The organism is Variovorax beijingensis (genome assembly GCF_007828835.1).
Classification (GTDB): Bacteria; Pseudomonadota; Gammaproteobacteria; order Burkholderiales; family Burkholderiaceae_C; genus Variovorax; species Variovorax beijingensis_A.
The window spans coordinates 56,111-112,831 of record NZ_VIVL01000013.1; the positions used below are offsets into that span (position 1 = coordinate 56,111).

Here is a 56,721-nt window from a genome sequence, read left to right on the forward strand (position 1 = left end):
CTGGTCGGCGGCTCCACGCCCGACGATTCGGGGACCGAAGTGGTGCTGAGCCTCGAGCGCATGCGCGCCGTGCGCCGCGCGGATCCGCTGGACAACACGCTCACGCTCGAGGCCGGCTGCACGGTGCTCGAGGCGCAGGCCGCAGCCGAGGCGGCGGGCCGCCTGTTCCCGCTCTCGCTGGCCTCCGAGGGCAGCGCCACGGTGGGCGGCGTGGTCTCGACCAATGCCGGCGGTGAACAGGTGCTGCGCTACGGCAACACGCGCGAGCTGGTGCTGGGCCTGGAAGTGGTGCTGGCCGACGGCCGCGTGCTCGACCTGCTGGGCGCGCTGCGCAAGGACAACACCGGCTACGACCTGAAGCAGCTCTTCATCGGCGGCGAAGGCACGCTGGGCATCGTGACGGCCGCCACCTTCAAGCTCTTTGCGCGGCCGCGCCAGGTGGTCACGGCCTGGGCCGCGGTGCGCGACCCGCAGGCCGCGGTGGAACTGCTGTCGCGCCTGACCGATGCGGTGGGCGAGCGCGTGACCGCCTTCGAGCTGATCGGCGAGGAGCCGCTGGGCCTGGTGCTGCGGCACGGCACGCCCGGCATGCGCGCGCCGCTGGACAGCGTGGCGCCCTGGTCGGTGCTGCTCGACGTGTCCGAGGTCTCCGCACACCTGGACCTGCGGCCCGTGGTGGAAGACGTGCTGGGCACGGCAATGGAAGACGGCCTGGTGCCCGATGCCGCACTCGCCGCTTCCGACAGCCAGGCCCACGCCTTCTGGGCGCTGCGCGAGCACATCCCCGAGGCCCAGCGGCTGGAAGGCCCGTCGATCAAGCACGACATCGCCGTTGCCATCTCGCGCATTCCCCAATTCATCGAGCAGGCCGGCGCAGCGCTGCAGCAGCTGATGCCCGGCATCCGCATCGTCTGCTTCGGCCATGTGGGCGACGGCAACCTGCACTACAACCAGGGCAAGCCCGCCGGCATGGCCGATGCCGAATTCCGCTCGCGCGAGGAGGCGGTGCACGGCGTCGTGCACGCCACCGCCGCGCGGCTGGGCGGCTCCATCTCCGCGGAGCACGGCATCGGGCGACAGAAGCAGGCGGCCTTCATGCACTACAAGAACCCGGTCGCGCTGGCCGCCATGGCGCGGATCAAGCGCGCGCTGGATCCGGCCAACACCTTCAATCCAGGCCGCATGCTGCCGCGCGCGCTGCTGGCCCCCCTCACCTTCCGCTGAACCACCAGGACCTCCATGCCCGTTTCCGTCTTCGACATGCAATCGCTCCAGCACCTCTGGGGCACCGATGAACTGCGCGCCATCTTCGGCGAGGAGAACCGCATCCAGAAGTGGCTCGACTTCGAAGCCGCGCTGGCGTCCGCGCAGGCCGAGCTGGGCCTCATCCCGGCCGCCGCCGCGAAGGAGATCGCGAGCAAGGCCAGGGTCGAGCACATCGACATCGCCGCGATGTCGGCCGAGATCCGGCGCATCAAGCATTCGCTGGTGCCCGCGTTGAAGCAATTGCAGGCCGCCTGCTCGAAGGAAAACGGCGAATGGGTGCACTACGGTGCCACCACGCAGGACGTGGTCGACACCGGCGTGGCCCTGCAGCTCAAGGAATTCCATGCGGTGGCGATGCGCGACCTGCAGGCCGTGGGCCGGGAACTCGCCCGCCTGGCCGTGGCCCACCGCGACACGCCCATGGCAGGCCGCACGCACGGCGTGCAGGCGCTGCCGATCACCTTCGGCCACAAGTGCGCCGTGTGGCTCGACGAACTCGGCCGCCACCACGAGCGGCTGGTGCAGGCCGCACCGCGCGTGCTGGTCGGCATGCTGGCCGGCGCCGTGGGCAGCCAGGCCTCGCTGGGCCCGAAGGCCATCGATCTCGAAGCGCTGATGCTGAAGAAGCTCGGCCTGGGCGTGCCCACGATCAGCTGGGCACCGGCGCGCGACCGCTTCACCGAATACACGGGCCTGCTCGCCATGCTGGGCAGCACGCTGTCGAAGATCGGCAACGAGCTCTTCAACATGCAGCGCAACGAGTTCGGCGAAGTCGAGGAAGGCTTCTCCGAAGGCAAGCTGGGCTCGTCCACCATGCCGCACAAGCGCAACCCGACCTCGGCCGAGAACCTGGCCGGCCTCTCGCGCCCGCTGCGCTACAACGCCGCGATGATGGTCGAGGGCATGGTGCAGGAGGGCGAGCGCGACGGCATCGCCTGGAAGATGGAATGGAAGGCGCTGCCCGAGTGCTGCCTGATCGCCGGCGCCATGCTGTTCCAGGCCAGGAACCTGCTCGCGGGCCTGAAGGTGAATGCCGACGCGATGGCCGCCAACCTCGACCGCATGCGCGGCTACCTGCTGTCGGAGCGCGTGATGCTGGAGCTGTCGGAGCGCGTCGGCAAGCAGACCGCGCACGAATGGATCTACGAAGCCTCGATGCACGGCATCACGCAGAAGCTGAGCTTCGCCGATGCGATGCGCCAGCACGCGGGCCTGGGCCAACTGCTCGCCGACGACGAGATCCGCGACATGACGGACCCCGCGGCCTACCTGGGCCAGTGCGGTGCTTCGGTGGACCGTGTCGTGGCTGCGCAGGCGGCCTGGCTCAGCTGAATTGCGCCCCCTGCGGGAGTGCATCTCCCGCTGCACGAACAAAGACAGGAGACATGACATGCAGCACACCATCGCCCCGATCCGCCGCCTGTGCGCCCTGGCACTGGCGGGCGCCAGCCTGCTGGCCCTGGCCGCACCCGCCGCCCGGGCCGCCTACCCCGAGCAGCCCGTCAAGCTCGTGGTGGGTTTTCCGCCCGGCGGCGGCGGCGACCTGTACGGCCGGCTGATCGCCAACGCCATGGGCAGGACGCTCGGGCAGAGCGTGATCGTCGACAACCGCGCCGGGGCCGGCGGCAACATCGCCGCCGACATCGTCGCCAAGGCCAAGCCCGATGGCTACACGATCCTGCTGGCCATGAGCGGCAACCTCGCGGTCTCGCCCGCCATGAAACCGCAGAGCCTTCCCTACAAGGTGCCCGACGACTTCGCCGCGATCGGGCTGATCCTGGAAGCGCCGCACGGCCTGTTCGTGAGCCAGGGTTCGCGCTTCAGAACGGCGCGCGAACTGCTCGATGCCGCGAAGACGCAGAAGCTGAGCTTCGCCTCCACCGGCACCGGCGGCGCCGCACACATCGGCATGGAAATGGTCAAGCAGAAGGCCGGCGTGGAGATGCTGCACGTGCCCTACAAGGGATCGGGTCCGGCCATCACCGACATGATGGGCGGCCAGGTCGACAGCTTCTTCGCCACTGCCTCGCCGCTGGTCGGCCAGGTGCGCCAGGGCCAGCTGCGGCTGCTCGCGATCACCGGCGAAAAGCGCAACCCGGCGATCCCCGAGGTGCCGACCTTCAAGGAGCTGGGCGTGGATGTGCCGGTGACGCAGTGGTACGGCCTGGTGGCGCCCGCGGGCACGCCGCAGGCAGTGGTGAAGCTGCTGTCCGAGCACCTCAGCCGCGCGCTGGCGACGCCCGAGGTGCGCGACGCCATCCGCAAGGACGCCGCCACCGAGCGCGACCTGCCGATGGAACGCTTCCGCAGCTTCATCGTCGACGACATCGCCCGCTACAAGGCGGCCATCACGCCTGCGCTGATGAAGGAGATCGCCCAGTGAATACCGTGACCTTCGACACCCTCGTCTCCGCCGCGCAGCTGGCCGAGGCACTGCGCAGCGCGCATCCGCCGCTGGTGCTGGACTGCAGCTTCGAGCTGACGAACCTCGGCGCCGGCCAGCAGGCCTATGACGCGGGCCACATCCCCGGCGCGTTCTACCTGCACCTCGAACACGCGCTCTCGGCCGAGAAGACCGGCCGCAACGGCCGCCATCCGCTGCCCGCGCGCGAAGCTTTCGCCCGCACCCTGGCCGCGATCGGCGTGGGCAACGACACCCAGGTGGTGGCCTACGACAACGCCGGCGGCATGTATGCGGCGCGCCTGTGGTGGATGCTGCGCTGGGCCGGGCACCGCGCGGTGGCCGTGCTCGACGGCGGCATCGCGGCCTGGAAAGCCGCGGGCCACGCGGTGTCGACCGAGGCGTCGCCGGCACGGCCGCGCGGCGATTTCGCGCTGCGCGAACCGCTGGTCACGACGCTGTCCTACGAAGAGGTGCGCGCCAACATCGAGAGCCGGCACAAGCTCGTGCTCGACGCCCGCGCCCCCGACCGCTTCCGCGGCGAGAACGAGACGATGGACCCGGTCGGCGGCCACATTCCGGGCGCGAGGAACCGCCTGTTCAAGGACAACCTGGACGCCGACGGCCGCTTCAAGCCCGCCCGCCAGCTGCGCGCCGAATTCGATGCCATCACCGGCGGCCGGCCCGCCGCGGAACTGGTGAACCAGTGCGGCTCCGGCGTGACCGCCTGCCACAACCTGCTGGCCATGGAAGTGGCGGGCCTGAAGGGCGCAGCGCTCTACCCCGGATCGTGGAGCGAGTGGAGCGCGCAGCCCGGCGCGCCGATCGCCACCGGCCCGGCCGGCTGACCAGAAGCTCCGCGGACCCGCGCATGCCCACCTTCCATCCGCACAGCGCCCACTGGGGCGTGTTCTCCGCCGCCTGGGACGGCCGCACGCTCACGGTGAAGCCGCATCCGGGCGATCCGGACCCGAACCCGCTGATCGACAATTTTCCCGATGCACTGCGCCACCGCGCGCGCGTGACCACGCCGATGGTGCGCAAGGGCTGGCTGGCGCGCGGCCCCGGGCCCGATCCGATGCGCGGCCGGGACGCGTACGTGGCCCTGCCGTGGGAGGAAGTGCTCGACCGGGTGGCCGCGGAACTGCGGCGCGTGAAGGAACGCCACGGTGCCAGCGCGGTCTTCGGCGGCTCCTACGGCTGGTCGAGCGCGGGGCGCTTCCACCATGCGCAGAGCCAGGTGCACCGCTTCCTCAACACCACGCTCGGCGGCTACGTGCGCTCGGTCAACAGCTACAGCGCCGGCGCCTCGGGCCCGATGCTGCCGCACATCCTCGGCTCGATGGAAGAGGTGGCGCGCCGCAACGTGACGTGGGAGCAGATCGTCGAACACACCGACGTGGTGCTGGCCTTCGGCGGCATGGCGCTGAAGAATTCGCGCATCGCCTCGGGCGGCATCAGCCGCCATGTCGAGCGCGGCGCCATGCGCGAGGCGGCGGCGCGCGGCTGCCGCTTCGTCTGCATCAGCCCGCTCAGGAGCGACCTGCCCGACGAGGCGCGGCTCGAGTGGCTCGCCGCCAGGCCCAACACCGACACGGCGCTGATGCTGGCGCTGGTGCACCAGATCGTCAGCGACGGTGCGCACGACCGCGAATTCATCGCCAGCCACTGCGACGGCTGGGCCGCGTTCGAGGACTACCTGATGGGCCGCAGCGACGGCGTGGCCAAGAACTGTGACTGGGCCGCACCGATCTGCGACCTGCCGGCACAGCAGCTCGTCGAGCTGGCCCGCTCGCTCGTGGGCAAGCGCTCGCTGGTGGTGGTGTCGCACTCGCTGCAGCGCGCCGAGCATGGCGAGCAGCCGGTCTGGATGGGCGCGGTGCTGGCCGCGGCGCTCGGCCAGCTGGGCCTGCCCGGCGGCGGCTACAACTACGCGCTGGGCACGCTCGCGCACTACGGCAAGCGCAACAACGCCGTGCCGGCGGCCGCGCTGCCCCAGGGCAGCAACGGCGTGAAAGAGTTCATTCCGGTCGCGCGCATCAGCGACATGCTGCTCAATCCGGGCCAGCCCTTCGACTACAACGGCCAGCGCCGGACCTATCCGCACATCCGCCTCGCGTACTGGGCAGGCGGCAATCCGTTCCACCACCACCAGGACCTCGCGCGCCTGGCCGAGGCCTTCCGCACCCTCGACACCTTCGTCGTGCACGAGATCGCCTGGACCGCGACCGCGCGCCATGCCGACATCGTGCTGCCCAGCACCATGACGCTGGAGCGCGAGGACATCGGCGCCACGGCCACCGACCCGATGGTGGTGGCCATGCACCGCATCGCCGAGCCCTGCGGCCTGGCGCGCGACGACTACGACATCTTCTGCGACCTGGCCGAACGGCTCGGCGCCCTCGAGGCCTTCAGCGAGGGCCGCACGACACGCGAATGGCTGGCGCACCTGTACGAGCGCACCCGCAGCGGGCTCGAGGCACTGGGCCTGGACGCACCGGACTTCGAGACCTTCTGGCAGCGCGGCGAACTCATGCTGCCGCAGCGGGACGACGACGGCGGCATGCTGCGCGCCTTCCGCAACGATCCCGCCGCCGCGCCGCTGCCCACGCCCAGCGGCAAGGTGCAGATCAGCTCGCCGGCGATCGCCGCCTTCGGCTATGCCGACTGCCCGGGCCATCCGGCCTGGCTTGCACCGAGGTTCGCGCCGACCGCCGAGCATCCGCTGTGGCTGGTTGCCAACCAGCCGCACACCAAGCTGCACAGCCAGCTCGACTTCGGCGCCCACAGCCAGGCCAGCAAGCGCCGCGGCCGCGAGGTCTGCACGCTGCATCCCACCGCCGCCGCGGCGCGCGGCATCCAGGAAGGCGACATCGTGCGGCTCTTCAACGAGATCGGCGCCTGCCTGGCCAGCGCGCACCTGTGTGCCGACATGCGCGAGGACGTGGTGCAGCTGCCCACCGGCGCCTGGTACGACCCGGCCACGGACGACCAGGGCCGCCCGATGTGCGCGCACGGCAACCCCAACGTGCTGACGCGCGACATCGGCACCTCGTCGCTCGCGCAAGGCTGCGCAGGCCAGCTCAGCACGGTGCAGATCGAACGCTACGACGGCGCGCTGCCGCCGATCCGCGCGTTCGAGCCGCCGGTGGCGGTCACATGCGCAGCATCTTCCCCGGATTCATGATTCCGGCGGGGTCCAGGGCCCGCTTGATGTCGCGCATCAGATCGATCGCCTCGCCATGCTCGACTTCGATCTGGCCAATGCGATGCAGCCCCACGCCATGCTCGCCGGTGCAGGTTCCGCCCATCCGTATCGCGCGCAGGGCAACACGCTCGGCCAGCGCCTCGGCCTTGGCGCGCGCCGCCCGGTCTGCGTCGTCGTAGATGATCCCGAGGTGGAAGTTGCCGTCGCCCACGTGCCCGACGATCGGTGCATAGAGCCCGCTTTCGCGGATGTCGGCCTCGGTCTCGGTGATGCAGTCGACCAGCGCCGAGATCGGCACGCAGGCATCGGTGCCCATCGAACTCCAGCCCGGATGCATCGCCAGGTTGGCGTGGTAGCACGAGTGGCGGGCCTTCCACAGGCGCGAGCGCTCCTCGGGCCGGTGGGCATAGCGGAACCCGCTGCCGCCGTTCTCGCTGGCAAGGCCCTGCACCATGTCCACCTGCTCGGCCACGGCCGCCTGGCTGCCGTGGAACTCGATGAACAGCGTGGGCCTTGCCTCGAATTCGTCGAGCTTCGAATAGCGGATGCATGCGTCCATCTGCACATCGTTGAGCAGCTCGATGCGCGCCACCGGGACACCCAGCTGCAGCGTGGCGATCACCGTGTCCATCGCGGCGCGGAGGCTGTCGAACTGGCAGACCGCCGCAACCACATGCTCCGGCAGGCCGAACAGGCGCAGCTGCACCTCGGTGAGGATGCCCAGGAGGCCTTCGCTGCCCACGTAGAGCCGGGTGAGGTCGAAACCCGACGCCGACTTGCGCGCGCGCGTGCCGGTGCGAACGATGCGGCCGTCGGGCGTCACCACCGTCAGCCCCATGACCGTTTCGCGCATGGTGCCGTAGCGCACGGCGGCCGTGCCCGACGCGCGCGTAGACGCCATGCCGCCCAGCGACGCGTTGGCGCCCGGGTCCACCGCGAAGAACAGGCCGCTGCTGCGCAGGTGTTCGTTGAGCTGCTCGCGCGTCACGCCGGCCTGGACGCGACAGTCCATCGAATCCGTCGAGACCTCCAGCACCCGGTCCATGCGCGAGAGGTCGATGCACACCCCGCCGTGGATCGCCGCCACGTGCCCCTCCATCGAGGTTCCGCTGCCGAAGGCGATGATCGGCACCTCGGCACGATGGCACAGCCGGGCCGCGGCGGCCACTTCCTCGTTCGCAAGGGGGAACAGCACGAGGTCCGGCTGCCCGGGGTCGGGCAGGCCCTCGCCGTGGCTGTGGTGCGCGCGCACCGCAGCCGATGTGACGGCACGCTCGCCGAAGATCGCCCGGAACTCGGGCAGGAGCAGTTCGACCGCTCGCGCGGTTTGTTCGAGGGATCGGTGGAAGGGCATCGTTGACGGGGGTGTGGGATGTTCAGGCGCCAAGGTAGGCGTCGCGCACATGGTCGTCGTGCAGCAATTGGGCGGCGCTGCCCTCCAGCGCGATGCGCCCGCCCTCCAGCACGTAGCCATGGTCGGCGACGCTGAGCGCGGCGAACGCGTTCTGCTCGACGATGACCACGGTGCGGCCGGCGCGCGCGATGCGGCGAATGTCCATGAACATCGCCGTGGTCAGCTTGGGCGACAACCCCATCGAAGGTTCGTCCAGAAGCAGCACGCGCGGTCCGGCCATCAGACCGCGGGCGATGGCCAGCATCTGCTGCTCGCCGCCCGAAAGCACCCCGCCCATCTCGCCGGACTTGCGCTTGAGCACCGGGAACAGCTCGTAGACCTCGTCCAGGGTCTCGGCCACGGCCGCCTTGTCGTGCCGGCGCACGTAGGCGCCGACGTCCAGGTTCTCCTTGACGCTGAGCGTGGAGAAGATACGCCGGCGCTGCGGAACACAGGCGATGCCGGAGGCCACGATCTGCTCCACCGATCGATCATGGATGCCGTGGCCGCAGTACTCCACGCGGCCGGCACTCGGCTTCAGGCGTCCCACGACCAGGTTGAGCGTGGTCGACTTGCCGGCGCCGTTGGCACCGATCACCGCGACGATCTGGCCGGGGTAGGCGCGGATCGACAGGTCGAACAGGATCTGGACCTTCCCGTAGAACACGTCGACGTGCGCGAGCTCGAGCTCCGGGCGCTCGGCCATCGCCGAAGCAGGCAGATCGGCTTGCATCATGGCTTTCCTCGCATGCGCGCCACCTCAGAACCTGACGGCCGAGCGCACGACCGGCTGGCCTCCCTTGATCTCGACGATGTTCACCTGCTTGTTGCAGTCGCCCGCCTTGTCGCACTTGTAGTCGGCCAGCAGGCCGCTGTAGTTCACGCTGGAGAATGCCGCGCGGATCTTCTCGACATCGGCCGACCTGGCCTCGTTGATCGCCTTGGCCGCGAGGATGGTCGCGTCGTAGTAGGTGGCGGACCACACGTCGGGCGCCATCCTGTACCTGGCTTCGTATTTCTTGACGAACGCCTGCACCGCGGGGTTTGGATCGGTGGGCACGAAATAGGACGCGCTCATCGAGCCCTCGGCCGCGCTGCCCGCGAGCTTGAGGAATGCGTCTTCGGAAAGCACGGCCCCCGCGAACTTGAAGGGCAGCCCGAACTGCCTGGCCTGGCGCAGGATCAATGCCGCATCGGTGTCGTGCGCCCACAGGATCACCAGCTCGGCGCCGGATTTCTGCAGCTTCGCGAGCTGGGCGGAATAGTCCTTGTCGCTCGGGTTGTGGCTTTCCACCGCCACGGGCTTCAGCCCCAGCGCGGCCATCTGCGCGACGACGCGCGCCTGGCCCGACTTGCCGAAGTCGTCGTTGGCATAGAACACCGCGGTCTTCTCGCCGGCCTTGAGTTCGTTGCGCGCATAGGCGATCAGCGCCCGGGCCTGCACGTCGTCGTCCGAGCGCGTGCGCACCACGTAGCTGCATCCGCTGTGCGTGATCGCCACCGACGTGCCGCCCGTGATGGACACCACCTTGCCGTTGCAGTAGGTCTTCTGCGTGGCCATCTGCGTGACCGAGTAGTGCGGGCCGATCATCACCGGCACCTTGCTGACCTGCATCAGCTTGTTGACGGCATTGATGGCGCCGTTCGGGTTGTCGCCCTGGTCGTCCTCGAACACCACTTCCAGCGGCTTGCCCAGCACGCCGCCCGCGGCGTTGATTTCGCTGACCGCGAGTTCCACGCCCTGCTTGAAGTTGCGCCCGACCAGGGCCTTGGGCCCGGTCTGGGGCAGCGACACGCCGATCAGCGCATCGGCCATGGCTGGAACGCACAGCACCAGCGCGGCGGCGCCGAGCCAGCCGGCGCGCGGGAACGGGATGGAAGATTTCTTCATGGCTTGTGTCTCCGGTGAGTTGCGCAACATGCGCCTTGTTGAAAACCGAGGGAGCGGAAAGATGGAGATGCCGGTCTCACGCCGGGGCCGGCTCGCGCGCCAGGGGAGCCGCCGGCTCCGGTGGAATGCGCTCGCCCAGGTAGGCCTCGATCACCGCCGGGGAGTCCATGACCTCCGCGGGGCGGCCGTCGGCGATCTTGTCGCCCAGGTTGAGCACGACCACCCGGTCGCACATGTTCATCACCAGCTTGATGCGGTGCTCGACCACCAGGATCGACATGCCTTGCGCGCGCAGGTGCTGGAGGATCTGCGAGAGTTCCAGGATGAGCCCGCCGCGCAGCCCGGCCGCGGGCTCGTCGAGCAACAGCAGCCTCGGCTTGTTCACGATGGCGCGCGCCATCTCGACCAGCCGGCTCTGGCCGAAGGACAGGTCGCCCCCGCGGCGGTGCGCAAGATGCGCGACGCCCATGCTGGCAAGGGCTTCCAGTGCGGCGGCACGGCTGCAGGCTTCGCGCGAGCCTGCCGGGTCGCGCGGCGCGCGATGGGCCACCATCACGTTCTCCAGCACCGTCATCGATTCCCACAGCCGGACATTCTGGAAGATGCGCGAGACGCCTCGGGCATGGATGGTCCATGGCGCGAGGTTGTCGATGCGGTCGCTGCCCAGCTGGATGGAACCTTCGACGCCCACCGTGCCCGAGCAGGCGTTGATCATGGTCGACTTGCCCGAGCCGTTGGGTCCGATGAGGCCCAGGATCTCGCCGCGCTGCAGGTCGAACGCCACCTCGTTCAGCGCCTTCACGCCGCCGAAGCTGCGCGATACGCCGCGCACCCTGAGCAGCGCCTCGCCGGCGCCGGGCGCCGGAACATGGGCACGCAGCGCCGATGCCGCGGCCGCCGCCGCAGCGCCGAGGTTGAGCGGCGCGGCGGGCGCCTCGCCCACGGGTTCGCGCTTGCCGGTCAGGAACGCGCCCAGCAGCCAGTCGCCGACCACGCCGAGACCGCGCGGCGCGAGCAGCAGGATCGCCACGACGCCGATGCCGAAGGCCGCGAGATAGTAGGTCTGCAGGCCGCGCAGCGCTTCGGGCAGGACCGTGATGACGACCGCGCCCAGGAAGGTGCCGGCAATCGAGCCCAGGCCGCCGAGCACCACCATCAGCATCATCTTGATGCTCTCGAAGACCGTGAAGTTGGCCGGCGCCGCAAAGCCCACGAGCAGCACATACAGGCCGCCCGCCAGTGCCGCCCACGCGCTGGACACCACGAAGGCGATGGTCTTCACGCGGCGCGAATCGACACCCATGGCTTCGGCGGCGATCTCGTCGTCGCGCACCGCGCGCATGTGGCGGCCCGTGCGCCCGCGATGGAACAGCACCGTGACGGCATAGGCCGCGAAGCACAGCGCCAGCAGCGGAAAGTACAGCTGCCGGTCGATGTTGTCGCCCAGCGCCGGAATGCTCAGGGTCGGGATGTCGCGCATGCCCATCGGGCCGCCGGTCAGCCATTCCTCGTTGAGCGCCACCATGCGGAAGATCTCGTTCAGCGCCAGCGTGACGATGGCCAGGTAGTGCCCCTTGATGCGCGTGCTCACCGCGCCCAGCAGCACCCCCACGGCCGCCGTGAGCAGCATGGCCGCCGGCAGCGCGAGGTACCACGGCAGCGAGAGCCGCATCATGAACAGCGCCGTCGCGTAGGCGCCGAAACCCACCAGCGCCGCCTGCCCGAGCACGATCTGTCCGGTGACGCCGGTGGCCACCTGCAGCCCCAGCGCGGCGATCGCGAAAATCCACGCGAGGTTGAGGACGTGCAGGTAGTAGCTGTTGAGGTCCAGCACGATCGGCAGCGCGAGCGCCGCGAGCACGGCGGTCCAGGCGGCGGGGCGCATCCAGGTCTGGGTCATGGCGGGCTCCTCAGGCACGGTCCGCATTGCGCTCGGGCAAGAGGCCCTGGGGACGCACGAGCAGGAACACCAGCAGCAGGCCGAATGCGATCGCATCCTTGTAGGTCGAGGAGATCGTGAAGGCGCCGACGTTCTCGGCCACGCCCAGCAGCACGCCGCCAAGGATCGCGCCCGGGACGCTGCCGAAGCCGCCGATGATCATCGCGACGAAGCCCTTCAGCCCCACCAGCGTGCCCATCTCGGTCGTCACGTAGAAGAGCGGCGCAAGCAGGATGCCGGCGAGCGCGGCCAGGACCGAAGAGAAGGCGAAGGTGCCGGCAAGGACGCGGTTGACCGGTATGCCCATGAGCAGCGCGGTCTCGCGGTCGAGCGCGGTGGCGCGCATCACCTTGCCGATGGTGGTGTAGCGCAGCACCAGGTACTGGAGCGCCATCACGGCGACGACGACCGCCATGATCGCGATCTGCTGCACGGGAACGCGCAGTCCGCCCAGGGCCACGACGCCGTCGCCGAAGGGGCTGGCGTACAGCAGCGGCTCGGGGCCGTAGATGATGCGGGCCATCTCCTTGAGGAAGATGCCGAATCCGACGGTCGCGATGATGGCGACCAGCGCCTTCTGGCGCTGCAGCCGTGCAAACACGAGGCGCGAGAACACCGCGCCCAGCACGGCCATGACCGCGGCGGTGAGCACCGCGGCGAGCCAGAACGGCAGCTGCAGGCTGGTGGTGAAGGTGGCGACGAAGACGAAGGCCGAGAACGTGAGGAACTCGCCGGCGGCGAAGTTGACGATCGCCATGGTGTTCCAGACGTAGGCGTAGCCGAGAGCGATCAGGGCGTAGATGCAGCCCATGGCAAGGCCGCTGACGATCACTTGTCCAAGCATTTCTTGTCTCCGGAAAAAAATTGCGCGCGGCGGGTTCCGCGCGTCAGAGGCTGTCGACCATGCGCTGCAGTGCCACCATGCCGGGGTCGTCCATGCCGATGGTCTTGTCCGCGAACATGCGCGCACGGCCGATGCGGTTGGGCTTGTCGCGGAACGCGTCGAGCGCGGCGCGCACTGCGTCGCTGGCGACGCGGCGGAGGTCGGCGCCTTCCGGCGACGCAGCCAGTGCGACATGAACGGCATGCAGGCCGTCGAGCACCGTCTTGTCGCCCAGGCTCGCACCGCCGCGCGCCGCGAGCGTGGCGACCACGTCGGCGAGCATGGCCGCGAGTTCCGCGCGATCGAGCGAGTCGATGCCCGCGCATCGCTTGGCACAGCTCATGAGCGCGACCGTCAGCAGCGTTCCGAAGCTCGACCCCGACGCCTTGGCGGTCGCCTGCGCGGTGCGCCTGAAGATGCCTTCCAGCGTCGCCGGCAACTCGGGCAGCGCCTGCTCCACCATCGTGGCGCACTTGTCGAGCGTCGCGCCCAGGTCGGCATCGCCCAGGCGGCCGTCGAGCGCGTTGAGTTCCGGGGCGGCGGCGTGCAGGCCCGCGCACCAGCGGGGCAGCGCGGCCGCGAGCGTGGCGGCGTCGAGCATCATCGGCGCACGCTCCAGAACGGGCAGTCCGCGGGCGCGGCCAGCAGCGCCTCCAGCTCCGGGTCGAGCTTCATCACGCTCAGCGATGCACCCGCCATTTCCATCGACGTGGCATAGCGTCCCACGAGCGGGCGCACGATCGTCACGCCGCGGCGCGCGAGCACGCCGGCCACGCGGCGGTACAGGATGTAGAGCTCCTCGGCGGGCGTCGCGCCCAGGCTGTTGACGAGCACGGCAACGCGATCGCCCTGCGCCAGCGCGAGCTCCGGCAGCACGTGCTCGAGCATCTCGTCGGCCAGCGCGTCGGCCGGCTTGAGCGGCCCGCGCCAGATGCCGGGCTCGCCATGGATGCCCATGCCGAATTCCACCTCCTGGTCGCCGATGGCGAAGGAAGCCTTGCCCGACTCCGGCACCACGCAGGGGCTGAGCGCGACGCCGATCGAGCGGCAGGCGTCGCCCGCCTTGCGCGCGAGTGCCGCCACCTCGTCCAGGGTCGCGCCGGCGGCCGCCTTGGCGCCGGCGGCCTTGTAGACCAGGACCAGGCCTGCGACGCCGCGGCGCTTCTCGTGCTGCGCAGCGGGCGCACTCGCCACGTCGTCGGCGACGCGCACCGACGCCACCGGCATGCCCTCGAGTGCGAGCATTTCGGCCGCCATGTCGAAGTTCATACGGTCGCCACCATAGTTGCCATAGAGCTGCAGCACGCCCGCGCCGCCATCGGCGGCGCGCATCGCCTCGATGCAGTCGTCCATGCGCGGGCCCGCGAACACGTTGCCCACGGCGCAGCTGTCGAGCAGGCCCTCGCCGACGTAGCCGAGGAACACCGGCAGGTGGCCCGAGCCGCCGCCGGTGACGATGCCGACCTTGCCGGGTACGGCGCCGCCGCGGCGCACGATCACGCGGCCGCCCTCGCCGCGGCGTTGCAGCTCGGGATGGGCCAGGCACAGGCCGTCGAGCATTTCGTCGACGTAGGCATGGGGGTCGTTGAGGATCTTTTTCACGGTGGTCTTCGTCTGTTCGGGGGCGTTGTCGTGCTGTCGCGGGCATGGCGCTGCCGACGCCGGCTTGCGCCCGGCGCCTGCATGCGCGGAGGTGCTCAGTCGGCCTTGAGGCGGCCGTCCCTGGTGGCCTGCGTGGCCAGTGCGTACTCGGCGTCGAGGATGCGGGCGAACTCCTGCGGCGTGCTGGACAGGGCGACGCTGCCGAGTTCGCGGGCGCTGTTCACCGTCTGCGGGTCCTTGACGGCCTGCGCCAGCGCCGCGGCGAGCTTGTCATGCACGTCCTTTGGCGTGCCGCTGGGCGCGAGGACCCCGACGTACGTGGTGCCATCGATCTCGCCGAAGCCGAGCTCCGCCACGGTCTGCACGCCGGGCAACGACGGGTCCTGCGCGGGACCCAGGACCGCGAGCGCCTGGAGCGAGCCACCCTTGATGTGCTGCAGCGAGCTGGTGACCTGGTCGAAATGCACATCGACCTGGCCGCCGATCAGGTCGACCAGCGCCGGACCCGAGCCCTTGTAGCTGACGATCGTGAACTTGGTCTTGAGCAGGTTCTCGAGCTGCAGCAGCGCGAGATGGTTGGGCGTGCCCGGCCCCGAGTGCGCCGCCGTCAGCTTGCCGTCGCCGGAACGCGCATAGGCCGCGAACTCCTTGAAGTTCCTGAAGCGCGTCTCGTTCTTGCGCGCGAGCAGAACCATCGAACTCTTGTTCACCAGGCCGAGCGGCGCGAAGCTCGACCGGCTGTAGCTGGTCTTGACCATCTCCGGGACCGTGACCACCACGCCGGCGCCGCAAAGCAGCAGCGTGTAGCCGTCGGGCGCCGCGCGGGCCACCTGCATGGCGCCGATCGAGCCGCCGGCACCGGCCCGGTTGTCGACCACGACCGACTGGCCCAGCACCTTGCCCAGCGCCACGGCCACGGTGCGCGCGACGATGTCCGTGTTGCCGCCCGGTGCGAAGGGAACCACGAGCGTGAGCGGCTTGCTGGGAAAGCCCTGCGCCCAGGCCGGCGCGCCGAGCACGCTGCCCGCCGCGGCGGCCGCGCCGAAATGGAGGATCTGCCGACGATCGATGTTCATTTTTTTCACCTGTCTCCGAGTGGATGGCGCCTTCAGGCGTCGAAGCGCAGCACGTCTTCCAGCGCCGTCTCGATGCGCGCGCGCTGGGCTGCGGTGGTCGGCGGCATCGGTGCGCGCGGCAGGCCGGCGTCACACCCTTGCAGCGTGATGGTCGTCTTCAGGTTGGCCGGCAGGTTGTCGCCGATCACGGCGTTCCAGAACGCGAGCATCGACTTGTGCATCTCCAGCGCCTTCACGTGGTCGCCGGCCTGCACGGTGTTCCACAGGGCCACGCACACGCCCGGCAAGGCGGCCGGGGTGGCGGCGATCGTGCCGTGCGCACCCAGCGCGAACGACGAGTACAGCAGGGCGTCGACGGCCGAGAAGACCTTGCAGCCCTTCGGAACGCCGAGCAGCAGGTCGGCCATCAGCTTGAGGTCGCCCTGGCTCTGCTTGATGCCCTGCACGCCGGGCAGCTCGTTCATGAGGCGGATCATCTGCGCCGGGTTCAGGTAGTTCCACGGCACGACGTTGTAGATGATCACGGGGATGTCGACCGCTTCGGTCAATGCCTTGAAGTGGCGGTGGGTCGCCTCCTCGTCGGGCTTGAACAGGTAGTGCACCGGCGTGACCTGCAGCGCCGCGACCGGCAGGTGCGAGATTGCCTTGGCGCGGTTGATCGCGTCCCGCGTGCTGTTGGAGATGATGCCGGCCACGATCGGCACCTGGCCGGCAACCTCCGCGGCGGTGATCTCCATGAGGCGGCTGAACTCGTCGATCGTCAGCGTGTGGCCTTCGCCGCTGCTGCCGCCCGGGCAGACGCCGTGCACCTTCTTGTCGAGATTGAAGCGAATGAGCTTGCGGAAGGCCGCCTCGTCGATGCTGCCATCGGCAGTGAAAGGCGTGACGAGCGGCGGAATGACGCCAGTGAGATCGAGACCCATGAAGAAAGCTCCGGTGTGCGGGGATGACAGCGAAAAGGCGGCGGGTGCCGCGCCATGGGACAACTATACACCGACTAACATGTTAGTCATGTGTTAGTGATAACCCTAGTCGTACGACAATGACAGGCCAACGCCCGCACCACGTACCATTGCTGCAATGACTCCCCCCGCCACCACCCGTTCAGCCCGCCCCAGACAGGCGGCTCAAGCAGGCGTCGAACACGCGCCCGTGACGCAGCGCAGCCGCGCCTACCAGGGCTTCCAGCAGCAGATCATCGACGCGCGCATCAGGCCGGGCCAGTTCGTTTCGCAGCGCGAGCTCATGGAACTGCTGGAGATGCCGCTGGCCGCCGTGCGCGAGCTGGTGCCGAGGCTGGAGGCGGCCGGCCTCATCAAGGCGGTGCCGCAGCGGGGCCTGCAGATCGCCAGCGTCGACATGAAGCTGATCCGCAATGCCTGGCAGGTGCGCGCCATGGTGGAGCGCGAAGCGGTGGTTCACTTTGCGCGCGTCGCCAGCGCCGAGACGATCGCAAGACTCATCGAAGCCCACGAGGCGATCCTGGAACGCGCGCTCAAGCCCCAGCCCGACGCGCAGCTCGAAAAAGACGCCCAGGCGGTGGACTGGGGCCTCCACGATCTGATGGTCGATTCGATCGGCAACGAGATCCTGTCGGAGATCTACCGGGTCAACAGCCTGCACGTGCGCCTGATCCGCTACGACGCCGATTCCATGCGCCCGGTCCAGGTCGTGCCGGCGATGCGGGAACACCTCCAGTTCCTGCACGCCCTCGCCGCCAAGGACGGCGAAGGCGCGCTCGCCCACATGATGGCCCACATCGAAGAGTCCAAGCACCGGGTGCTGACGGGCATGCTGCGCGTGGGCCAGTTGCCGGGATCGGTCTGACGATGCCCTGCCGTGGGCAGCGCAACCAGTGACTTTAGGCACTGTGGGAAATCCTGCCTTCCCTCTAGATTTGCGCGGGGCCGGATCTCGGCCCTTTCGCAAACAACGGGAAGATCGCATGAAGAAATCCACGGACAAGGCCTACCAGCAGCGCGCGTTTTCAAGACCGGCCATGGCCGCAGCGGCGGCAACGCTCCTGGCGCTTGCCGGCTGCCAGAACATGCCCGCGCTCGACATGCAGATGGGCAGCCAGTCCGCCAAGACCGTCGCGACCGGCAGCGCCGCGGGCTCGGCCACCTCCGGTGAGAGCAGCGCCCTCGAGCGCTGCGATTCGCCGCTGGGCACCGTCTCGCTGATCGAGAACGTCGATGCCGGCTGGTACACCGTGCTCACCGGCGAATACAAGCTGCCGCCCACGGCCAATCTGCTGCGCCTGCTGGTGCAGCAGTCGAACTGCTTCGTGGTGGTCGAGCGCGGCGCGGCCGGCATGAACGCGATGACGCGCGAGCGCGCGCTCATGCAGTCGGGCGAGATGCGCGGCGGCAGCAACTTCGGCCGCGGCCAGATGGTGGCGTCCGACTACGGCCTTTCGCCGGAAATCGTATTCAGCAACAACGACGCGGGCGGGCTCGGCGGCGCCATCGGCGGGCTGGTCGGCGGCGGCCGCGGCCGCGCCATCGCGAGCCTGGGCGCCAGCCTCCAGACCAAGGAAGCCGCGGCGCTGCTGACGCTCATCGACAACCGCTCGGGCGTGCAGGTCGCGGCATCGGAAGGCAGCGCCTCCAAGACCGACTTCGCGGGCTTCGGCGAGCTGAGCGGCCTGCGCGGCGCCGGCAACGTCGGCGGCTACACACGCACGCCGCAGGGCAAGCTGATCGCGGCGGCCTTCATGGACGCCTTCAACCAGATGGTGCGCTCGCTGCGCAGCTACAAGGCGCAGACGGTGCGCGGCCAGGGCCTGGGCGGCGGCGGCCGGCTCGGCGTGGATGGCGGCGCGGCGCCTTCGCAGACCTCGGCGCAGCCGGCATCATCGGGCCGCAGGAGAAAGTAGCCCGGCTCGCGGCGACGTCAGCGCGCCTTGCCGGCCTGCTCGGAGCCGCTGTCGGCCAGCAGCTCCGCGCTGCTCAGGCGCTGCGACGCGCGAATGATTTCCGGCGCGCCGGCCGTGCGGACCACGCGGCTGCTGCTCGTCAGCACCCGCTTCTTGGCCTGCTGCGCGCCTTCGGTCAGGCTGTAGTCGATGCGGTAGTCCCATGCCGCGATCGGCACCTTGCGGTTGCCGAGGCGCTCGATGCGCACTTCCGCCGCGCTGCGTTCGCCGGGCCTGAGTTCGATGGCCTGCGAGAAGCCCCGCCCGACACCGATGACCGCCCCGGCGTCGTCGTACAGCGTGACCAGCACTTCGACGATGGCCAGCGCCAGGGCGTCCTGGCGCGCGTTGGCAAGGCGGCCGAATAACCACACCTCGTCCGCCTGCTGCACCAGACGCACGCGCGTGAACTGCAGCGGCGGCCCCTCGGTCGTCCAGAACGGCGTCGACAGCGCGCCGGCCTGCAACTCGTAGCGCGTGACGGGCTGGTCGCCCGGCAGCTGGATCAGCACCGGCGCCATCTCGCCGGGCATCAGCGTGCCGATCGGCACCGATTCGCTGTGCTCGCCGATGCGGCTGTCGCGGTCGTAGAAGATCGCCTTGACCTTCGGCCGCTCGATCGCGGTGCCGCTCTCGTTGCGCGCCGTCACCAGCAGCCAGGGCTGCGCCGAACTGCCGCTGCCCGCCAGCACCTGGCGTGCCTCGAGCCTGAGGCCCTCGCTCGGGATCGTGCGCGGCGCCATCGAGGCGCGCTCCGGCTGGTTGCGGTCCACGACATAGGCCATGACGCCGAAGACACCGGTGACCAGCACCACGACCGCCGCGATGGCAAGGCCCATCGACCGAGCCGCGCTGCGGCCGCGTGCCGACTGTTCAACCGCCAGCCTTCGTCCGGCTTCGTCCTTGACCTGCTCGAGCACACGCTCCAGCCGGTCGGAGACGTTGTCCTCGACGATCGACACCGAGCCGCAATGCGCGCAGGCGTACTGGTTGAGCCCCGAGCGCTGGAGCATGCCGCTGCCGCATTCACCGCACTTGAGCGTTTGCAGGTTGATGGTCAAAGAGATGTCCTCGGTGGCGATGGCAACGCGGTCCCGCGCGCATCTTAGCGAGGAAGCTGCGCGCATCAGGTATGCCGCCGCGACATATCTCCAAGTGCCCGGGCCGGATAGCGAATCGCCGCCCGAGTGGCGATAGTCCTACCGCCGGAGCCCGACCCAGGACAGCCACGGCGCTTCAAGAAAGATGGAGACAAACGAATGGACATGCGCGCTCGCGCCTGCCTTGCGGCGGGCCTCCCGACAGCTTCAGTGCAGCTCGGCCTCGCTCACGTCGGGCGCGACCGAGGCCACGCCGCGCGCGCGCCCGTTCGAATGCGCGATGGCATCGAGCAGCGCGCGGTTGTCGCTGCCGTCGCAGGTGGCCTGCACGATCACGTTGCGCTCGAAGCCCAGCCGGTCGCGCAGGGCGAAGAGCTGATCCTTCGAAGCGTCACAGGGCGTGTACTTGCGCTCGGGCGCGTCGGGAAACACGGCCGCCTGGCCGAAGACGTGGCAGTGCGCGTCCACCGCGCCGGGCGGCGGCGTGAAGCGCGGCTTCGACGGGTTCGGGTGGAAGCACAGCCAGTTCTCGTCCATGGTTTGCATGGCGCTCATCTTGCGCAGATCGCGGTCCGCGAGCGAGCGCCCAAGCGCGCTAGCAGCTAGCGCATTTCGGTATGGCTCTGCACCTGCGCGGCGGCCAGGTACATGGCCGTGGTCCCCACCGAGGCGTGCCCAAGGTTGTTCTGCACGACCTGGATCGGCACCGGCACCTGCCCTTCCCTGCCCCGCAGCGCGTGGGATCCATGCGAGTGTCGAAGCCAGTGAGTGCTCGCTTTCTTGAGCTGCTGCGCTTCGGCGCCACGCAGGCCGGCTGCGGCCTGGGCGACAAAGGCCTTGATCGCCTGGTACAGGCCCGAGGCCGACCACGCGGCCGGACGGCGCAGTTCGGCATCGAAGCGCGCGAGCACATGGATGCCGCGGTTGCTCACGGCGCCGACCTGCCGCTCGAAGCCGTGGCGCGCGAGTTCGTCCTCCAGTTCGGCCACCAGCGCCGGCGGCACCGGCACCCGGCGGCAGCGACCGCCCTTGCCGGCCACCGCCAGCTGCCAGCCGGTGGCCAGCGCGCCGTCGGCGCTGCGGTATTCGACCTGTTCCAGATCCTCGCACTTGGCGCTGGTGATCTCGGCCAGCCGCAGGCCGGTGGCATAGAGCCAGCGCATGCCGCGCCGCAGCCGGCGCCTGGCTTCGGTGTCGGCGTGCGCCTGAAGCAGCGCATCGACATGGTCCCACTGCGCGAAGCTCAGCGCCCGGCTGGAGTCCAGCGGCTGCTGCAGGCTCGCGGGCGGCGCCAGGGTGGCAAAGGGGTTGCCCACGAGGTAGTTCTGGTTCACCAGGAAGGCATGCAGGCTGCGCAGGATCGCGATGGCCTGGCGCAGCGCCGAGGGCGCGAGCGGCCCTTCCATCGGCCGCCACAGCGGCGACCAGCGCTGGTGATGGCGCGCGCCGCACCAGTGGGCGGGCGGATCGAGCAGGAAGTCGCGGTAGTCGATCGCATCCTCGACGGTGAGCGACGACAGCGCCTTCCCGCGCTCCAGCACGGCCCAGAGCAGCAGGCGCTCGGCCTCCTTGCGGTAGGCGCGCTGGGTGGCCGACAGGTCGGCCGTGGCATCGCCCGCGCGCTTCGCGCTGAGCCAGGCCCCCACGGCCTCGTGGTCGTTGGCGGCCATCAGAAGGCACTGCCCGTGCGGCGCGCGGTTGGTGCCTGCGCTGCCGTCGAGCCCGGCGGGGAGCACGAACTTTTCATAAGGCACGAGCGCGGTGCCGCCCGGCACCACGGCGGCCAGCGCCAGCGGGGCGAGCTGCGCCCGGGGCGTCATCGCGTGGGCGCCGATGCGCAGTCCCAGCACCTGTTCATTGGCGCGCAGCCAGTCGAGGATGCGCGCCGCCTTCAGTTCGCCCACGCCCGGCACATGCACCCACCAGCGCGACCCGATACCGTTGATGCGCTCGACCAGTGCTTGAAGCGTGCGCAGGCCGGCGCGTTCCAGGCGGCTCGCCACCGAGGGATTGAGCCATGACGACACGCTGTCCAGCGGCCGCGGGTCCTGGGCGACCAGGTTCTCGAGCCAGCGCAGCGCTTCGAGCTGGCGCTCGACCACGCGCGCCCGCCGCGAGGGCCGGGCGCCCTGCCCTGACTTGCCCGCGGCCGGATAGGCGGCCTCGTAGGCCTCGACCTGCTCGGATTCGGAGAAATCCTCCAGGCCGTTCGCCATGGCGAACTCGGCCAGGCTCGGCAGCGCCGGGGCCGCGGAAAAGCGGTCCGCATCGAGCAGGATCAGGCGGGCCGTGCCTGGCTTGTGCTCGCGCCGCGCCGCCGCCGCGAATTCGTCGCGGATCCAGGCGATGGTGCGGCGCACGGTCCGCAGGTCGGTGTGCTCGCCTTCCAGCCGCAGGTAGCGGTCCCAGCTGGCCCGTTCGTCGAGCCCCTGGGCCAGCGCCCGCATGAACGCGAAGTGTCCGCGGTGCAGCTTGCGCGGAATCAGGGCCTTCATGAGGCCGATGTCGGGTTCCGCTCGCTGGCCGGCTGCCAGAACTTCCACCACGGGCGCGGCGCCGGCGCGGGATCCTCCGGCAACTGCTGCAGCTGGCTCACGCGCGTGCGCCGCCGCTGCTCGACCTCGAGCGCATGCGCGATGCCGAAGGCCTCGCGGTCGCCGCGGCCCGCAAGGGCCCGCCAGTTCGACGCCAGACGCGCGAGCTCGTCGTCATCGATGTGGGACAGTTGGGAGGGTGTGGGAACGGCAGGCATGTCTGTCGCACTCATGCGGCGGTCCATCTCGCCGGTATGGCGGGATGGACCATGGCCCTGGCGGATGCCGGCCGGCCGGCTGGTACGGTGGTCGTTGTCATGAATGGGGTGATGATAACTGAAGTAATCATCAATACACATTTTGTGTTGCAACCAAGCATCTTCGCGAGCACCTTCGCCTAAGTTCTTGATTTGATTGGATTTTATCCGGGTTGCCCTGGGTCTGCCGGTCGCCACCGGATCCCGTGGAAACCTCGCAACAGTCGCCGATCGAGATCCGCCGCCCGAGCGGGGCTGTCCCGTCAGACCTGTGGCTTGGCGTCCGTGCCGGCTCCCGGGGTGCGGGACGTGTTTGCTTTAGTACTACCTTGACCATGGGAGCCGCGAATCACGTTCGAGGTCTTCGTGCATCCCGTGCTGCGCCCTGGCCCTAGGGCCTTGCTCGCCGCCTGTGCCAATGTCCCGCCGCGGGGGACCCGTACGAAGACGAGAGCGGCCACGGCCGCAAGGGGCGGCACGGCGGCGAAGGGGACAGGGAAAAGCGCAAGGGCAGGGACCACGCCTCGCGCGCCCCGTGGATGAAGCGCCGGTCCCTGCAGGCCCGCCGCGCGGCATGGTCGTCCAGCCCTCTGCGATCGTGACCCAGCCTCCGGCGATGGAAGTTCGCCGTCAGGTGCCGACGGCCCGAGCGGGCCGGGGCGGCTTTTGATTCCCTGCCCTGCCCCCGGTGACGCGCCATGACGCCGGCCCGGGTGCCGTTGCGGCCGCCGGATGCCTGGGAGGGTCGGCGCAGGCAAATCCCAACGGTTCTCACAATGGCCCTGCCGCCCTCCCCCGGCAGACGGATTTACAGGGTCCGGGCCTTGCGCAAGGCTTCGGCGATGCCGGCTTCGAGTGCGTCCTGGCTGGCCTCGGTTGCAGCGTCGGGAACGATCGTGATCGTGATCTCTCCGCTCTTGGCGCGCACCAGCGTGCCGATCTTCTGCCCCGCGGACAGGACGTCGAGCTTTTCCGAACGTTCGAACCCGGGCTTGGCATCGAGCAGCCTCGCAACGACCATGGCCGGCGCGAGGCTGTGGCCCCGCAGCCTTTCCACGCGCTTCAGGACGCCGCGGCGGTCCTTTTCCATGGCGGCATTGATCTGCTCGGCATGGCGGAAGCTGATCTCCAGCGGACTGCGGAAGCACTCCACCACGGCCGTCGGCAGCTGCGCCACCATGAGCGCCTTGCGCACCCAGGTGTGGCTCACGCCGAGCGCTTCGGCCAATTGGCGCTGCGTCGGGAACAGCTGCTCTTCCAGCGCGCGCTGGTACATCAGGCCCTGCTCGTAGTTGGACAGGTCCGCGCGTTCGCGATTCTCCCGGTCCATGGCGGCAAAGAGCGCGGCGTCGCCCAGCTCGTCGACCCAGATGGACGCCAGCACTGGAATGCCGAGTTCCAGCGCGGCCCGATGCCGGCGGTGGCCGAAGACGATCTCGAACTGGTCGGGCTCGTCCTTGAGCGGCCGCACCAGGATCGGCTGGACGTTGCCGCCGGCATGCTCGATGTCGGCCTTCAGGCCCGCGAAGGCGCTGCTCGTGAACGAGGCATCGTGGCGGTTCGCCCAGCGGCTCGGATGGATGGTCTTGGGGTCCATCTTGCGCGTCGGCAGCGAACCTTCGTACTGGCTGAGCTTTTCGCGCAGCGCCGCCATCTCGCCTTCGACCTGCTGGATCTGGCCGCGGAAAGCCATCATCTGGCCAGGGCCGGTGCGCGGCGCGAGCGAGCCGCCGACCGCCGGTGGAAACCTGGTTTCCACGGCGTTCGATGCGGACGGAGGCACCGCGGGAGCGGATGCCGGCGCCGGCGTGTCGACCGGATCCCTTGCCGCCTCGGGAAGCATCAGGCCGGCGGTCAACGCCTCCAGCCGCTTGCGGGTGCTAGCCATGATGGACACTCCTTGGCGCGGCCTGCGCCGCGCTCGATGCCGAGAAACGGGGCCGTCTGCCGATGCGGCCTCTGGCCTTCGGCACGCACCGCGGCATGGCCGCGCCGCATCGGGCCTGCGGAATCCGCAGCGGTGGAAACCAGGTTTCCACGGCTTGCGTCATGCCGCATAGATCGGGCACAGACCGAGCGAGCCGCCCGGTGGAAACCTGGTTTCCACCCCAAGAGGCTCCGGAAAGCATGGCCGGCATTCTCATTGCTGCGCCCTCCCCTGTGCGGTCCATGCGCCGATCACCGACTGCTCGACGAGCTCGACGAACGAATCGTAGGCGTCCACCGCGCGCTTGTAGGTCTTGGCGGCGCCTTCGTATTTCTGCACATCGTAGACCGTGGCGAACTCGGCCGCCTTGTTGCTGGTCACGCTGGTCTTCGGGATCTCGACCGGGAGCGTGTACTCGCCATAGGTGGCCTGGATCCACTGGCGCACCGCGGGCATGGCCGGGTCGGCCGCGTCCACGCGGCTCAGCAGCACGTGCAGGAAGTCGAAAGCCTTGCCCTCGCGGTCCTTGCTCTGGCCGTCCAGGTTGCCGCCCAGGTCGGCGAGCAGCGACCAGAACTGCGCCGACGAGGCAAAGTCCAGGCCCGAGGGCGGCACCGGAACGACGATGCCGTTGGCCGCCCACAGCGCATTGATCGTGACGTACGAAAGGGAAGGGGGCGTGTCGATCACGATCACGTCGTACAGGTCGCGTACCGACTCCAGGCCTTCGTTCAGCACATCCCAGAACTTGGCGCCGGGCTGCTGCATCTGGCGCGCGGGGAGGGCGAATTCGGCCGAGAACAGGAAGGGCGCGGCGGCGACCAGATCGATGCCGTCCCAATAGGTGGAGCGGATGGCATAGCGGATGTCGTTCTCGGACCCGTCGCACAGCGGCCCGATCGTCATGTCCTCGGTGACCTCGGCTTCGGGCAGCAGGCCGTGCAGCGTGGTGAGCGAGCCCTGGGGATCGGTGTCGATCGCGAGCACGCGGTGGCCCCGCAGGCTGAGTCCCTGCGCCAGCACCATGGCGGTGGTGGTCTTGGCCACGCCGCCCTTGAAATTGCCCACGGCGATCGTGATGGCCTTGCGCCCGGCCGGCCGCATCTTTTCCGCGCGGTAGGTCCGGGTCCAGCGGCGCAGCTCGTCCAGCTCGAAGGTGCGCTTGCCGCCCGAGGGTGTCAGCCGGCCGGCCGGCAGATCCTCCTTGGTGATGCGGTAGGCCACATGCGCCTTGTCGACGCCGCACAGCGCGGCCAACTGGGCAGTGGAGTAGGTGGGCGGAATCTTGCGGGCTTCCGGTGCCAGCAGCATGCCCCGGATCTGCTCCACCATCGACCCGGCCCGGGTCGCCAGCGCCGCGATCTTCTGCATGTTGATGGTTTGGCGGGGAGGCACCTGGACGTCGCTGGAAACCAGGTTTCCAACGATCGAGGGGACGGGAACGGACATTTTGTTTGACCTTATTCGACAGAATACGGCAATTCTATGAGAATCTGTCGAATGAACAAGTTTCGCGGAGAAGTCGACTGCAGCACCGCGAAGTATTGTGAGGAAGATTGGGGACCCGGACCCCAGCCCCTCGCAAGCCAGCCGCCGCAGGACCCCGAAACCGGGGGCAGGGCGCCTCGCACGGGTCTTTTACGCCGTCGGCTGCCGCCTGGGGCCCCAAACAGGGGCGCTGCCCGTGGCCGGAACCCATATCCACTCACATTGGAACCCATCCGGCCTCACAACAGTGGCGCTTGTCTCCCAACAAGGCTCACGCCAAATCCCATCCGTTCTCACATTCAATCCCAACCGATCTCACATGAGAGGGCCTAAGTGATTGTCACGATGGAGGAAAGCGGAATCCCAATTCTTCAATTCCCCAAGTGTTTATCTGCAAACATACCAAGGCACCATCGCCGGTGTAATGTGAATTGACGAAATCACAATGCAAAGGCATGATGTGAAACCATCTGATTGCCGCAGCGGACCATGGTCGAAGAAGACAATTCACAATCCCGGTCTCCGCCGCGGCAACCGCCCACGGCGGAGGAACAGAGCGTTGCCAAGGCCAACGAAGCCATCGCCATCCGCCCCAAGCGCGGCCGGCTCACGCTGCTGTCGCGGCGCATCTACAACGCGCTGCTCTACCACTCGCAGCGCCAGGGCGTGGACGAGCCGGTCTACCGGCTGACCTTGAGCGAGCTGATCGGCGACGCCCGCTTCAACTCCAACAACACCGAGCTGCTCAAATCGCACCTGCGCGACATGCAGGCCACGACCATCGAATGGTCGACCAGCAGCAGTTCCCTGAAGCGCTGGGTGTCTTCCCAGCTGCTGGGCACGGTCACGATCGAGGAGCAGGGCAGGGGGCGCCCCTGCATGGTGACCTGGCGCTATCCGGACGAGATCAAGGAGCGTCTGGTCAAGCCGCACCAGTACACGCGCGTGCTGCTGGAAATGAGCAGCCAGATGCGCAGCTATTCCGCCGCGGTGCTGTACGAGATCGGCGCGCGCTACCTGACCTCGCCGGGGCGGCTGTCGATGCGCGAGGACGTGGTCTGGTGGGCCGCGGTGCTGACGGGTCGCAGCGACATCAAGGAGGTCGACTACCGCTTCCTCAAGCGCGACGTCATCAGCAAGGCGCTGGCCGAGATCGACGCGCTGTGCGAGGACTTCGGGCTCGAGCTGATCGAGCACAAGCGCGGCCGCAAGATCGAGGAGATCCAGTTCCGGGTCGTTCCCAAGGTCCAGCAGCGCCTGGGCGACATCAGCGCGTCCAACCGCAACGTCTTCGACCTGGCGCTGGTCGGGCGCCTGATCGCGCTGGGTTTGAAACAGGACGAGGCGCAGGATCTCTACGCCACCACCGACGAAGGGCAGATCCGCGCCACGCTCGACCATGTGGACCAGCGGCTGCGCAATGCTGCGATGCCGGAGCTCAAGTCGCCGGCCGCGTATTTCAAGGATGCGCTGAAGAAGGGCTACGCGGGCGTGACTGCGATGGAGCCGGCGCCCAGCAGCGGCCCGGCGCTGGCACCACCCGTGGCGGTGCTGTCGGAGGCCGACCGGCTGCGGCGCATCCGCGAGCTCTGGGAGAACGACCGCATGGGGCAGGCGCGCGCCGTATTCGCCGAGATGCCGCAGCCCATGCAGGCCGAGGTGCGCATGCGCTTCGAGGCCGAACGGCTCGATCAGGTGGCGGCCCCCATCGCGCGCGCCTGGCGGCGCGACGGCCCCGCCAGCCGCGTGGCCGCGACCACCTTCTTCCGCTGGCTGGCCGAGGACACCTGGCCCGAAGAGCCCTCCGATCGCGTGCTGCTGGATTTCGCGCTTCAGCGCGGCGTGGCCGGGCTCTGACGATGTTGATTATGTGAGCCCACACTCATCATCTGAGGCTCATCACCGCGAGTGTCTCAGCCGGCCTCGCATTCGTCGATGAAGGTCTCCAGCAGCTTCTTGAGCTGGCTGGTCTTGCGCGGGCCCAGCGCTTCCTCGATCACGTGGTGGTGCGCGTCCACGCTCTTCTTGAGCCGTGACACGGTTTCCAGCCCGAGGTCGGTGATGTAGACCAGCACGCGCCGGCTGTCGGCCGCGTCGGCGGCGCGCTGCACCAGGCCGCGGCTCACGAGCTTGTCGATGTTCTTGGTGAGCGCCGGGTGGTTGAGCAGCACCAGTTCGGCCAGCTCGCCCATGGCGCGGCCCTGCTCGTCGCCCAGCACCTGGAGGATGCGCCAATGCTCCTCGGTGACCTCTTCCGCCGCGATCGACTGGGCCAGTCCGATGCGCATGCGCCGGTTGGCGGAGGCCAGCAGATACGCCAGGTATTGCGAAATGTCTTGCTCGGGCATGGGGCGAGGCAACGGTCTTTGTCGCGTGGTTGGAAGCCGCCAGTTTAGCAACGATCCTTTTCCCAGGAAAGTATTGGCGCGATTTTTGCGATAGCGTCTGCCCCTGTTGCCGTCTTGGTGCGTTGCCCGGGAGCTCCCGATGTTTTCTTCCCCTGGATCGGTCATGCCTCGCCCGCTCGCCTTCGCGCCATCCGCACGGGCCGAGCGGCCCGCGCTCGCGCGCCAGGAACTGCAGATCGCGCTGTGCGTGCCGCTGGGCGGCACGGCCGGCATCTGGGGGCCGTCCGCACTATCGTCGGCCAAGCTGGCCGTCGGGGAGCTCAACCGCGAGGCGGGCATTGGCGGGCGCGGCTGCCGGCTCCTGACCGTCAACGCCGCGGACGATGCGCCCGACATCGAGGCCACGCTGATCGAGTTGGTGCAGGCGGGCGACATCGACGCCATCATCGGCATGCACACCAGCGCCGTGCGCCAGCGCATCCTGAGGGCCGTCGGCGGGCAGATCCCGTTCGTCTACACCCCGCTCTACGAAGGCGGGGAGTCGACGCCGGGCGTCTTCGCCATCGGCGAGACGACGGCGCGCCAGCTCGGGCCCGCGATCCGCTGGCTCGGCGCGCGCAAGCGTCCGCGGCGCTGGTTCGCCATCGGCAACGACTACGTGTGGCCGCACGTGTCGCACCGCATGGCGCGCGGCTACATCGCCGAGGCCGGCGGCGAGCTGGTCGGCGAGATGTACGTGCCCTTCGGCACCACCGACTTTTCCGAGGCGCTCGACGCGCTGCGCCGGGGCAGGGCGGACGCGGTCGTGCTGTCGCTGGTCGGGCAGGACGCGATCGAGTTCAACCGCGCCTTCGGCGCCGCCGGCTTGTCGCGCGCGATGTTCAGGCTGTCCTGCGCCATCGGCGAGAACGAGCTGCTGGGCATCGGCGCCGACAACGCGGAGGACCTCTACGTCGCTTGCGGCTACTTCGCCACGCTCGACACCGAAGCCAACCTGGCCTTCAAGGAGCGCTACCGCTCGCACTTCGGCGAGCGCGCGCCCACGCTCAACACCTTCGGCCAGTCGACCTACGAGGGCATGCACTTCCTCGCAGCGCTGCTCGAGCGCCGGCGGCACCCGCCGGCCGGCCACCAGGGGCTCGACGCTTCGCCGCTGCGCTACCGCAGCGCGCGCGACGCGGCCTATGGCGCCGACGGCATCACCCACACCCCCATCTACCTGGCCCGCGCCGAGGGCAACGGAATCGCTCCGTGTCGCGCCCATGCCCGATGGGCTGCGGACGCATCCTTCCACACGAAACACGGAGTCGTTCATGGCCATCAAGCGCCCCACCCTGGACCAGCTGCAAGATGTCGCGCTGAGTCTGGGCATCCATCTGTCCGAAGCGCAGGCGAGCAGCTACAACGCGCTGCTGCAGGCCAACTTCGATGCCTACGACGCGGTCGACGCGATGCCCGACTACCTGCCCGTGGTGAGCTACGCGCGCACGCCCGGCTACCGCCCGCTGGGCGAGGAGAACAAGTACGGCGCCTGGTACGTCAAGACCACGATCAAGGGCAAGCCCGAGGGCAAGCTCGCCGGAAAGACCGTGGTGCTCAAGGACAACGTCTGCCTTGCCGGCGTGCCGATGATGAACGGCGCCTCCACGCTCGAAGGCTATGTGCCGAACGTGGACGCCACGGTCGTCACGCGGCTGCTCGATGCCGGCGCCACGGTGGTGGGCAAGTCGGTCTGCGAGTACTTCTGCTTCTCGGGCGGCTCGCACACCAGCGCCTCGGGGCCGGTGCACAACCCGCACCGCATGGGCTATTCGGCCGGCGGCTCCTCGTCGGGCAGCGCGGCGCTGGTGGCGGCCGGCGAGGTGGACCTGGCCATCGGCGGCGACCAGGGCGGCTCCATCCGCATGCCGGCGTCCTACTGCGGCATCTACGGCATGAAGGCCACGCACGGCCTGGTGCCCTACACCGGCGTGATGCCGATCGAACTCACCATCGACCACACCGGTCCGATGACGGCCAACGTGACCGACAACGCGCTGATGCTCGAGGTGCTGGCCGGCCCCGACGGACTCGATCCGCGCCAGCATGCGGGCCAGACCGCCAAGCCCTACAGCGAGCTCATGAAGGAGGGCGTTCGCGGCCTGCGCATCGGCATCGTCAAGGAGGGCTTCGGCTGGCCCCAGTCGGATGCCGCCGTCGGCGCCAAGGTGCGCAAGGCGGCCGACGTATTCACGAAACTGGGCGCCATCGTCAGCGAGGTGTCGGTACCGATGCACGCGGTCGGCCCGGCGATCTGGCTGCCGATCGCGGCCGAGGGCGCGACCCAGCAGATGATGAAGGACAACGGCCACGGCTTCAACTGGAAGGGCCTCTACGTCACGAGCATGGTCGACTTCCATGCCGGCTGGAAGCAGCGCGCCGACGAGCTTTCGGAAACGCTCAAGCTCACGATGGTGCTGGGCGAGTACTTCATCAAGCACTACCGCGGCCACTACTACGCCAAGGCGCAGAACCTCGCGCGCCAGCTGACCGCGGCCTACGACAGCACGCTGGCTGACTTCGACCTGCTGCTGATGCCCACGCTGCCGATCACGGCCACGCCGCTGCCGCCGCCCGGCGCGAGCATCGAGGAAGTGGTCACGCGCGCCTTCGAGGTGCTGCCCAACACCTGTCCCTTCGACGTCACGGGCCATCCGTCGATGAGCGTGCCCTGCGGGCTCGTCGACGGCCTGCCGGTCGGGATGATGCTCACCGGCCGCCACTGCGACGAGGCCACCATCTACCGCGCCGCCTATGCCTTCGAGCAGGCCGGCGACTGGAAGGCCATCTGAGGCTTTCGCCCGTTCTCTTTCCGTTCCTGCCTTTCCGATAAACACAGCGGCGGCTGCGTCTGCCGAACATCGAGGAGTTAGTTCCATGGATCGTCGTTCCTTCATCCAGTCGTCGGCCGCCGCCCTGGCGGGCACCGCGGTGCCGCTGTTTCCGATGGCCGCCATGGCGGCCGACGAGATCGTCGTGGGCAGCATCATCGACATGTCGGGCGGGCTGGACATCTACGGCAAGCCGATGGCCGACTGCATGACGCTCGCGGTCGAGGAGCAGAACGCGGCCGGCGGCCTGCTGGGCAGGAAGCTCAAGCTGGCCACCTACGACCCGCAGTCGAACATGCAGCTCTACGCGCAGTTCGCGCAGCAGTCGGCGCTCAAGGACAAGTCGACGGTGGTGATGGGCGGCATCACCTCGGCCTCGCGCGAAGTGATCCGGCCGGTGCTCACGCGCAACAAGACGCTGTACTTCTACAACACGCAGTACGAAGGCGGCGTGTGCGACCGCAACACCTTCTGCACCGGCGTCACGCCCGGGCAGACCGTCGCCAAGCTCATTCCCTACGCGATGAAGAAGTGGGGCAAGAAGGTCTATGTGGTGGCGGCCGACTACAACTACGGCCAGATCACCTCGCAATGGGTGAAGAAGTTCGTGCAGGACAACGGCGGCTCGGTGGCTTCCATCGACTTCTTCCCGCTCGACGTGACCAACTTCGGCCCGACCATCTCGAAGATCGAGGCGGCCAAGCCCGACATGATCGTCTCGGCGCTGGTCGGCGGTGCGCACATCTCGTTCTACCGCCAGTGGGCGGCCGCGGGCCTGACCAAGAAGATCCCGCTCGCGTCCACCACCTTCGCGGGCGGCAACGAGCACATCGTGCTGTCGCAGGCCGAGACCGACGGCTTCCTCATTTCGTACAACTATTTCCAGAACCTCGACACGCCGCAGAACAAGGCCTTCAAGGAGCGCTTCTACAAACGCTTCGGTGCCGACTATCCCAACATCACCGAGCTCGCGATGGGCACCTACCAGGGCTTCAAGCTCTGGGCCGAGGGCGTGAAGAAGGCCGGCTCGCTGGACCGCGAGAAGATGATCGCGGCGCTGGAGACCGGCATCAGCATCGACGGCCCGAGCGGCAAGGTCACGCTCGATGCGGCCACCCACCACTGCGTGCTGAACGTGAGCATCGCGGAGGTGCGCAACAAGCAGCTCAACATCGTCGAGACCTTCCAGCAGCAGCCGCCGGTGGACACCAGCGCGGTCTGCAACCTCGTGAAGAATCCGAAGGACAACCAGCAGTACGTGATCAAGGTCTGAGGGCAGGGCGCCGACATGGATCTCGCGTTCGTCGTCCTCATCCAGGTGCTCTACGCGGTGGCGAGCCTGGTCATCGTCTCGGCCGGGCTGGCCGTCATCTTCGGGATGATGAAGGTCATCAATCTCGCGCACGGCGAGTTCATGATGCTCGGCGCCTATGCCGTGATCGCGGCGCTCAAGCTCGGCATCAACCTGTGGATCGCGATCTTCGTCGTCGCGCCCATCGCGGTGGGCATGGTCGGCGTGGTGCTGGAGTGGCTGGTCATCCGGCGCCTCTACGGCCGCATGGTCGACACCATGCTGGCCACCTGGGGGCTGTCGCTGCTGCTGGTGGGCATCGTCACCTCGGTGGCGGGCAACACCACGGCGGGCGTCTCGGCGCCGCTCGGCAGCTTCTCGGTCGGCGCCTATTCGGTCAGCGGCTACACGCTGGTGATCATCGCGGTGGCCGTGGCGCTCGCGCTCGCGATCCGCTTCGTGCTCACGCGCACGCAGCTCGGCCTCATCGCGCGCGGCACCATGCAGAAGCCCGACATGGCGAACGCGCTGGGCATCAGCCCCAGCCGCGTGTACTCGGTAACCTTCGCGGTGGGCGCCGCGCTCTCCGGCCTGGCCGGCGGGCTGCTCGCGCCGCTGACCGGCGTGGTGCCGACCATGGGCGCGGCCTTCGTGGCCAAGGCCTTCATCACCGTGATCGGCGGCGGGCCGGCCATCCTCGCGGGCCTGCTCGGCGCCTCCGGCCTGTTCGGTGCCATCAACCAGCTCGCGACCTTCGTGACCACGCCGGTGCTCGGCGAGGTGGCGCTGCTCGTCGCGGCCATCGTGATGCTGCGGCTGCTGCCGCAAGGCATCACCGGACGTTTCTTCAAGGGGTCCCTGTGAACCGTTTTGCCAAGTCCTGGGCCAGCGCGGCGGTCAGCCTGGCCGTGGGCATCGCGCTGCTCTTCGGCCTGCCCGGCGTGATGGACGACTACACGCTGATCGAAGTCACGATCTACGCCGTCATGTCGATCCTCGGCGTGAGCCTGGCCTTCATCTGGGGTTTCGGCGGCATCCTGTGCTTCGGCCAGGCCGCCTTCTTCGGCCTCGGCTCGTACACCTACGCGATCGCGGTGATGAACATGGGCGACAGCACCGTGCCCTTCCTGCTCGCGATCGTGGTGCCCGCGCTGTTCGCCGCGCTGCTGGGCTACGTGATCTTCTACGGCCGGCTGTCGGATGTGTACATGGGCGTGATCACGCTCACCGTCACGCTGATCCTGTTCAACCTGGTCAACTCCACCGCCGGGCCCGAGTGGCGCATTGGCAGCGCGCCGCTGGGCGGCTTCAACGGCATCCCGGCGATACCGACGCTCAACTGGCCCGGTCAGCAGGACGAGGTGCTGACGCCGAAGGACCTGTTCTACGTCACCTTCACCTGCCTGCTGCTGGTCTACCTGGGACTGCGCGTGCTGATCGCCTCGAAGATCGGCCGCGTGATCGTGGCGGCCAGGGAGAACGAGCAGCGCGTGCTGCTGCTGGGCTACGACGCGCGCGTCTACAAGCTCTTCTGCTTCACGCTGGGCGGCGCGGTCGCCGGCCTCGCGGGCTGCCTGTTCGCGAACTGGGGCGCCTTCACCAGCCCGACCATCTTCGGCCTCGCGCAGTCAGCGCAGATCATCATCTGGGTCATCGTCGGCGGGCTGGGCACGCTGGTCGGGCCGATCGTCGGCTGCGTCGCAATCCAGTGGCTCAGCTCGCAGATCGGCACGCAGCAGGCCTTCAACTCGAACCTGGTGCTCGGCGCCATCCTGGTGGTCTTCGTGCTGCTGGTGCCGCGCGGCATCGTGCCGACCCTCGGCGACCTGATCGACATGGCGTGGCGGCGCTGGCGCAAGGCGCCGGCCCCTGCTGCGAAAGTGGCCGCACCCGCGGCGGCCCCCATGGAACCGCCGCGCGCTTTGGCTGCGACGGAGACGGCGCCATGAGCACGCCTCTGATCGAGACGCGCAACCTCAACGTGCGCTTCGGCGGCGTGCATGCCACGCGCGACGTCAACTTCACCCTGGCCGAGGCCGAGCTGCGCTGCGTGATCGGCCCCAACGGTGCCGGCAAGAGCACCTTCTTCAAGCTGCTGACCGGCCAGGTCAAGCCGACCTCGGGCCAGATCCTGTTCCGCGGCCAGGACATCTCGAAGATGCAGCCGCACGACCCGGGCCGCCTGGGCATCGGCATCAAGACCCAGGTGCCCAGCCTGTTCAACGGCCTGAGCGTGTGGGAGAACGTGTGGCTCTCGGCGCGGCGCCTGAACAGCACCGCGCAGGCCGACCGCATCACGCGCGAGACGCTCGAGCGCGTAGGCATGCATGCGTACCGCGACGTGACGGCGGGCCTGCTGGCGCACGGCATGCGGCAGTGGGTGGAGATCGGCGTGGTGATCGCGGCCGATCCGCCGCTGATCCTGCTCGACGAGCCGGCCGCCGGCATGAGCGACGGCGAGGTGGCGCGCACGGCCGAGCTCATCCTGGAGATCAACCGCCGGCATGCGCTGGTGGTCGTGGAACACGACATGAACTTCATCCGCATGATCGCCAGGAAGGTGACGGTGCTGCACCAGGGCGCCGTGATCAAGGAGGACACGCCGGACCGCATCATGAGCGATCCGCTGATCCAGCAGATCTATCTCGGCAAGAAGCCGCACTGAACCGGAAAGGCACGCATGCTCGAAGTCACGGGTCTCCATGCCGGCTACGGTGCCATCCCGGTGCTGCACGACGTTTCGCTCGCCATCGCGCGGGGCGAGTCGGTGGGCATCCTGGGCCACAACGGCATGGGCAAGACCACGCTGCTGCGCACGCTGATCGGCGCGCTGCGCACCGCCGCCGGCGCGGTGCGCTTCGACGGCACCGACATCACGCGCCATGCGCCGCATGCGCGGGCGCGCCTGGGCATGGCCTATGTGCCGCAGGGGCGCGAGATCTTTCCGGCGCTCAGCGCCATGGACAACCTGCGCATGGGCCTGGTGAAGACCAGTGAGCGCACGATGGACACCATCGAGGCGCTGCTGGAAGACTTTCCGCGGCTGAAGCCGCTGCTCGAGCGGCCCGGCGGCTCGCTCTCAGGCGGCGAGCAGCAGCTGCTGGCGCTGGCCCGCGCGCTGGCCGGCAAGCCGACGCTGCTGCTGCTCGACGAGCCGACCGAAGGCATCCAGCCTTCGATCATCGAGGAGATCGCCGAGACGCTGGCCGCGCTGCGCGACCGCATGAAGCTCACGATCGTGCTGGTGGAGCAGAACCTCGAATTCATCGCGGCCGTGTCGCAGCGCGTGCTGGTCATCAAGCGCGGCCAGATCGGCGGCGAGATCCCGCGCGAGCACCTCGGCGATTTCGAAATCATGAGCCAATACACAGGAGTCCATGGATGAGCAACGAACTGCATTACCTCGAGCTGGTGGACGTCGGCCAGCGCATCCAGCGCAAGGAGCTCTCGCCGGTCGAGGTCACGCAAGCGCAGCTTGCGCGCATCGAAAAGGTCGACGGCGCGCTCAAGAGCTATGTGATCGTGATGGCCGAACAGGCGCTGGCCGACGCGCGCCGCGCCGAGGCCGAGATCGCCCGGGGCGAGATCCGCGGACCGCTGCACGGCGTGCCGGTGGCGGTGAAGGACCTGTGCTGGACAAAGGGCGTGGCCACCGCCGCCGGCATGACGCTCTACCGCGACTTCGTGCCCACCGAGGACGGCACGGCCGTGCGCAAGCTGCGCGAAGCCGGTGCCGTGATCCTCGGCAAGCTGCAGCTCACCGAGAGCGCCTATGCCGATCACCACCCCACTGTCACGCCGCCGGCCAATCCGTGGAACGCGGCGCACTGGTCAGGTGCCTCGTCGAGCGGCTCGGGCGTGGCGACCGCCGCGGGGCTCTGCTATGGCTCGCTCGGCACCGACACGGGCGGCTCGATCCGCTTTCCATCCTCCGCCAACGGCCTCACCGGCCTGAAGCCGACCTGGGGCCGCGTGAGCCGCCATGGCGCCTTCGAGCTGGCCGCCACGCTCGACCACATCGGCCCGATGACGCGCAGCGCGGCCGATGCGGGTGCGATGCTCGGCGCCATCGCGGGGGCCGATCCGAAAGACCCGACCGCGAGCCTCGCGGCCGTGCCCAACTACCTCGCGGGCATGGAGCGCGGCTTGCGCGGCCTGCGCGTGGGCATCGATGCGCGCTGGAACGGGGAGGGCGTCGACGCGGCCACCGCGAAGGTGATGGATGGTGCGCTCGCGGCCGTGCGCCAGCTCGGCGCGGAGGTGCGCCACGTGACGTTCCCCGACCCGGTGCAGGTCATCGCCGACTGGTTCCCGCTCTGCGGCATCGAGGCGGCCGTGGTGCACGAGTCGACCTATCCTGCGCGCAAGCAGATGTACGGCCCGGCGCTCTCGGGCCTGCTCGACCTGGGCCGTGCGCAGAGCGGCATCGACTACCAGAAGATCGTGCTCCACCGCCATGCCTTCAGCGGCAGGGTGCGCGAGATGTTCGAGGGCATCGACCTGCTGCTGATGCCCTCGCAGGGCGTCGCCTCGCCGACGCTCGAGCGCATGTTGAGCTTCGGGGAGGACGCCGAGCTGATGTCCGCGATGCTGCGCTACACCTGTCCGCTGGACATGAGCGGCAGCCCGACGATCACGCTGCCCGGCGGCTTCACCGACGCGGGCACGCCGGTCGCGTTCCAGTTCGTCGCGCGCCACTTCGAGGAAGAGCTGCTGGTGCGCGCCGGCTGGGCCTTCCAGCAGGCGACCGACTGGCACCAGCGGCATCCGGCGCTGTAGCCCCTTCCTTCATGTACGAGTCCAGGCGCCGGGTCAGGGCGTCTGCTGCCGCGCATAGCGGCCCGGTGGTTGGCCCACGCAGCGCCTGAACGCCGTGCTGAACGCGCTGGCGCAGCCATAGCCGACGCGTTCGGCAACTTCTGCGATGCCGGCTTCGCCGCGGGCGAGCAGATCCTTTGCGATGGCCATGCGCCAGGCAAGCAGGTACTCCATCGGCGGCAAGCCGACGGCGCGCGAGAAGCGCTCGAAGAACGCCGACCGCGACAGTGCGGCCTTTCCTGCGAGGTCGGCCACCGTCCACGAATGCGCGGGGTTGTCGTGAAGATGCCGCAGCGCGATCGACAGGCGCGGGTCGGCCAGGCCGCGAAGCAGCCCCGGCGGCGCAGCTTCGCCGGGCGTGGAGCGCAGAGCCTCGATCAGCAGCAGTTCGACAAGGCGTTCGAGCACGAGATCGCGCCCCGGCTTCTGTTCGAGCGACTCCTCCCTCACGAGCTGCACCAGAACGGAAAGCCGCCCGATGTCGCGCACGTGCAGCAGCGTCGGAAGCAGCGACGCCAGCAGCGAGGCATCCGGCGAATCGAAGGCGAAGTAGCCGCCGAGCATCCGCATGTCAGGCGGACCTTCGCGCCGGCCGTGGCGGATCTCGTCCGTCGGCGCGGGTGCCAGCTTGGGATCCACGGCGACCGGCACCGCCGGCTCGAGGCCCGACATGGTGAATCCCGGTGTCGCTGGCATGAGCACGAAGTCGCCGGCGACCAGGGCGAGGGGTTGCTGCCCGTCCACCGCAAGAACGCATTCGCCCTCGAGCATCGTGCAGAAGCTGGGCTCGCCGAATGCCGAATAGCGTACCGCCCACGAACCGGCGCCGCTGATCACCTTCGCGTACACCGCGCGCGGGCGAAGCAGCTGGACGACTTGTGCGAGGGGATCAGTCATGCAGGACTCCTGCAAACAAAGTATGGACTCTGGATTGTAGGAAGTCCTTCGGGCCGGCGATATCGTGACGCACCTCAACCCAAGCTCAAAGGAATTCCGATGAAGACCATCCTGATCACCGGCTGCTCGTCCGGCTACGGCCTGGAAACCGCGCGCCACTTTCTGGCCCGGGGCTGGCAGGTGATCGCCACCATGCGGACGCCGCGCGCCGAGCTCTTCCCTGTTTCGGAGCGCCTGCGCGTGCTGCCCCTGGATGTGACGCAGCCCGAAAGCATTGCCGCCGCGCTCGAAGCCGCCGGACCGATCGACGTCCTCGTGAACAACGCCGGCCTCGGACTCTTCGGGGCGTTCGAGGCGACACCGATGGCCACCGTGCGCGACATCTTCGAAACGAACACCTTCGGCACGATGGCGATGACCCAGGCCGTGCTGCCGCAGTTCCGGCGCCGCAGGTCGGGGCTGGTCGTCAACGTGACGTCGACCGTCACGCTCGCGCCGATGCCACTCGTGGCGGCGTACACCGCGAGCAAGACCGCGATCGAAGGTTTCACGGCGTCGCTGGCGCTCGAGCTCGCCCCGTTCGACGTTCGAGTGAAGCTTGTCGAGCCCGGCTATGGGCCGGGCACGCGCTTCACGGCCAATGGGGCAGAGCGCATGCAAGGCCTGATTCCCGAGGCCTATGCGCCCTTCGCGCAGTCCATCTTCGCGGCGCTCGGGAGCCCGACGGCAGTGACCACCGAGCCGGACGTGGCCGAGGCCGTGTGGCGCGCCGCGGGCGACCCCGCCGCAACGCTCCGGTATCCAGCGGGTGCCGATGCGGTCGCACTCGCCCGGAACGCCGCTGCCTTGTGCCAGTCCGGCGCGTGAAGGCTCAGCGTGCCGCCACCCGCCTCGGGCGCGCATCGGACGGGCCGGCTGCTGCCGCCATGCCCGAGCGCGACCTGACCAGGGCCGCAAGCTCGGCGGGCGGCACGGGCCGGCTGAAGAGATAGCCCTGCATTTCGTCGCAACCGTGGGCGCGCAGGAAGTCCAGCTGTTGCTCGGTCTCGACGCCTTCGGCAATGACCTTGAGGTTGAGCTCGTGCCCCAGCGAAATGATGGCCTTGGCGATGGCCTTGTCGTCTTCGTCGCCGGGAATGTCGCGCACGAAGGCGCGATCGATCTTCAGCCGGGCAATGGGAAAGCGCTTGAGCGCGCTCAAGCTGGAATAGCCGGTGCCGAAATCGTCGATGGAGAACTGCACGCCCATCGCCTGCAGGGCCTTCATCGATTGCAGGGCCTTCTCGAGGTCTTCCATGACCATGCTTTCGGTGAGCTCCAGCTCCAGGAACCGGGCGTCGAGCCCGCTGTCCCCGAGCGCCTGTGCGACCTGCTCGATCAGGGTCCGTTCCCTGAACTGCCGTGCGGACACGTTGACCGAAACGCTGAAGGCCGGCACGCCCGCGTCCTGCCAGGCCTTGTTCTGGAAGCAGGCGGTGCGCAGCGCCCATTCGCCGATGGGAACGATGAGGCCGGTCTCCTCCGCGAGGGGAATGAATTCCACCGGGGAGACCAGGCCGCGCTCGGAATGCTGCCAGCGGATCAGTGCCTCCACGCCCGTCACCCGGCCCGATCCCATCTCCACCTGGGGCTGGTACAGCAGGTGGAACTCGCCCCGCGCGATGGCATGGCGCAGTCCTTCGCACAGGGCGAGCCTGTCGCGGATCGCACCGTTCATCTCGGCCGCATAGAACTGGAAATTGTTGCGCCCCGAATCCTTGGCGCGGGACATCGCGGCATCGGCGCTCACGAGCAAGGCGTCGGCATCGGCGCCGTCCGCAGGATAGGTGGCCACGCCCAGGCTGGCCGTGACCTGGACCCCCTGGCCGTCGATCTCGACGGGCTGCGCAATGGTCTCGAGCAGCCTTTGCAGGGCCGGCGCGACCTCCGTTCCGTCTCCGGGCTGGTCGTACAGAAGGATCACGAATTCGTCGCCGCCCGTCCGCACCACCGTGTCCACGCTGCGCAGGCACCGGGTCATGCGTCCGGCCATGACCTTCAGCAATTCGTCGCCGGCCTTGCGGCCCAGGCTGTCGTTGACCCGCTTGAAGCCGTCGAGGTTGATGAACACCACCGTCATCAGCCGGCCGTATCGATCGGCGTACGAGATGGCTTGCCGGAGACGATCCTCCAGCAGCGCGCGGTTCGGAAGGCCCGTCAGTACGTCGTGGGTGGCCTGGTGCTTCAGGCTGTTGGCGCTGCTCTCCAGCAGCGCATTGGAATTCTCGATCGACTCCGCCATCTGGTTCATTGCGTTCGCGAGGATGCCGAACTCATCCGCGCGGCCCCGCGGCGCCCTGGCACCGAGGTCTCCCGCGGCCACACGCCGGGAAAAGGCGATGAGCTGCGCGATGGAGCCCGTGATGCGTTGCGAGACGATGCTCGCGACCACCACGCCCAGAACGGTGGCCAGGACAACCATGGCGATGGCGGCCCAGCGCGACAACCTGGCGGCGCGTTCGACATCGCTGCGCGTCTGGAGCGCGCGCCTGGTCGCCGCGGTGTGCAGTGCCTCCACCGAGGACTCGATGGCGACGGCCGTGTCGACGTAGCCTTGGCGAAGCGCGTGGGCCGAGCCCAGGGAGCCCTCCTTGCCATGCCGCGCGATGAACGCGAGGAATCCGTCCTCGTACTGCCGGGTCTGGGCCTCGATCCGGTCGATCCGGTCCCTGAATTCCGGATCCGTCGAGAGGATCCGAAGGCTGGTAAGGTACTCCCGCATGTCCAGCAAATGGTTCTGCATGGCCGGCAGGGAGAGGGCGCTCGCCTGCGCCACCCCGAGCCGGTCCGCGGACAGCAGGAGTTCGTTCTCGGCGTCGCGGGCCTTGTACATCGCCAGCGAACTGCGCAGGCTCAGGTCCGCCATCCGGTTGTCGCTGTTCAGCAGCTTGTCGATGGCCGCCGCGGAACGCTGTTCGCTCAGATAGAAGGACACGCCCAGTGCGAGCATCAGCACAATGAGGACGCCGAATCCCAGTGCGATCTCCACCCGCAGGCTGCGCATTCTTCTCCCCCAGGAGAAGTCGATCGGGAATTTGATCAATTGCGGCTCGCTCCCAAGTCGCTGCTGGAGAGATGCGTCACTGCCTTCGCTCTGCGTCGACCATCTTCAGGAACGTGCGCACGTTCTCGTCGCCCGCGAAGCGCCTGATCTCCTCCCGGGCGCCCTGCGTGGCCGCGCGGAACGGCGCCGGGTCGGGGCGCGTGACCTTCACGCCGGCGGCAATCATCTTTGCGATCAGCTCCTCCTCTTCGGCAATGATCTTCCTGCGCATGCCGTCGCCCGCCGCCTTGCTCTCTTCACGCACGATCGCCTGCTCGGCCGGCGTGAGCTTCGCCCAGGTCCTGGTGCTCATGAGGTGGAGCGTGTTGTAGTACACATGGCGGGTCAGGGCGAGGTGCTTTTGCACCTCGTACAACTTGTTGTAGTAGATGACGTTGAGCGGGTTCTCCTGGCCGTCGACCAGGCCCTGCGACAGCGCCTGGGGAAGTTCCTTGAAGCCGACCTTGATGACCTGGGCGCCCAGCGCTTCCATCGTGGCCTCGAGTTCCGCGACGGGCGGAACGCGCACCCTGAGGCCTCTCACGTCCTCGGGCACGTTGATCGGGCGCTTGTTGTTGGTGATGTTGCGGAATCCCCATTCCCAGTTGGACAGGATGACGAAGCCCTGCTTCTCGGCCAGCGGCGCGAGCCAGTTCATGGCCGGGCCATCGAGCACGCGGTGGGCGTGCGCATAGCTGTCGAAGAGATACGGCATGACGACGACGGAGAACGTCTTCTCGTACTTGATGAGGTAGTTCATCGAGGTCACGTCCATGTCGATCGCGCCCAGCCTGACTTTCTGCAGCAGTTCGTTCTCGCTGCCGAGCTGGGAAGCGGGAAAGATCTCGGTGCGGACCTGCCCGTGGGTGCGCTCCTCGACCCGCTTGGCGAACTGCAGCGCCGCCAGATGGGCCGGGTGCGTGATGGCGGCGGCGTGCACCAGCGAGAGCACGACGGGCTCGGCATGCACGGCCGGTGCCGCGAGGCCCCAGGCCGCGACAAGCAGCAGAAATGCTTTTTTCATGCGGCGGCCCCGTGGTCCCCGCCCTTGCTGCGCTCGCTCTGCTCCATGGTGCCCGAGCGCAGCAGGTCGCCGGCCTCGGTGGCCATCACGGCCTCGCTGAAGTAGTAGCCCTGCGCCAGCGTGGTGGGGCCGGTCGATTGAAGAAAGGCGAGCTGCGTCTGCGTCTCCAGTCCCTCGACGATGATGCCGATGCGCGCTTCGCGCGCGAGATTCATGATGGCGCGAACCGTGGCCGCGCTGTCCGGATCGTCGATGGCCCGCTTGAGCATCGACTGCGCGATCTTCAGGTGGTTCACGCGGTAGGTCCGCAGGTATTCGAACGAGGAATATTCGGTGCCGAAGTCGTCGATCGCAATGCGCACGCCGAGCGCCCGCAGCCTGGGCAGCACGTCGTTGTGGGTCCATGTCATCTGGGCCAGCGTCGACTCCGTGACGTCGAACTCCAGCACGGAGGGATCGAGTTGCCATTTCGCGAGGCTCTCGGTCACGTCGCGGATCAGCTCGCCGCCTTGCCTGAGCTGCCCGAGCGACAGGTTGATGGCCACGACGGGCGGTGCCACGCCCTGTTCGCGCCACACGCTCAGTTGCCTGCAGGCCTGGTCCAGCACCCAGCGGCCGAGCGCGACGATGCCGCCGGTGCGCTCGGCGATCGGCACGAACGCGGCCGCGTCGAGCAGGCCGCGCTTGGGATGGTTCCAGCGCAGCAGCGCCTCCACGCCCACGATCTTTCCGGAGGACAGCTCGACCTGCGGCTGGTAGTAGAGCTCCAGCTCCTCGCGTTCGATGGCCTGCTTCAGGTCCTCGCCGAGCGCCACGCGGTCGCGCACTTCGAAGTCGAGTTCCTCGGAGTGGAAGTGGTACTGGTTGCGCCCCTGTTCCTTCGAGCGGTAGAGCGCCACGTCGGCCTGCGCAAGCATTTCCTCCGGGCTCTCGCTGCTGGATGCATAGGGGCAGATGCCGATGCTGGCCGAGGCATGCACCTGGTTGCCGTTGATCATGTACGGGCGCGCGAGCGCCTGCTGGATCTTCTCGGCCAGCGCGCCCGCGGCGGCCGGATCGGTCATCTCGCTTTGCAGCACGGCGAACTCGTCGCCGCCCAGCCGCGCCACCACGTCGGTCTCGCGGGTGCAGTTCTTCAGCCGCAGGGCCACCTCGCGCAGCAGCAGGTCGCCGCCCGGATGGCCGAACATGTCGTTGACCGGCTTGAAGTGGTCCAGGTCGAGGCAATGGAGCGCGAACGGCACCGAGCCGCGCCGTGCCGCGGCGTGGGCCTGGTGCAGGCGCTCGACCAGGGTGGCGCGGTTGGCCAGGCCCGTGAGCCCGTCGGTGCGCGCCAGCCTTGCGAGTTGCTCCTCCGCCGCCTTGCGCTCGGTGACGTCGATGACGATGCCCTCGACCTCGATGAGCCGGCCGTCCTTGTCGCGCACCGGAACGTAGCGGTTCTCGACCCAGCGCCGCGCGCCGTCGCCGGTGCACAGGCGGTATTCGATGGAGGCGCCTTCGGCGTCCTTTTCGAGCACGCGCGCCATCGCGGCGGCGACGCCGGGCTGGTCGGCCGGGTCGATCAGCACGTCCGCCCAGTTCGGGTTGGCCAGCAGGGCCGCCGGTTCGTGGCCGAACTTGGTGATGTTGTGCGAGATGTAGATCAGCGGGAACGCCGGCTCGCCGCGCAGGCGGTAGAGGATGGTCGGGCTGTTCTGCACGATGATGTTGGCGTCCGACAGCTCGCGCGTGCGTTCCTCCACGGCCTGCTCGAGCTGGTTCATCTTGAAGGCGGCGTCCTGCGTCATCTGCCACTTCATGGTGAGCGCGCTGGCCAGCTGGCGCACCTCGATCGGATCGAAGGGCTTCTTGAGCACCAGCAGGCGGTCGCGCGCGTCCAGCCGCTCGAACACCTCGACCCACGACTGGTCCGCGTAGGCCGTGCAGATCACGATCTGCAGGCGCGGGTCTTCGAGCCACAGCTGCTCGATGGTCTCGACGCCGTCCCACCCCGGGGGCATGCGCATGTCGATGAACGCCATGGCGTAGGGCGCCTCGGCCGCCAATGCCTCGCGCAGCTTCGCGAGCGCCTCCTGCCCCTGGTAGGCGCTGTCCAGCACGAAGTCCGCTTCGCTTTTCCTGGCCGAGGTGCCGAACAGCGCGGACTCCAGGTCGTCCAGGTTCGCATCCGCGGCCGCGGGGAGAAGGATCTTGCGGAAGTCCTCGTGGATGGCCGGCGTGTCGTCCGCCAGGAGGATGCGGCGGTTCTGCGGTTTGCTCATGGCGTCTGTCCAGGCTTTCTGATCGGAAGTTCGAGCGTGAAGGTGGCGCCGGTGCCGGGCCCGTCGCTGTGGACGGCCAGCGTGCCGCCCATCTCGCGCGCCGCGATCGCGGCGCTGTGCAGGCCGAAGCCGTGGCCGTCCTTCTTGGTCGTGAACCCGTGCACGAACACCCGCGTCAGGTTCTCCGGGGCGATGCCGACGCCCGTGTCCGCCACGCGGATGCGCAGCGTCTCGTCCTCCACGATCTCCGCATCCAGCGTGAGCTTCGCGCTGTCGTCCGCCGCCGCCTCCATCGCCTGCCTGGCATTGCGCACCAGGTTCGTCAGCACCTGCAGCACGCGGCCCCTGTCCAGCGGGAGCTCGGGGATCCGTGCGAGGTCGCTCTGCATCACCACCTGGTGGCGCGCCGGGCCACCAGCGTTCATGCGCAATGCATCCTCGACCACCTCGTGGATCCGTATCGCCTCGACCAGGCTGGAGGCGCCGGCATGGGCCTGCTGCGCGGCGATGATCTCCTTGATGTGGTCGACGCTCTTGGTCAGGGCCACCAGCTCGTCGACGACGGCGCGCTGCTCCGCCACCAGGAGCGGTGCCAGCTGCATCAGGTAACCCGGGAGCATCTTGCCCTTGGCGTCGGAGGCGAGGAAGGTGCCCAGGCCGTCCGCATGCGCGTTCATCAATTGCACCGCGCGCGCGAGCCCTTCCACCTTGGACGCACGAACCTTGGAGAGGATCAGCCCGGCCGATACGTTGACGCTGTTGAGCACGTTGCCCACGTTGTGCAGCACGTTGGTGGCGATCTCGGCCATGCCGGCCGAGCGCGCCGCGGCCACCAGGTCGGCCTGCGTCTTGCGCAGCACCCGGTTGACCTCTTCGTTCTCGCGCAGCGCCGCTTCCAGCTCGGCGGTGCGGCTGAGCACCTGCTCCTCCAGCATGATGGTGGTCTGGAAGAGGTTGAAGTCGGAGCCCTGCGCATTGGCGCTGCGCTCGGCACGGTCCATCAGGGCCTGGACGATCTTGTTGAGCCGTGCGATCTCGTCCGGCGGGGACAGCGCCTGCGCGTCGGGGCGCTGCTGCGTTGCAGTCTCAGACATGGCTGGCCTCCCCGCCGTTAGTGCCGAATGCGATGCCGACCAGCGTCTGGTTGACATGCACGCCGCGGAACTGCTCGCCGTAGGTGTGGAAGCCGACCGTGTTGTTCTCCTGCAGGAGTTCGCCGATGCGGTCCTTCGCGCTGCTCTGTGCGATCTCCAGCTTGCGCAGGATGCAGTCGTAGCCCAGCACCAGCTGCGGCGGTCCGATCTCGGCGCGGATGCCGGCAAAGGCCTGCTGCAGGTTCTCCAGCAGGTCCACACCCTTGGCCACACGCAGGACCAGGCCGTTCTCGATCGCACAGAAAAAAGTCAGGCTGCCATCCGGATTGGCCTTCTGGATCGAGCGCACATAGGTGGTGCCGCCGATCGTCAGCACAACCGGCCAGGCCGCGAAGCGCGAAGGGTCCAGGTCGGAGGCATCGATGCCGAGCATTCGCGCGTACTCCTGGCTGGCCGGCAGGCCGTTGATTTCCTTGACGGTGCGCGAGGCGGCGTCCGCCTCGGTCACGACCAGCCTGTCGTCGGTGGCGACGATGTGCTGCGTCTTGAAGATGCGAAACGGCATGCGCGACGCCACCAGCACCAGCACCGCGCAGTCGGAGCAGAACCGGCCGTTCCAGTAGACCTGGGTCCGGTCGAACTTCATGCCGTCGCCGGCCGAACCGCCGAGCAGGGGAAGCCTGCCCAGTGCGGTCTGGAAGGCGCGTGTGACGGGTTCCTCGCGCAGCGACAGGCCATCGATCAGCAGCAGCGCGAAGCTGTGGTCCGCGTCGCCGGGCGGGCCCGCGGCCAGCAGCTCGTGCAGCAGCGCCTGGGCGAAGTCCTGGCCGGCCTCCACCTTGAACTGCTGCAGCTGTTCGACCTGGCCTGCCGCCACCCTGAAGTGGCTGGCCGGAAAACTCGCACCCGCAAGGCTGTGGTCGCGCAATCCGGCGGGGCCGATTTCCCCGGCCGTGGTGCAGCCCGCGACCGGCACGTCGCCGAACAGGCGTTTCATCTCGTCGGCAAGCGCATCGAGGTCGTATTCGCTGGAGCAATAGAAGATCACCAGCGCCATGCCGGGCTGCGCCACCATGGCATGGAATTCCTGCGCGGCCTTGCGGGGGTCCGCCGCGCAGGAGTGGGCTTTGCGTATGCAGTCCGTCTCCGTCATGTGGCGACTCCTTGCGTGAGGGTGCATTAGACGCTTGATGCATCGCCGTGGCGGACTCAATCCATGCGGGACATCCCTGCCGCGGACCGCGATCTCTCGATGTCGCGGCAAGTGCCTACATGAAAAGTTCTAACGCAGGCCCCCAACTGCGCGACATACGACGATCAGGTTACCGGCTTCGCGTTGTGCCTCGGCCGCTCACAGGCACTGCCATGTCTTCAACGCACGCTGCAGTTGAGCGCCCGCGTGCGCGAGCGTGGCATCGTTGCGGACCTCGATGGCTGCAATGCCCGGCGGCAGCTGGAAGTCGAGTGCTCTTCGCACGCGCGCATCCACCATCTGCGCGGTTTCACGCCGGCGTGCGAGCAGCCGGCTGCGCAGCGTCTGGGCGTCGGCCGTGATGTGGGCGATGACCAGTTCGGGAAAGAGACGCACGGCTTCGGGCAGGTAGGCGCGTGAGCCGTTCACGATCACGGTCCGGCCGTCGCTGCGCCCGGCGAGTTCGGCGCGCGCAATGCCGTAGTGCAGGGCATTGGCTTCCCAGTGCATCGCGAACGCGCCGGCATCGCGCAGCCGCATGAACGCGGCCATGTCGATGCTGTCATGCTGCTCGCCCCCGGGCTGCACCGCGCGCGTGATCGTGCGCCGCGCGAAGTGCACGCGGGCGTCCTGCGGCAGCTGCTGCCGCAGCCAGTCGATGACGCTGTCCTTGCCGGCGCCCGAGGGGCCGACCACGTAGACCAGGCGGCCGGTCTGCGCGGCGTTCACCGGTGCATGGCCTGGCGCTGCGCTCATGGGGCAGCCTCCGTGCTGCGCACTGCGGTGCGCGCCCTCTTCGGAACGGCCGCGCGGGGGCTCATGCACCCAGCCCCATCTGTTCGATGCAGACGAAGTCCACGCCCGGCTCGGGTTCCGCGAACAGGCTGATGGCATCGAAGCGTTGCATCGGCAATGCGCCGAAGTGCTGTTGCGCCGCAGTGCGCAGCGCCTGCACCTCGGCTTCGCCGGCCTCGCGCAGCGACCCGGTCAGCGAGAAATGAAAGCGGAAGCGGTCGAGCACGAACGGGTAGCCCCAGCGCTGCAGCAGCGCGTCTTCCTCGGGCGTGAGCCCGCTCGCGCGGCGGCGCTGCAGTTCGGCCGGCGGCAGCGGCGCGGCGAAGGCGTGCAGGCCGGTCACGCAGGCGCTGGCCATCGCATTCAGCGCGCGGCTCGGCGCCGCGGGCACGAGCGCCAGAAAATCGTCGAGCCGCACCACCCGCAGTGCCGGCATGTCGAAGGGTTCCCAGGCCTTGCAGATGTGGCGGATGCCGGTGCGCAGCGACGCCGCGTCCAGGTGCGAGGGCAGGGCGAAGGGCGCCTTCAGCGTGGCATGCCAGCCATAGCGCCGCGGCGCGGCCGTCAGTGCCTGCTGCCGCGCGGGCGGCAGGCCGTCGATGGCCGGTTGCGGCAGCGGCTGTCCGCGCGCCGCGCAGCGCCCCAGCCAGCGGCTGCCGGCCTCCCACCACGCGCTGCCGGTGGCCGGCGCGAAATAGGCTGCATAGCGATGCGCTGCGCCGCGCCTGCGGGACACGGCCTCAGTCATCGTGCGCCACCGTCAGCGAGGTGCGGTCGCCCGGGAACCAGGCCCTGGCGTATTCGATCGGCACGCCTGCGGTGTCGACGTTCACGCTCTCCACGAACAGCACCGGCCGGCTGACCGGCTGATGCAACTGCGCGGCAATCGCGGCCTCGGGCATCTGTGCCGTGATGCGGCTGTGATGGCGCGTGTAGTCGGCCACGCCATGGGCCTCGAAGCCGGCGGTGATGGAGCCGGTCTCGCGCACCACGGCCTCCAGTCCCGCGAAGCGCGGCAGGGGAAAGAAGCGTTCGCTGCAATGCAGCGGCTGGCCCTCGGCTTCGCCGATCACCTGCAGGCAGAGCAGCGAGCTGCGCGCCGGCACCGCGAGCGAGCGCGCCTGCGCCGCGGTGGCGCGCACGGTGCTCGCGCCGGTCACGCGCAGCGCGCCGCGCAACCCCGCCAGCGCCATGCTGCGCTGGAAGCGCGGGCGCTTGACCAGGGCGAGGTCGACCGCGAACTCTTCCACGTAGGTGCCGCTGCCCTGCGTCACGCGCAGCAGCCCCTGGCTGCAAAGGTTGGCGAGCGAACGCCGGATGGTGTGGCGGTTCACGCCGAACTGCTCGGCCAGCGCGTGCTCGGAGGGCAGGCGCTGGCCCGGCAAATACACGCCGCGCGCAATGGCCTCGGCCAGGTCGGCCGCAATGCGGATCCAGAAGCTGTCGCGTGCGGTGCGTTCGGTGGTGGTGGCGGCGGGGCGCGGAGCCAGCGCGGAGGCAGGGGTCGTCATCGTGCTTGTCATTAAACCTACTTGCGCGCTCTCTAAGCTCGCGTCAGTTGCCGAATTTGTCTATACAACTTCAAGCGTATCACTCTCATGTTTCATGGCTTTGACACAGAACCCGCCGCGCGTCCGCTGCGCCGCGCGCAGTGGCTCGCGATGCTGGCGCGCGCGCCCGTCTCGCTGCTCGAACCGGCGCTCGCGCAGCACGCCGAGACCCCGCCGCAGTGGCTGCGCGCACCGGAGACCGGCCTGGTGATGGTGCAGGGCCGCGCCGGCGGCACGGGCGAGCGCTTCAACCTGGGCGAGGTGACGGTCACGCGCTGCGCACTGCGTCTCGGTGGCGATGCGCCGCAGCCGGGCGCCGCGGTGGGCGTGGCCTATGTGCTCGGCCGTTCGCACCGCCATGCGCAGCTCGCGGCCGTGGCCGACGCGCTGCTGCAGGACCCGGCGCAGCAGGCCGCGCTCGATGCCCGGCTGCTGGCGCCGGTGCGTGCGCATCTCTCGGCGCTGCGCGCGCAGCGCCATGCCCGCGCGCAGGCCAGCAAGGTCGAGTTCTTCACGGTGGCGCGCGAAGCCGGCGGCGCCGACATGGACGAGGACGATTCCGAATGAACGCGAACATGCTTTCCACCCTGGGCGCGGGATTCACCGATGCCGCGCTCGGCAGCCAGGCGGTGTTCCGTTCGGCGCTGCAGGCACTCTCGCATCCGGGCCGCATCGTCGAGCTGTCGCACGATGCGCAGGCGCCGTCGCAGGGGCACGGCGCCTCGGCCGCGCTGCTGCTGGCGCTGCTCGATCCCGACTGCCGCCTCTGGCTGTCGCCGTCGCTCGCGGGCAGCGACGCGGCCGCATGGCTGCGCTTTCACACCGGCTGCGTGCTGGTCGAGGAGCCTGCGCAGGCGCAGTTCGCGTGGATCGGCCAGGGCGATGCATGCCCGCCGCTCGATGCATTCGCGCAGGGCAGCGACGCCTATCCCGACCAGTCGGCCACCTGCGTGATCGATGTGATGGAGGTGTCCGCACCGGCCGAAGGAAACCAGCCGTGCTGGACGCTGCGCGGCCCCGGCATCCAGGACCGCACCGTGCTCGCCGTCGAGGGCCTGGCACCGGCCTTCGCCGCCCAATGGTCCGCGAACCACGCGCTGTTTCCGCGCGGCGTGGACGTGTTCCTGGCCGCGCCGCGCCGCATCGCGGGGCTGCCGCGCACCACCCGCATCGAACAGGAGGCTTGAGATGTACGTTGCCGTCAAGGGCGGGGAAGCCGCCATCCTTGCAAGCTACCGCCTGCTGGCCGAACAGCGCCGCGGCGACACCGGCATGCCGGAGCTGTCGGTGCGCCAGATCCGCGAACAGCTGAAGCTCGCGGTCGACCGCGTGATGACCGAGGGCTCGGTCTACGACCCTGAACTGGCCGCGCTCGCGATCAAGCAAGCCTCGGGCGACATGGTGGAGGCCATCTTCCTGCTGCGCGCCTACCGCGCGACGCTGCCGCGCCTCGGCGACAGCGTGGCGCTCGACACCGCGCGCATGGCGCTGGACCGCCGCATCTCCGCCACCTTCAAGGACCTGCCCGGCGGCCAGGTGCTGGGTGCGACGCACGACTACACGCAGCGCCTGCTCGACTTCGCGCTGCTGGCCGAGGGGCGGCAGCAGGCCGCGCCCGCGCCCGCGGCCGATGCAGGCACGCCGCCCGCGTCCGTCACGCCGCGCGTGGTCGACCTGCTGAACCAGGAAGGGCTGATCGAGACCCGTCCCGTGCCGCCCGGCGACCCCGCGCCGGTGGACCTCACGCGTGCGCCGCTGCGCTTTCCGGCCGACCGCGCCACGCGGCTGCAGAACCTGGCGCGCGGCGACGAGGGCTTCCTGCTGGCCATGGCCTATTCCACGCAGCGCGGCTACGCGCACAGCCACCCTTTCGTGGGCGAGATCCGCTTCGGCAGCGTGGAGCTGGAGCTCGCGCCCGAGGAGCTCGACTTCACCATCTCCATCGGCGACCTGGAGATCACCGAATGCGAGATGGTCAACCAGTTCGCGGGCAGCAAGAGCGAACCGCCGCAGTTCACGCGCGGCTACGGCCTGGCCTTCGGCCACTGCGAGCGCAAGGCGATGGCGATGAGCCTGGTCGACCGCGCGCTGCGCGCCGACGAGCTTGGCGAGCCGGTGGAGGCGCCCGCGCAGATGCAGGAGTTCGTGCTCTCGCACAGCGACAGCCTGGAGGCCTCGGGTTTCGTGCAGCACCTGAAGCTGCCGCACTACGTCGACTTCCAGTCCGAGCTCGAGCTCGTGCGGAAGATGCGCGCCGCCGCCGGCGCGGGAGACCACGAATGACGACCACCGAATACAACTTCGCCTACCTCGACGAGCGCACCAAGCGCATGATCCGCCGCGCCATCCTCAAGGCCGTGGCCATCCCGGGCTACCAGGTGCCCTTCGGCTCGCGCGAGATGCCGCTGCCCTACGGCTGGGGCACCGGCGGCATCCAGGTGACCGCCGCGGTCATCGGGCCGCGCGACATGCTGAAGGTGATCGACCAGGGCTCCGACGACACCGTCAACGCCGTCAACATCCGCCGCTTCTTCGAGCGCACCACCGGCGTGGACACCACCACGCGCACGGCCGAGGCCACGCTGATCCAGACGCGCCACCGCATCCCCGAGGCATCGCTCGCCGAAGGGCAGGTGCTGGTCTACCAGGTGCCGGTGCCCGAGCCGATGCAGCGGCTGGAGCCGCGCGAGACCGCCACGCGCACGCTGCACGCGCTGGCCGAGTACGGGCTGATGCACGTGAAGCTCTACGAAGACATCGCGCGCTACGGCCACATCGCCACCACCTACGACTATCCGGTGCTGGTGAACGGCCGCTACGTGATGTCGCCGTCGCCGATCCCCAAGTTCGACAACCCCAAGATGCACATGAACCCCGCGCTGCAGCTGTTCGGCGCCGGCCGCGAGAAGCGCATCTACGCCGTGCCGCCCTACACGCCGGTCGAAAGCCTGAGCTTCGAGGACCATCCCTTCGAGATCCAGCGCTGGGACACGCCCTGCGCGCTCTGCGGCGCGACCGACAGCTTCCTCGACGAGGTGATCACCGACGACCAGGGCACGCGCATGCATGTGTGCTCCGATTCCGACTACTGCCAGTCGCGGCAGCAGGCAGACGGCGTTGCCGCTGCGCCCGACCCGGCGACCGATGCGGCCGCCGTGGACGGAGTTCTCGCATGAACGCCGCGCAAGCTTCTCCCCTTCCGCTGCTGCGCGTGCGCGGCGTCGGCAAGCGCTACGGCGATCGCGTGGCGCTGCACGACGCCTCCTTCGACCTCTGGCCCGGCGAGGTGCTGGCGGTGGTCGGCGAATCGGGTTCGGGCAAGTCGACCCTGCTCGATGCCATTGCCGCGCGCAGCCGTCCCGATGCCGGCAGCGTGCAGTTCCATGTGCGCGGCGGCGGCCTGCAGGACGTGTTCGCGATGACCGAGGCCCAGCAGCGGTTGCTTTCGCGCACCGACTGGGGCTTCGTGCACCAGAACCCGGCCGACGGCCTGCGCATGGACGTCTCGGCCGGCGCCAATGTGGGCGAGCGCCTCATGGGCCTGGGCGAGCGGCACTACGGCCGCGTGCGCGCCACCGCGGCCGACTGGCTGCAGCGCGTGGAGATCGAGCCGGCGCGCATCGACGACACGCCGCGCACTTTTTCGGGCGGCATGCGCCAGCGCCTGCAGATCGCGCGCAACCTGGTCACGCAGCCGCGGCTGGTGTTCATGGACGAGCCGACCTCGGGCCTGGACGTGTCGGTGCAGGCGCGCCTGCTCGATCTGCTGCGCCAGCTCACGCGCCAGATGCAGCTTGCGGCCATCGTCGTCACGCACGACCTCGCGGTGGCACGGCTGCTCGCGCACCGCATGGTCGTGATGCAGCAGGGCCGCGTGGTCGAGACCGGCCTCACGGACCAGGTGCTGGACGACCCGCAGCACGCCTACACCCAACTCCTCGTTTCCTCGGTGCTCCAGCCATGACGACCCCCTTGCTTCTTCTCCAGGGCGTGGCCAAGCGCTTCACGCTGCACCACCAGAACCAGCTGGAGCTGCCGGTGTTCGACGCGGTCGACCTCAGCGTGAGCGCGGGCGAATGCGTGGTGCTCGACGGCGCCTCGGGCCTGGGAAAGAGCACGCTGCTCAAGCTCATCTATGCCAACTACCGCGCCAGCGCGGGCCGCATCACGGTGCAGGCGCCGGCCGGCCCGGTGGACCTGACCGAAGTGGCGCCGCGCGAGCTGGTGCGGCTGCGGCGCGAGACCATCGGCTACGTGAGCCAGTTCCTGCGCGTGATCCCGCGCGTGCCCGCGCTCGACGTGGTGGCCGAGCCGCTCGCCGAGGACGCCGGCGACGACCCCGCGGGCATCGAGGCCGCGCGCGCCGAGGCGCGCCGCTGGCTCGCGCGGCTGCGCATCCCCGAGCGCCTGTGGCACTTGCCGCCGGCCACCTTCTCGGGCGGCGAGCAGCAGCGCATCAACATCGCGCGCAACATGATCAAGCCCAAGCCGCTGTTGCTGCTGGACGAGCCCACCGCCTCGCTCGATGCCGCCAACACGGCCACCGTGATCGAGCTGATCCGCGAGGCCACGGCCCGCGGCGCGGCCATCGTCGGCATCTTCCACGACGCCGAAGTGGGCGCGGCCGTGGCCACCCGCCGCGTCAACGTGGGCGACTTCAGGAGCACCCGGCCATGAGCGCAGCACCCATCGTCTTTTCCAACGCGCGCATGGTGCTGGCCGGCGAGGTGGTGCACGGCGCGCTCTCGGTGGCGAACGGGCGCATCGAGGCGCTGGACAGCGGCGCCACCGCGGCGGGCACGCTCGACCTCGAGGGCGACTACCTGTTTCCCGGGCTGGTCGAGGTGCACACCGACAACCTGGAGCGGCACCTGATGCCGCGCCCCAAGGTGCAGTGGGCCGAGATGCCCGCGCTGCTCGCGCACGATGCCGAGGTGGCGGCCGCCGGCATCACCACGGTGTTCGACGCACTGGGCGTGGGCGAGTCCGACCCCGAGAGCCTGCGCGGCAGCACCTGGGACACGCTGCTCGATGTGCTCGACGGCTGCATCGAGAGCGACCTGCTGCGCGCCGACCACCATCTGCACGTGCGCTGCGAGCTGCCGGCACCCAACACCATCGAGCTGTTCGAGCCGTTCCGCAACCACCCGCGCCTGTCGATGATCTCGCTCATGGACCACACGCCGGGCCAGCGCCAGTGGGAGAACATCGAGGTCGCACGCATCTACTACACCGGCAAGAAGGGCTGGAGCGACGACAAGTTCGACCGCCGCGTGTCCGAGGCCGTGTCGCTGCAGACGCGCTATGCGGAACCCCACCGCCGGCACTTCGTCGCGCATTGCCGCCTGCACGGCATTGCGCTGGCGAGCCATGACGACACCACCGTGGCGCACGTCGAGCAGGCGCATGCGGAGGGCGCCAGCATGTCGGAATTCCCGACCACGCTGGCGGCCGCGCGCGCCGCGCGCGAACGCGGGCTCGCCAACATCATGGGCGGGCCGAACGTGGTGCGGGGCGGCTCGCACTCGGGCAACGTGGCCGCGGCCGAGCTGGCGCGCCAGGGGCTGCTCGACATCCTGTCTTCCGACTACGTGCCCGGCAGCCTCATGAGTGCCGTGATGCGGCTGGTGGACGAGGGCATCTGCACGCTGCCCGAGGCGGTGGCGATGGTGAGCCGCGCACCCGCGCGCGCGGCCGGCCTGCACGACCGCGGCAGCCTGGAACCGGGGCTGCGCGCCGACCTGGTGCAGGTGCGCATCACCACGCTGGCCGACGGTGCCAGGCACCCGGTGGTGCGCGGCGTATGGCGCCAGGGCCGGCGCGTGATCTGAGGGTGCGGCCGCGGCTGTCGCCGCAATGTCGCACAGCTGTCGCGCGCATGTCACGGCGTCTCGCGAGACTTCACTTGTCTAGACGACTTTGGAATCCAAGATGACCGGTGTCCTGCGCATCCACCAACTGAACAAGCACTTCGCCAACGGCCGGCATGCGCTGCGCGACGTCAACCTGGCCGTGAACCGCGGCGAGATGGTGGCGTTGATCGGCGCCTCGGGCTCCGGCAAATCCACCCTGCTGCGGCACGTGGCCGGCCTGGTGGCGGCCGACGGCGGCACCGATTCGCTGGTCGAGATCGACGGCCGCTGCGTGCAGAAGGGCGGCCGCATCCACCGCGACATCCGCAAGCTGCGCTCGCAGGTCGGCTTCGTGTTCCAGCAGTTCAACCTGGTGGCGCGGCTGCCGGTGCTGGTGAACGTGCTCGTCGGCTCGCTGCACCGCATGCCCTGGTGGCGCAGCTGGCTGCGCATGTTCACGGCGCAGGAGCGCGCGCTGGCACTCGAGGCACTGGGGCGCGTGGGCATTGCCGACTGCCATGCGCAGCGCGCCTCCACGCTGTCGGGTGGCCAGCAGCAGCGCGCGGCCATTGCGCGCACGCTGGTGCAGGGCGCCAAGGTGGTGCTGGCCGATGAACCCATTGCATCGCTGGACCCCGAGTCCTCGCGCAAGGTGATGGAGATCCTCGCGCGCATCAACCGCGAGGACGGTTGCACCGTGATCGTGTCGCTGCACCAGGTCGACATCGCGATGAAGTACTGCCCGCGCGTGGTGGCGCTGAACCAGGGGCAGGTGGTGTTCGACGGCCCGTCCTCGGCGCTCACGCCCGCGCTGCTGCGCGAGCTGTACGGCGTGCAGGCCGACGAGCTGCTGCGGCCCGCCGCGCCGACCCCGGCACCCGAAGGCACCAACGTGCACGTGCTGAACCCGACTGCTCCCGTGTCGTGGGCTGCGCAAGCCGCATAGCCCGCGAAGAACGCGTCTTTCCATCCTTTCCATTCTCCTGGAGCCATCCATGATCAAGAAACTCGTTGCCGCCGCCGTGCTGGGCCTCGGCCTTGCGGGCGCATCGCTCGCGCAGGACATCAACTTCGGCATCATCTCGACCGAGGCGACGCAGAACCTCAAGGGCGACTGGCAGCCGCTGATCGACGACATGAGCCGCCAGACCGGCCTCAAGGTCACGGCCTTCTTCGCACCCGACTACGCCGGCATCATCGAAGGCATGCGCTTCAACAAGGTGCACCTCGGCTGGTTCGGCAACAAGTCGGCCATGGAAGCGGTGGACCGCGCGGGCGGCGAGGTGTTCGCGCAGATGGTCAACGCCGACGGCACGCAGGGTTACTACTCGCACCTGATCGTGAACCGAGAGAGTCCGCTCAACACGCTCGACGACGTGCTCAAGAACGCGAAGAACCTGAGCTTCGGCAACGGCGATCCCAACTCGACCTCGGGCTACCTGGTGCCGGGCTTCTACGTCTTCGCGCAGAACAAGCTCGATGCCAAGTCGATCTTCAAGGTGACGCGCAGCGCCAACCACGAGACCAACGCGCTGGCCGTGGCCAACAGGCAGGTCGACGTGGCCACCAACAACAGCGAGAACCTCGAGAAGGTGAAGGAGCGCTTCCCCGAGAAGTTCAAGGACATCAAGATCGTCTGGACCTCGCCGCTGATTCCGCTCGATCCGCTCGTCATGCGCAAGGACCTGCCCGAGGCGACCAAGGCCAAGCTGCGCAGCTTCTTCTACAACTACGCCAAGACCGATCCGCGTGAGAAGGAGAT

Annotated in this window: 49 protein-coding genes and 2 pseudogenes (2 of these 51 only partly in view); 26 read left to right on the forward strand and 25 right to left on the reverse strand. The window is 68.9% G+C overall.

Going from position 1 to position 56,721, the window contains the following annotated elements; translation table 11 throughout:
- The 5 genes in view from FB547_RS28160 to FB547_RS28180 are tightly spaced (at most 58 nt apart) and all read left to right on the forward strand, a layout consistent with a single transcriptional unit that may run on beyond the window.
- A protein-coding gene (locus FB547_RS28160; protein WP_186454270.1) for an FAD-binding oxidoreductase crosses the window boundary here: on the forward strand, window positions 1-1,224 show its 3' portion. 255 nt of this gene lie to the left of the window's left edge; only the last 1,224 of its 1,479 coding nucleotides appear in the window; its start codon lies beyond the left edge, outside the window; the stop codon is at window positions 1,222-1,224.
- A gap of 15 nt (window positions 1,225-1,239) precedes the next feature.
- On the forward strand, window positions 1,240-2,598 hold the full coding sequence (gene purB / locus FB547_RS28165) for an adenylosuccinate lyase (protein ID WP_145746927.1): 1,359 nt from the start codon (window positions 1,240-1,242) through the stop codon (window positions 2,596-2,598).
- 58 nt (window positions 2,599-2,656) lie between these two features.
- Window positions 2,657-3,649 (forward strand): Bug family tripartite tricarboxylate transporter substrate binding protein, encoded by a 993-nt coding sequence (locus tag FB547_RS28170; RefSeq protein WP_145746928.1) that lies wholly within the window; start codon window positions 2,657-2,659, stop codon window positions 3,647-3,649.
- Window positions 3,646-4,515: a sulfurtransferase gene (locus FB547_RS28175; protein WP_145746929.1), complete on the forward strand. Its 870-nt coding sequence runs from the start codon at window positions 3,646-3,648 to the stop codon at window positions 4,513-4,515. The genes FB547_RS28170 and FB547_RS28175 overlap by 4 nt, the downstream gene beginning before the upstream one ends.
- 23 nt (window positions 4,516-4,538) lie before the next feature.
- Window positions 4,539-6,854, forward strand: coding sequence for a molybdopterin-dependent oxidoreductase (locus tag FB547_RS28180; protein WP_145746930.1), 2,316 nt, complete (start codon window positions 4,539-4,541; stop codon window positions 6,852-6,854).
- On the opposite strand, the gene FB547_RS28185 is transcribed toward FB547_RS28180, so the two are convergent.
- The 9 genes from FB547_RS28185 to FB547_RS28225 all read right to left on the reverse strand — a co-directional run bounded on the left by FB547_RS28185 (window position 6,823) and on the right by FB547_RS28225 (window position 16,582).
- Window positions 6,823-8,229, reverse strand: coding sequence for an FAD-binding oxidoreductase (locus tag FB547_RS28185; protein WP_145746931.1), 1,407 nt, complete (start codon window positions 8,227-8,229; stop codon window positions 6,823-6,825). The two genes, FB547_RS28180 and FB547_RS28185, sit on opposite strands and share 32 nt — an antisense overlap.
- 22 nt (window positions 8,230-8,251) lie before the next feature.
- Window positions 8,252-9,004 (reverse strand): ABC transporter ATP-binding protein, encoded by a 753-nt coding sequence (locus FB547_RS28190; RefSeq protein WP_145746932.1) that lies wholly within the window; start codon window positions 9,002-9,004, stop codon window positions 8,252-8,254.
- Window positions 9,005-9,028: 24 nt separating this feature from the next.
- Window positions 9,029-10,159 (reverse strand): ABC transporter substrate-binding protein, encoded by a 1,131-nt coding sequence (locus tag FB547_RS28195; protein ID WP_186454271.1) that lies wholly within the window; start codon window positions 10,157-10,159, stop codon window positions 9,029-9,031.
- Window positions 10,160-10,235: 76 nt separating this feature from the next.
- The gene (locus FB547_RS28200; protein ID WP_186454272.1) at window positions 10,236-12,059 is read right to left on the reverse strand and encodes an ABC transporter permease subunit; all 1,824 of its coding nucleotides are present in this window, start codon (window positions 12,057-12,059) and stop codon (window positions 10,236-10,238) included.
- Window positions 12,060-12,069: 10 nt separating this feature from the next.
- Window positions 12,070-12,942, reverse strand: coding sequence for a branched-chain amino acid ABC transporter permease (locus FB547_RS28205; RefSeq protein WP_145746935.1), 873 nt, complete (start codon window positions 12,940-12,942; stop codon window positions 12,070-12,072).
- A gap of 43 nt (window positions 12,943-12,985) precedes the next feature.
- Window positions 12,986-13,585: a dihydroxyacetone kinase subunit L gene (locus FB547_RS28210; RefSeq protein ID WP_145746936.1), complete on the reverse strand. Its 600-nt coding sequence runs from the start codon at window positions 13,583-13,585 to the stop codon at window positions 12,986-12,988.
- A complete protein-coding gene (locus FB547_RS28215) occupies window positions 13,582-14,583 on the reverse strand; it encodes a dihydroxyacetone kinase subunit DhaK (protein WP_145746937.1) in 1,002 nt (333 codons plus the stop codon). Before FB547_RS28215 ends, FB547_RS28210 begins: the two co-directional genes overlap by 4 nt.
- Window positions 14,584-14,678: 95 nt before the next feature.
- A complete protein-coding gene (locus tag FB547_RS28220) occupies window positions 14,679-15,659 on the reverse strand; it encodes a Bug family tripartite tricarboxylate transporter substrate binding protein (protein ID WP_145746938.1) in 981 nt (326 codons plus the stop codon).
- A gap of 32 nt (window positions 15,660-15,691) precedes the next feature.
- Window positions 15,692-16,582, reverse strand: a complete 891-nt coding sequence (locus tag FB547_RS28225; protein ID WP_145746939.1) for a dihydrodipicolinate synthase family protein — start codon at window positions 16,580-16,582, stop codon at window positions 15,692-15,694.
- 229 nt (window positions 16,583-16,811) lie between these two features.
- Between FB547_RS28225 and FB547_RS28230 the strand changes: the two genes are divergently transcribed.
- Window positions 16,812-17,486: a GntR family transcriptional regulator gene (locus FB547_RS28230; protein WP_261380432.1), complete on the forward strand. Its 675-nt coding sequence runs from the start codon at window positions 16,812-16,814 to the stop codon at window positions 17,484-17,486.
- A gap of 118 nt (window positions 17,487-17,604) precedes the next feature.
- Window positions 17,605-18,537 (forward strand): CsgG/HfaB family protein, encoded by a 933-nt coding sequence (locus FB547_RS28235; protein WP_145746941.1) that lies wholly within the window; start codon window positions 17,605-17,607, stop codon window positions 18,535-18,537.
- Between the two features lie 17 nt (window positions 18,538-18,554).
- On the opposite strand, the gene FB547_RS28240 is transcribed toward FB547_RS28235, so the two are convergent.
- From FB547_RS28240 to FB547_RS28270, 6 genes and pseudogenes are all read right to left on the reverse strand, one after another.
- Window positions 18,555-19,637, reverse strand: a complete 1,083-nt coding sequence (locus tag FB547_RS28240; RefSeq protein WP_145746942.1) for a hypothetical protein — start codon at window positions 19,635-19,637, stop codon at window positions 18,555-18,557.
- Window positions 19,638-19,889: 252 nt separating this feature from the next.
- Window positions 19,890-20,222 (reverse strand): annotated as a pseudogene (locus FB547_RS28245) (amidohydrolase family protein); the annotation flags it as partial.
- 56 nt (window positions 20,223-20,278) lie between these two features.
- Entirely contained in the window at window positions 20,279-22,171 is a 1,893-nt protein-coding gene (locus FB547_RS28250; RefSeq protein WP_145746943.1) for a phage integrase family protein, read from the reverse strand.
- Entirely contained in the window at window positions 22,168-22,443 is a 276-nt protein-coding gene (locus tag FB547_RS28255; RefSeq protein ID WP_145746944.1) for a hypothetical protein, read from the reverse strand. Before FB547_RS28255 ends, FB547_RS28250 begins: the two co-directional genes overlap by 4 nt.
- Before the next feature lie 832 nt (window positions 22,444-23,275).
- Window positions 23,276-24,355, reverse strand: a complete 1,080-nt coding sequence (locus tag FB547_RS28265) for a ParB/RepB/Spo0J family partition protein (RefSeq protein ID WP_145746945.1) — start codon at window positions 24,353-24,355, stop codon at window positions 23,276-23,278.
- Between the two features lie 252 nt (window positions 24,356-24,607).
- Window positions 24,608-25,843 carry an AAA family ATPase gene (locus FB547_RS28270; RefSeq protein WP_145746946.1) on the reverse strand — a complete coding sequence of 412 codons (1,236 nt, stop codon included), beginning with the start codon at window positions 25,841-25,843 and terminating at the stop codon, window positions 24,608-24,610.
- A gap of 528 nt (window positions 25,844-26,371) precedes the next feature.
- Between FB547_RS28270 and FB547_RS28275 the strand changes: the two genes are divergently transcribed.
- On the forward strand, window positions 26,372-27,739 hold the full coding sequence (locus FB547_RS28275; RefSeq protein ID WP_145746947.1) for a replication initiation protein: 1,368 nt from the start codon (window positions 26,372-26,374) through the stop codon (window positions 27,737-27,739).
- Between the two features lie 56 nt (window positions 27,740-27,795).
- On the opposite strand, the gene FB547_RS28280 is transcribed toward FB547_RS28275, so the two are convergent.
- Window positions 27,796-28,230 (reverse strand): MarR family winged helix-turn-helix transcriptional regulator, encoded by a 435-nt coding sequence (locus tag FB547_RS28280; protein WP_145746948.1) that lies wholly within the window; start codon window positions 28,228-28,230, stop codon window positions 27,796-27,798.
- 163 nt (window positions 28,231-28,393) lie between these two features.
- On the opposite strand from FB547_RS28280, the pseudogene FB547_RS28285 reads away from it, so the two are divergent.
- From FB547_RS28285 to FB547_RS28320, 8 genes and pseudogenes are all read left to right on the forward strand, one after another.
- Window positions 28,394-29,404, forward strand: a pseudogene (locus FB547_RS28285) (substrate-binding domain-containing protein); the annotation flags it as partial.
- Window positions 29,405-29,543: 139 nt separating this feature from the next.
- Window positions 29,544-31,061 carry an amidase gene (locus tag FB547_RS28290; protein ID WP_145746949.1) on the forward strand — a complete coding sequence of 506 codons (1,518 nt, stop codon included), beginning with the start codon at window positions 29,544-29,546 and terminating at the stop codon, window positions 31,059-31,061.
- A gap of 85 nt (window positions 31,062-31,146) precedes the next feature.
- Window positions 31,147-32,373 (forward strand): ABC transporter substrate-binding protein, encoded by a 1,227-nt coding sequence (locus FB547_RS28295; RefSeq protein ID WP_145746950.1) that lies wholly within the window; start codon window positions 31,147-31,149, stop codon window positions 32,371-32,373.
- A gap of 15 nt (window positions 32,374-32,388) precedes the next feature.
- Window positions 32,389-33,255, forward strand: coding sequence for an ABC transporter permease subunit (locus FB547_RS28300; protein ID WP_145746951.1), 867 nt, complete (start codon window positions 32,389-32,391; stop codon window positions 33,253-33,255).
- On the forward strand, window positions 33,252-34,340 hold the full coding sequence (locus FB547_RS28305; RefSeq protein ID WP_261380433.1) for a branched-chain amino acid ABC transporter permease: 1,089 nt from the start codon (window positions 33,252-33,254) through the stop codon (window positions 34,338-34,340). Before FB547_RS28300 ends, FB547_RS28305 begins: the two co-directional genes overlap by 4 nt.
- Window positions 34,337-35,056, forward strand: coding sequence for an ATP-binding cassette domain-containing protein (locus FB547_RS28310; RefSeq protein ID WP_145746952.1), 720 nt, complete (start codon window positions 34,337-34,339; stop codon window positions 35,054-35,056). Before FB547_RS28305 ends, FB547_RS28310 begins: the two co-directional genes overlap by 4 nt.
- A 15-nt stretch (window positions 35,057-35,071) precedes the next feature.
- A complete protein-coding gene (locus tag FB547_RS28315) occupies window positions 35,072-35,776 on the forward strand; it encodes an ABC transporter ATP-binding protein (protein ID WP_145746953.1) in 705 nt (234 codons plus the stop codon).
- Window positions 35,773-37,170 carry an amidase gene (locus tag FB547_RS28320; RefSeq protein ID WP_145746954.1) on the forward strand — a complete coding sequence of 466 codons (1,398 nt, stop codon included), beginning with the start codon at window positions 35,773-35,775 and terminating at the stop codon, window positions 37,168-37,170. The genes FB547_RS28315 and FB547_RS28320 overlap by 4 nt, the downstream gene beginning before the upstream one ends.
- A 33-nt stretch (window positions 37,171-37,203) precedes the next feature.
- Here FB547_RS28320 and FB547_RS28325 read toward each other — a convergent pair whose 3' ends face one another.
- Entirely contained in the window at window positions 37,204-38,106 is a 903-nt protein-coding gene (locus tag FB547_RS28325) for an AraC family transcriptional regulator (RefSeq protein WP_145746955.1), read from the reverse strand.
- Window positions 38,107-38,205: 99 nt separating this feature from the next.
- Here FB547_RS28325 and FB547_RS28330 point away from each other — a divergent pair, with 99 nt between their 5' ends.
- A complete protein-coding gene (locus tag FB547_RS28330) occupies window positions 38,206-38,973 on the forward strand; it encodes an SDR family oxidoreductase (RefSeq protein WP_145746956.1) in 768 nt (255 codons plus the stop codon).
- A 4-nt stretch (window positions 38,974-38,977) separates the two neighbouring features.
- Here FB547_RS28330 and FB547_RS28335 read toward each other — a convergent pair whose 3' ends face one another.
- From FB547_RS28335 to phnF, 8 genes are all read right to left on the reverse strand, one after another.
- Complete coding sequence (locus FB547_RS28335) at window positions 38,978-41,149, reverse strand: putative bifunctional diguanylate cyclase/phosphodiesterase (RefSeq protein WP_145746957.1); 2,172 nt, start codon at window positions 41,147-41,149, stop codon at window positions 38,978-38,980.
- A gap of 76 nt (window positions 41,150-41,225) precedes the next feature.
- Window positions 41,226-42,212: a TRAP transporter substrate-binding protein gene (locus FB547_RS28340; protein ID WP_145746958.1), complete on the reverse strand. Its 987-nt coding sequence runs from the start codon at window positions 42,210-42,212 to the stop codon at window positions 41,226-41,228.
- Complete coding sequence (locus FB547_RS28345) at window positions 42,209-44,476, reverse strand: putative bifunctional diguanylate cyclase/phosphodiesterase (protein ID WP_145746959.1); 2,268 nt, start codon at window positions 44,474-44,476, stop codon at window positions 42,209-42,211. Before FB547_RS28345 ends, FB547_RS28340 begins: the two co-directional genes overlap by 4 nt.
- Window positions 44,473-45,570 (reverse strand): sensor histidine kinase, encoded by a 1,098-nt coding sequence (locus FB547_RS28350; RefSeq protein ID WP_145746960.1) that lies wholly within the window; start codon window positions 45,568-45,570, stop codon window positions 44,473-44,475. The genes FB547_RS28345 and FB547_RS28350 overlap by 4 nt, the downstream gene beginning before the upstream one ends.
- Window positions 45,563-46,723, reverse strand: a complete 1,161-nt coding sequence (gene nosP, locus FB547_RS28355) for a nitric oxide-sensing protein NosP (RefSeq protein ID WP_145746961.1) — start codon at window positions 46,721-46,723, stop codon at window positions 45,563-45,565. The genes FB547_RS28350 and nosP overlap by 8 nt, the downstream gene beginning before the upstream one ends.
- Window positions 46,724-46,921: 198 nt before the next feature.
- Window positions 46,922-47,518 carry a phosphonate metabolism protein/1,5-bisphosphokinase (PRPP-forming) PhnN gene (gene phnN, locus FB547_RS28360; RefSeq protein ID WP_145746962.1) on the reverse strand — a complete coding sequence of 199 codons (597 nt, stop codon included), beginning with the start codon at window positions 47,516-47,518 and terminating at the stop codon, window positions 46,922-46,924.
- 61 nt (window positions 47,519-47,579) lie between these two features.
- A complete protein-coding gene (locus FB547_RS28365) occupies window positions 47,580-48,305 on the reverse strand; it encodes a DUF1045 domain-containing protein (protein WP_145746963.1) in 726 nt (241 codons plus the stop codon).
- Window positions 48,298-49,080 carry a phosphonate metabolism transcriptional regulator PhnF gene (gene phnF, locus FB547_RS28370; RefSeq protein WP_145746964.1) on the reverse strand — a complete coding sequence of 261 codons (783 nt, stop codon included), beginning with the start codon at window positions 49,078-49,080 and terminating at the stop codon, window positions 48,298-48,300. Before phnF ends, FB547_RS28365 begins: the two co-directional genes overlap by 8 nt.
- A gap of 75 nt (window positions 49,081-49,155) precedes the next feature.
- Between phnF and phnG the strand changes: the two genes are divergently transcribed.
- The 9 genes from phnG to phnD form a co-directional block, all read left to right on the forward strand.
- The gene (gene phnG, locus FB547_RS28375; protein WP_145746965.1) at window positions 49,156-49,674 is read left to right on the forward strand and encodes a phosphonate C-P lyase system protein PhnG; all 519 of its coding nucleotides are present in this window, start codon (window positions 49,156-49,158) and stop codon (window positions 49,672-49,674) included.
- The gene (gene phnH, locus FB547_RS28380) at window positions 49,671-50,294 is read left to right on the forward strand and encodes a phosphonate C-P lyase system protein PhnH (RefSeq protein ID WP_145746966.1); all 624 of its coding nucleotides are present in this window, start codon (window positions 49,671-49,673) and stop codon (window positions 50,292-50,294) included. Before phnG ends, phnH begins: the two co-directional genes overlap by 4 nt.
- Window position 50,295: 1 nt before the next feature.
- Window positions 50,296-51,390 (forward strand): carbon-phosphorus lyase complex subunit PhnI, encoded by a 1,095-nt coding sequence (locus FB547_RS28385; RefSeq protein WP_145746967.1) that lies wholly within the window; start codon window positions 50,296-50,298, stop codon window positions 51,388-51,390.
- Window positions 51,387-52,283 (forward strand): alpha-D-ribose 1-methylphosphonate 5-phosphate C-P-lyase PhnJ, encoded by an 897-nt coding sequence (locus FB547_RS28390; RefSeq protein WP_145746968.1) that lies wholly within the window; start codon window positions 51,387-51,389, stop codon window positions 52,281-52,283. Before FB547_RS28385 ends, FB547_RS28390 begins: the two co-directional genes overlap by 4 nt.
- Window positions 52,280-53,071, forward strand: coding sequence for a phosphonate C-P lyase system protein PhnK (gene phnK, locus FB547_RS28395; protein WP_145746969.1), 792 nt, complete (start codon window positions 52,280-52,282; stop codon window positions 53,069-53,071). The genes FB547_RS28390 and phnK overlap by 4 nt, the downstream gene beginning before the upstream one ends.
- Window positions 53,068-53,784, forward strand: a complete 717-nt coding sequence (gene phnL / locus FB547_RS28400) for a phosphonate C-P lyase system protein PhnL (protein WP_145746970.1) — start codon at window positions 53,068-53,070, stop codon at window positions 53,782-53,784. Before phnK ends, phnL begins: the two co-directional genes overlap by 4 nt.
- A complete protein-coding gene (locus FB547_RS28405) occupies window positions 53,781-54,938 on the forward strand; it encodes an alpha-D-ribose 1-methylphosphonate 5-triphosphate diphosphatase (protein WP_145746971.1) in 1,158 nt (385 codons plus the stop codon). Before phnL ends, FB547_RS28405 begins: the two co-directional genes overlap by 4 nt.
- Window positions 54,939-55,038: 100 nt before the next feature.
- A complete protein-coding gene (phnC, locus tag FB547_RS28410) occupies window positions 55,039-55,905 on the forward strand; it encodes a phosphonate ABC transporter ATP-binding protein (RefSeq protein WP_145746972.1) in 867 nt (288 codons plus the stop codon).
- 49 nt (window positions 55,906-55,954) lie between these two features.
- A protein-coding gene (gene phnD / locus FB547_RS28415) for a phosphonate ABC transporter substrate-binding protein (RefSeq protein WP_145746973.1) crosses the window boundary here: on the forward strand, window positions 55,955-56,721 show its 5' portion. The gene runs 181 nt beyond the window's last position; only the first 767 of its 948 coding nucleotides appear in the window; the start codon lies at window positions 55,955-55,957; its stop codon lies off the right edge, out of view.

What these genes read in the sequence shown, in the direction of transcription:
- purB (WP_145746927.1), top strand. Translation starts at nt 1,240, where the DNA reads ATGCCCGTTTCCGTCTTCGACATGCAATCGCTCCAGCACCTCTGGGGC.
- FB547_RS28170 (WP_145746928.1), top strand. Translation starts at nt 2,657, where the DNA reads ATGCAGCACACCATCGCCCCGATCCGCCGCCTGTGCGCCCTGGCACTG.
- FB547_RS28180 (WP_145746930.1), top strand. Translation starts at nt 4,539, where the DNA reads ATGCCCACCTTCCATCCGCACAGCGCCCACTGGGGCGTGTTCTCCGCC.
- FB547_RS28185 (WP_145746931.1), bottom strand. Translation starts at nt 8,229, where the DNA reads ATGCCCTTCCACCGATCCCTCGAACAAACCGCGCGAGCGGTCGAACTG.
- FB547_RS28190 (WP_145746932.1), bottom strand. Translation starts at nt 9,004, where the DNA reads ATGATGCAAGCCGATCTGCCTGCTTCGGCGATGGCCGAGCGCCCGGAG.
- FB547_RS28195 (WP_186454271.1), bottom strand. Translation starts at nt 10,159, where the DNA reads ATGAAGAAATCTTCCATCCCGTTCCCGCGCGCCGGCTGGCTCGGCGCC.
- FB547_RS28200 (WP_186454272.1), bottom strand. Translation starts at nt 12,059, where the DNA reads ATGACCCAGACCTGGATGCGCCCCGCCGCCTGGACCGCCGTGCTCGCG.
- FB547_RS28205 (WP_145746935.1), bottom strand. Translation starts at nt 12,942, where the DNA reads ATGCTTGGACAAGTGATCGTCAGCGGCCTTGCCATGGGCTGCATCTAC.
- FB547_RS28210 (WP_145746936.1), bottom strand. Translation starts at nt 13,585, where the DNA reads ATGATGCTCGACGCCGCCACGCTCGCGGCCGCGCTGCCCCGCTGGTGC.
- FB547_RS28220 (WP_145746938.1), bottom strand. Translation starts at nt 15,659, where the DNA reads ATGAACATCGATCGTCGGCAGATCCTCCATTTCGGCGCGGCCGCCGCG.
- FB547_RS28225 (WP_145746939.1), bottom strand. Translation starts at nt 16,582, where the DNA reads ATGGGTCTCGATCTCACTGGCGTCATTCCGCCGCTCGTCACGCCTTTC.
- FB547_RS28235 (WP_145746941.1), top strand. Translation starts at nt 17,605, where the DNA reads ATGAAGAAATCCACGGACAAGGCCTACCAGCAGCGCGCGTTTTCAAGA.
- FB547_RS28250 (WP_145746943.1), bottom strand. Translation starts at nt 22,171, where the DNA reads ATGAAGGCCCTGATTCCGCGCAAGCTGCACCGCGGACACTTCGCGTTC.
- FB547_RS28255 (WP_145746944.1), bottom strand. Translation starts at nt 22,443, where the DNA reads ATGAGTGCGACAGACATGCCTGCCGTTCCCACACCCTCCCAACTGTCC.
- FB547_RS28265 (WP_145746945.1), bottom strand. Translation starts at nt 24,355, where the DNA reads ATGGCTAGCACCCGCAAGCGGCTGGAGGCGTTGACCGCCGGCCTGATG.
- FB547_RS28270 (WP_145746946.1), bottom strand. Translation starts at nt 25,843, where the DNA reads ATGTCCGTTCCCGTCCCCTCGATCGTTGGAAACCTGGTTTCCAGCGAC.
- FB547_RS28275 (WP_145746947.1), top strand. Translation starts at nt 26,372, where the DNA reads ATGGTCGAAGAAGACAATTCACAATCCCGGTCTCCGCCGCGGCAACCG.
- FB547_RS28280 (WP_145746948.1), bottom strand. Translation starts at nt 28,230, where the DNA reads ATGCCCGAGCAAGACATTTCGCAATACCTGGCGTATCTGCTGGCCTCC.
- FB547_RS28290 (WP_145746949.1), top strand. Translation starts at nt 29,544, where the DNA reads ATGGCCATCAAGCGCCCCACCCTGGACCAGCTGCAAGATGTCGCGCTG.
- FB547_RS28295 (WP_145746950.1), top strand. Translation starts at nt 31,147, where the DNA reads ATGGATCGTCGTTCCTTCATCCAGTCGTCGGCCGCCGCCCTGGCGGGC.
- FB547_RS28300 (WP_145746951.1), top strand. Translation starts at nt 32,389, where the DNA reads ATGGATCTCGCGTTCGTCGTCCTCATCCAGGTGCTCTACGCGGTGGCG.
- FB547_RS28310 (WP_145746952.1), top strand. Translation starts at nt 34,337, where the DNA reads ATGAGCACGCCTCTGATCGAGACGCGCAACCTCAACGTGCGCTTCGGC.
- FB547_RS28315 (WP_145746953.1), top strand. Translation starts at nt 35,072, where the DNA reads ATGCTCGAAGTCACGGGTCTCCATGCCGGCTACGGTGCCATCCCGGTG.
- FB547_RS28320 (WP_145746954.1), top strand. Translation starts at nt 35,773, where the DNA reads ATGAGCAACGAACTGCATTACCTCGAGCTGGTGGACGTCGGCCAGCGC.
- FB547_RS28325 (WP_145746955.1), bottom strand. Translation starts at nt 38,106, where the DNA reads ATGACTGATCCCCTCGCACAAGTCGTCCAGCTGCTTCGCCCGCGCGCG.
- FB547_RS28330 (WP_145746956.1), top strand. Translation starts at nt 38,206, where the DNA reads ATGAAGACCATCCTGATCACCGGCTGCTCGTCCGGCTACGGCCTGGAA.
- FB547_RS28335 (WP_145746957.1), bottom strand. Translation starts at nt 41,149, where the DNA reads ATGCGCAGCCTGCGGGTGGAGATCGCACTGGGATTCGGCGTCCTCATT.
- FB547_RS28340 (WP_145746958.1), bottom strand. Translation starts at nt 42,212, where the DNA reads ATGAAAAAAGCATTTCTGCTGCTTGTCGCGGCCTGGGGCCTCGCGGCA.
- FB547_RS28345 (WP_145746959.1), bottom strand. Translation starts at nt 44,476, where the DNA reads ATGAGCAAACCGCAGAACCGCCGCATCCTCCTGGCGGACGACACGCCG.
- FB547_RS28350 (WP_145746960.1), bottom strand. Translation starts at nt 45,570, where the DNA reads ATGTCTGAGACTGCAACGCAGCAGCGCCCCGACGCGCAGGCGCTGTCC.
- nosP (WP_145746961.1), bottom strand. Translation starts at nt 46,723, where the DNA reads ATGACGGAGACGGACTGCATACGCAAAGCCCACTCCTGCGCGGCGGAC.
- phnN (WP_145746962.1), bottom strand. Translation starts at nt 47,518, where the DNA reads ATGAGCGCAGCGCCAGGCCATGCACCGGTGAACGCCGCGCAGACCGGC.
- FB547_RS28365 (WP_145746963.1), bottom strand. Translation starts at nt 48,305, where the DNA reads ATGACTGAGGCCGTGTCCCGCAGGCGCGGCGCAGCGCATCGCTATGCA.
- phnF (WP_145746964.1), bottom strand. Translation starts at nt 49,080, where the DNA reads ATGACAAGCACGATGACGACCCCTGCCTCCGCGCTGGCTCCGCGCCCC.
- phnG (WP_145746965.1), top strand. Translation starts at nt 49,156, where the DNA reads ATGTTTCATGGCTTTGACACAGAACCCGCCGCGCGTCCGCTGCGCCGC.
- phnH (WP_145746966.1), top strand. Translation starts at nt 49,671, where the DNA reads ATGAACGCGAACATGCTTTCCACCCTGGGCGCGGGATTCACCGATGCC.
- FB547_RS28385 (WP_145746967.1), top strand. Translation starts at nt 50,296, where the DNA reads ATGTACGTTGCCGTCAAGGGCGGGGAAGCCGCCATCCTTGCAAGCTAC.
- FB547_RS28390 (WP_145746968.1), top strand. Translation starts at nt 51,387, where the DNA reads ATGACGACCACCGAATACAACTTCGCCTACCTCGACGAGCGCACCAAG.
- phnK (WP_145746969.1), top strand. Translation starts at nt 52,280, where the DNA reads ATGAACGCCGCGCAAGCTTCTCCCCTTCCGCTGCTGCGCGTGCGCGGC.
- phnL (WP_145746970.1), top strand. Translation starts at nt 53,068, where the DNA reads ATGACGACCCCCTTGCTTCTTCTCCAGGGCGTGGCCAAGCGCTTCACG.
- FB547_RS28405 (WP_145746971.1), top strand. Translation starts at nt 53,781, where the DNA reads ATGAGCGCAGCACCCATCGTCTTTTCCAACGCGCGCATGGTGCTGGCC.
- phnC (WP_145746972.1), top strand. Translation starts at nt 55,039, where the DNA reads ATGACCGGTGTCCTGCGCATCCACCAACTGAACAAGCACTTCGCCAAC.